This is a genomic window from Mesocryomonas lacus, assembly GCF_055730135.2.
Window position 1 is genome coordinate 57,672 of record NZ_JBUZWE020000010.1, and the last position, 54,909, is coordinate 112,580.

The 54,909-nt window shown below is 67.3% G+C and carries 55 protein-coding genes and 1 pseudogene (2 of these 56 running past the window's edge); 32 read left to right on the forward strand and 24 right to left on the reverse strand.

Annotated elements, in window-relative coordinates; genetic code table 11:
• The 5 genes and pseudogenes from ACZLZY_RS16180 to ACZLZY_RS16200 form a co-directional block, all read left to right on the forward strand.
• Positions 1–530 carry the end of an MATE family efflux transporter gene (locus ACZLZY_RS16180; protein WP_472935232.1) on the forward strand. The gene continues 877 nt to the left of window position 1, outside the view, so 530 of the gene's 1,407 nt are visible here — the last part of the coding sequence; its start codon lies beyond the left edge, outside the window; the stop codon is at positions 528–530.
• A gap of 261 nt (positions 531–791) precedes the next feature.
• The gene (locus ACZLZY_RS16185; RefSeq protein ID WP_472935233.1) at positions 792–1,160 is read left to right on the forward strand and encodes a hypothetical protein; all 369 of its coding nucleotides are present in this window, start codon (positions 792–794) and stop codon (positions 1,158–1,160) included.
• 37 nt (positions 1,161–1,197) lie between these two features.
• Positions 1,198–2,454 (forward strand): sensor domain-containing diguanylate cyclase, encoded by a 1,257-nt coding sequence (locus ACZLZY_RS16190; protein WP_472935234.1) that lies wholly within the window; start codon positions 1,198–1,200, stop codon positions 2,452–2,454.
• 304 nt (positions 2,455–2,758) lie between these two features.
• The gene (locus ACZLZY_RS16195) at positions 2,759–3,601 is read left to right on the forward strand and encodes an AMP-binding protein (RefSeq protein WP_472935235.1); all 843 of its coding nucleotides are present in this window, start codon (positions 2,759–2,761) and stop codon (positions 3,599–3,601) included.
• 235 nt (positions 3,602–3,836) lie between these two features.
• Positions 3,837–4,199: pseudogene (locus ACZLZY_RS16200) on the forward strand (EAL domain-containing protein); the annotation flags it as partial.
• A 385-nt stretch (positions 4,200–4,584) separates the two neighbouring features.
• Here the strand turns inward: ACZLZY_RS16200 and ACZLZY_RS16205 are convergent.
• From ACZLZY_RS16205 to ACZLZY_RS16220, 4 genes are read right to left on the reverse strand one after another with little or no spacing between them, the layout of a single operon-like run.
• Positions 4,585–5,565 carry a hypothetical protein gene (locus tag ACZLZY_RS16205; RefSeq protein WP_472935236.1) on the reverse strand — a complete coding sequence of 327 codons (981 nt, stop codon included), beginning with the start codon at positions 5,563–5,565 and terminating at the stop codon, positions 4,585–4,587.
• Positions 5,566–5,575: 10 nt separating this feature from the next.
• Positions 5,576–5,881: a hypothetical protein gene (locus ACZLZY_RS16210; RefSeq protein WP_472935237.1), complete on the reverse strand. Its 306-nt coding sequence runs from the start codon at positions 5,879–5,881 to the stop codon at positions 5,576–5,578.
• A 16-nt stretch (positions 5,882–5,897) separates the two neighbouring features.
• Positions 5,898–6,299, reverse strand: a complete 402-nt coding sequence (locus ACZLZY_RS16215; RefSeq protein ID WP_472935238.1) for a hypothetical protein — start codon at positions 6,297–6,299, stop codon at positions 5,898–5,900.
• Positions 6,299–7,297: a hypothetical protein gene (locus ACZLZY_RS16220; RefSeq protein ID WP_472935239.1), complete on the reverse strand. Its 999-nt coding sequence runs from the start codon at positions 7,295–7,297 to the stop codon at positions 6,299–6,301. The genes ACZLZY_RS16215 and ACZLZY_RS16220 overlap by 1 nt, the downstream gene beginning before the upstream one ends.
• 470 nt (positions 7,298–7,767) lie before the next feature.
• Between ACZLZY_RS16220 and ACZLZY_RS16225 the strand changes: the two genes are divergently transcribed.
• The 3 genes from ACZLZY_RS16225 (at position 7,768) to ACZLZY_RS16235 (ending at position 10,106) form a co-directional block, all read left to right on the forward strand.
• A complete protein-coding gene (locus ACZLZY_RS16225; protein WP_472935240.1) occupies positions 7,768–8,190 on the forward strand; it encodes a hypothetical protein in 423 nt (140 codons plus the stop codon).
• A gap of 71 nt (positions 8,191–8,261) precedes the next feature.
• Complete coding sequence (locus ACZLZY_RS16230) at positions 8,262–8,636, forward strand: hypothetical protein (RefSeq protein WP_472935241.1); 375 nt, start codon at positions 8,262–8,264, stop codon at positions 8,634–8,636.
• Positions 8,637–9,155: 519 nt separating this feature from the next.
• Positions 9,156–10,106, forward strand: coding sequence for a hypothetical protein (locus ACZLZY_RS16235; RefSeq protein WP_472935242.1), 951 nt, complete (start codon positions 9,156–9,158; stop codon positions 10,104–10,106).
• Here the strand turns inward: ACZLZY_RS16235 and ACZLZY_RS16240 are convergent.
• The 4 genes from ACZLZY_RS16240 to ACZLZY_RS16255 form a co-directional block, all read right to left on the reverse strand.
• Positions 10,103–10,408, reverse strand: coding sequence for a hypothetical protein (locus tag ACZLZY_RS16240; RefSeq protein ID WP_472935243.1), 306 nt, complete (start codon positions 10,406–10,408; stop codon positions 10,103–10,105). The two genes, ACZLZY_RS16235 and ACZLZY_RS16240, sit on opposite strands and share 4 nt — an antisense overlap.
• Entirely contained in the window at positions 10,408–11,316 is a 909-nt protein-coding gene (locus tag ACZLZY_RS16245) for a hypothetical protein (RefSeq protein ID WP_472935244.1), read from the reverse strand. Before ACZLZY_RS16245 ends, ACZLZY_RS16240 begins: the two co-directional genes overlap by 1 nt.
• Before the next feature lie 111 nt (positions 11,317–11,427).
• Positions 11,428–11,799, reverse strand: coding sequence for a hypothetical protein (locus tag ACZLZY_RS16250; RefSeq protein WP_472935245.1), 372 nt, complete (start codon positions 11,797–11,799; stop codon positions 11,428–11,430).
• A gap of 53 nt (positions 11,800–11,852) precedes the next feature.
• Positions 11,853–12,248 carry a hypothetical protein gene (locus ACZLZY_RS16255; RefSeq protein ID WP_472935246.1) on the reverse strand — a complete coding sequence of 132 codons (396 nt, stop codon included), beginning with the start codon at positions 12,246–12,248 and terminating at the stop codon, positions 11,853–11,855.
• An 842-nt stretch (positions 12,249–13,090) separates the two neighbouring features.
• On the opposite strand from ACZLZY_RS16255, the gene ACZLZY_RS16260 reads away from it, so the two are divergent.
• The 8 genes from ACZLZY_RS16260 (at position 13,091) to ACZLZY_RS16295 (ending at position 18,962) form a co-directional block, all read left to right on the forward strand.
• Positions 13,091–14,551 (forward strand): hypothetical protein, encoded by a 1,461-nt coding sequence (locus ACZLZY_RS16260; protein WP_472935247.1) that lies wholly within the window; start codon positions 13,091–13,093, stop codon positions 14,549–14,551.
• Between the two features lie 195 nt (positions 14,552–14,746).
• Positions 14,747–15,061: a hypothetical protein gene (locus ACZLZY_RS16265; protein ID WP_472935248.1), complete on the forward strand. Its 315-nt coding sequence runs from the start codon at positions 14,747–14,749 to the stop codon at positions 15,059–15,061.
• Positions 15,058–15,372, forward strand: a complete 315-nt coding sequence (locus tag ACZLZY_RS16270) for a hypothetical protein (protein ID WP_472935249.1) — start codon at positions 15,058–15,060, stop codon at positions 15,370–15,372. The genes ACZLZY_RS16265 and ACZLZY_RS16270 overlap by 4 nt, the downstream gene beginning before the upstream one ends.
• A gap of 8 nt (positions 15,373–15,380) precedes the next feature.
• On the forward strand, positions 15,381–15,713 hold the full coding sequence (locus tag ACZLZY_RS16275) for a hypothetical protein (RefSeq protein WP_472935250.1): 333 nt from the start codon (positions 15,381–15,383) through the stop codon (positions 15,711–15,713).
• A gap of 107 nt (positions 15,714–15,820) precedes the next feature.
• The gene (locus ACZLZY_RS16280) at positions 15,821–16,186 is read left to right on the forward strand and encodes a hypothetical protein (RefSeq protein WP_472935251.1); all 366 of its coding nucleotides are present in this window, start codon (positions 15,821–15,823) and stop codon (positions 16,184–16,186) included.
• A complete protein-coding gene (locus tag ACZLZY_RS16285) occupies positions 16,183–17,007 on the forward strand; it encodes a metallophosphoesterase (RefSeq protein WP_472935252.1) in 825 nt (274 codons plus the stop codon). Before ACZLZY_RS16280 ends, ACZLZY_RS16285 begins: the two co-directional genes overlap by 4 nt.
• On the forward strand, positions 16,994–17,293 hold the full coding sequence (locus ACZLZY_RS16290) for a hypothetical protein (RefSeq protein WP_472935253.1): 300 nt from the start codon (positions 16,994–16,996) through the stop codon (positions 17,291–17,293). Before ACZLZY_RS16285 ends, ACZLZY_RS16290 begins: the two co-directional genes overlap by 14 nt.
• A gap of 430 nt (positions 17,294–17,723) precedes the next feature.
• Positions 17,724–18,962, forward strand: a complete 1,239-nt coding sequence (locus tag ACZLZY_RS16295) for a site-specific integrase (protein WP_472935254.1) — start codon at positions 17,724–17,726, stop codon at positions 18,960–18,962.
• Between the two features lie 324 nt (positions 18,963–19,286).
• On the opposite strand, the gene ACZLZY_RS16300 is transcribed toward ACZLZY_RS16295, so the two are convergent.
• The 5 genes from ACZLZY_RS16300 to ACZLZY_RS16320 form a co-directional block, all read right to left on the reverse strand.
• Positions 19,287–19,991 carry a RibD family protein gene (locus tag ACZLZY_RS16300; RefSeq protein WP_472935255.1) on the reverse strand — a complete coding sequence of 235 codons (705 nt, stop codon included), beginning with the start codon at positions 19,989–19,991 and terminating at the stop codon, positions 19,287–19,289.
• A gap of 361 nt (positions 19,992–20,352) precedes the next feature.
• Positions 20,353–21,213 (reverse strand): shikimate dehydrogenase, encoded by an 861-nt coding sequence (locus tag ACZLZY_RS16305; RefSeq protein WP_472935256.1) that lies wholly within the window; start codon positions 21,211–21,213, stop codon positions 20,353–20,355.
• 67 nt (positions 21,214–21,280) lie between these two features.
• Positions 21,281–22,297, reverse strand: coding sequence for a TRAP transporter substrate-binding protein (locus tag ACZLZY_RS16310; protein ID WP_472935257.1), 1,017 nt, complete (start codon positions 22,295–22,297; stop codon positions 21,281–21,283).
• A gap of 100 nt (positions 22,298–22,397) precedes the next feature.
• Positions 22,398–23,681 carry a TRAP transporter large permease subunit gene (locus ACZLZY_RS16315; protein ID WP_472935258.1) on the reverse strand — a complete coding sequence of 428 codons (1,284 nt, stop codon included), beginning with the start codon at positions 23,679–23,681 and terminating at the stop codon, positions 22,398–22,400.
• Positions 23,682–23,691: 10 nt separating this feature from the next.
• The gene (locus ACZLZY_RS16320; RefSeq protein WP_472935259.1) at positions 23,692–24,258 is read right to left on the reverse strand and encodes a TRAP transporter small permease; all 567 of its coding nucleotides are present in this window, start codon (positions 24,256–24,258) and stop codon (positions 23,692–23,694) included.
• Positions 24,259–24,539: 281 nt separating this feature from the next.
• Between ACZLZY_RS16320 and ACZLZY_RS16325 the strand changes: the two genes are divergently transcribed.
• The gene (locus ACZLZY_RS16325; protein ID WP_472935260.1) at positions 24,540–25,247 is read left to right on the forward strand and encodes a TetR/AcrR family transcriptional regulator; all 708 of its coding nucleotides are present in this window, start codon (positions 24,540–24,542) and stop codon (positions 25,245–25,247) included.
• Between the two features lie 21 nt (positions 25,248–25,268).
• On the opposite strand, the gene ACZLZY_RS16330 is transcribed toward ACZLZY_RS16325, so the two are convergent.
• From ACZLZY_RS16330 to pcaQ, 3 genes are all read right to left on the reverse strand, one after another.
• Positions 25,269–27,161: a bifunctional sugar phosphate isomerase/epimerase/4-hydroxyphenylpyruvate dioxygenase family protein gene (locus tag ACZLZY_RS16330; protein ID WP_472935261.1), complete on the reverse strand. Its 1,893-nt coding sequence runs from the start codon at positions 27,159–27,161 to the stop codon at positions 25,269–25,271.
• A 78-nt stretch (positions 27,162–27,239) separates the two neighbouring features.
• Positions 27,240–28,082, reverse strand: a complete 843-nt coding sequence (locus tag ACZLZY_RS16335) for a cyclase family protein (RefSeq protein ID WP_472935262.1) — start codon at positions 28,080–28,082, stop codon at positions 27,240–27,242.
• 94 nt (positions 28,083–28,176) lie between these two features.
• Complete coding sequence (gene pcaQ, locus ACZLZY_RS16340; protein WP_472935263.1) at positions 28,177–29,115, reverse strand: pca operon transcription factor PcaQ; 939 nt, start codon at positions 29,113–29,115, stop codon at positions 28,177–28,179.
• Positions 29,116–29,214: 99 nt separating this feature from the next.
• On the opposite strand from pcaQ, the gene pcaDC reads away from it, so the two are divergent.
• From pcaDC to ACZLZY_RS16375, 7 genes are all read left to right on the forward strand, one after another.
• Positions 29,215–30,441, forward strand: coding sequence for a bifunctional 3-oxoadipate enol-lactonase/4-carboxymuconolactone decarboxylase PcaDC (pcaDC, locus tag ACZLZY_RS16345; RefSeq protein WP_472935264.1), 1,227 nt, complete (start codon positions 29,215–29,217; stop codon positions 30,439–30,441).
• Positions 30,438–31,160 (forward strand): protocatechuate 3,4-dioxygenase subunit beta, encoded by a 723-nt coding sequence (gene pcaH, locus ACZLZY_RS16350; protein ID WP_472935265.1) that lies wholly within the window; start codon positions 30,438–30,440, stop codon positions 31,158–31,160. The genes pcaDC and pcaH overlap by 4 nt, the downstream gene beginning before the upstream one ends.
• Positions 31,160–31,786 carry a protocatechuate 3,4-dioxygenase subunit alpha gene (pcaG, locus tag ACZLZY_RS16355; RefSeq protein ID WP_472935266.1) on the forward strand — a complete coding sequence of 209 codons (627 nt, stop codon included), beginning with the start codon at positions 31,160–31,162 and terminating at the stop codon, positions 31,784–31,786. The genes pcaH and pcaG overlap by 1 nt, the downstream gene beginning before the upstream one ends.
• Positions 31,787–31,857: 71 nt before the next feature.
• A complete protein-coding gene (locus ACZLZY_RS16360; RefSeq protein ID WP_472935267.1) occupies positions 31,858–32,592 on the forward strand; it encodes a 3-oxoacid CoA-transferase subunit A in 735 nt (244 codons plus the stop codon).
• On the forward strand, positions 32,589–33,275 hold the full coding sequence (locus ACZLZY_RS16365) for a 3-oxoacid CoA-transferase subunit B (protein ID WP_472935268.1): 687 nt from the start codon (positions 32,589–32,591) through the stop codon (positions 33,273–33,275). The genes ACZLZY_RS16360 and ACZLZY_RS16365 overlap by 4 nt, the downstream gene beginning before the upstream one ends.
• Position 33,276: 1 nt before the next feature.
• A complete protein-coding gene (gene pcaF / locus ACZLZY_RS16370; RefSeq protein ID WP_472935269.1) occupies positions 33,277–34,482 on the forward strand; it encodes a 3-oxoadipyl-CoA thiolase in 1,206 nt (401 codons plus the stop codon).
• 1 nt (position 34,483) lies between these two features.
• Positions 34,484–35,536: a 3-carboxy-cis,cis-muconate cycloisomerase gene (locus ACZLZY_RS16375; RefSeq protein ID WP_472935270.1), complete on the forward strand. Its 1,053-nt coding sequence runs from the start codon at positions 34,484–34,486 to the stop codon at positions 35,534–35,536.
• Between the two features lie 59 nt (positions 35,537–35,595).
• Here the strand turns inward: ACZLZY_RS16375 and ACZLZY_RS16380 are convergent, their stop codons facing one another.
• Positions 35,596–37,356 (reverse strand): SLC13 family permease, encoded by a 1,761-nt coding sequence (locus ACZLZY_RS16380; RefSeq protein WP_472935271.1) that lies wholly within the window; start codon positions 37,354–37,356, stop codon positions 35,596–35,598.
• A 209-nt stretch (positions 37,357–37,565) separates the two neighbouring features.
• Between ACZLZY_RS16380 and ACZLZY_RS16385 the strand changes: the two genes are divergently transcribed.
• Positions 37,566–39,284, forward strand: coding sequence for a chloride channel protein (locus tag ACZLZY_RS16385; protein WP_472935376.1), 1,719 nt, complete (start codon positions 37,566–37,568; stop codon positions 39,282–39,284).
• A 48-nt stretch (positions 39,285–39,332) separates the two neighbouring features.
• On the opposite strand, the gene iolB is transcribed toward ACZLZY_RS16385, so the two are convergent.
• Positions 39,333–40,133 carry a 5-deoxy-glucuronate isomerase gene (gene iolB, locus ACZLZY_RS16390; protein WP_472935272.1) on the reverse strand — a complete coding sequence of 267 codons (801 nt, stop codon included), beginning with the start codon at positions 40,131–40,133 and terminating at the stop codon, positions 39,333–39,335.
• A 266-nt stretch (positions 40,134–40,399) separates the two neighbouring features.
• Between iolB and ACZLZY_RS16395 the strand changes: the two genes are divergently transcribed.
• From ACZLZY_RS16395 to ACZLZY_RS16415, 5 genes are all read left to right on the forward strand, one after another.
• Positions 40,400–41,266, forward strand: coding sequence for a MurR/RpiR family transcriptional regulator (locus ACZLZY_RS16395; RefSeq protein WP_472935273.1), 867 nt, complete (start codon positions 40,400–40,402; stop codon positions 41,264–41,266).
• Between the two features lie 85 nt (positions 41,267–41,351).
• The gene (locus tag ACZLZY_RS16400) at positions 41,352–43,271 is read left to right on the forward strand and encodes a bifunctional 5-dehydro-2-deoxygluconokinase/5-dehydro-2-deoxyphosphogluconate aldolase (protein WP_472935274.1); all 1,920 of its coding nucleotides are present in this window, start codon (positions 41,352–41,354) and stop codon (positions 43,269–43,271) included.
• Positions 43,272–43,365: 94 nt separating this feature from the next.
• Positions 43,366–45,219, forward strand: a complete 1,854-nt coding sequence (gene iolD, locus ACZLZY_RS16405; protein WP_472935275.1) for a 3D-(3,5/4)-trihydroxycyclohexane-1,2-dione acylhydrolase (decyclizing) — start codon at positions 43,366–43,368, stop codon at positions 45,217–45,219.
• Between the two features lie 55 nt (positions 45,220–45,274).
• Positions 45,275–46,177 (forward strand): myo-inosose-2 dehydratase, encoded by a 903-nt coding sequence (iolE, locus tag ACZLZY_RS16410; RefSeq protein WP_472935276.1) that lies wholly within the window; start codon positions 45,275–45,277, stop codon positions 46,175–46,177.
• Positions 46,178–46,258: 81 nt separating this feature from the next.
• Entirely contained in the window at positions 46,259–47,272 is a 1,014-nt protein-coding gene (locus ACZLZY_RS16415; RefSeq protein WP_472935277.1) for a Gfo/Idh/MocA family protein, read from the forward strand.
• Between the two features lie 152 nt (positions 47,273–47,424).
• On the opposite strand, the gene ACZLZY_RS16420 is transcribed toward ACZLZY_RS16415, so the two are convergent.
• Positions 47,425–47,568, reverse strand: coding sequence for a DUF1127 domain-containing protein (locus ACZLZY_RS16420; protein ID WP_472935278.1), 144 nt, complete (start codon positions 47,566–47,568; stop codon positions 47,425–47,427).
• A gap of 272 nt (positions 47,569–47,840) precedes the next feature.
• On the opposite strand from ACZLZY_RS16420, the gene ACZLZY_RS16425 reads away from it, so the two are divergent.
• Positions 47,841–48,434 (forward strand): biliverdin-producing heme oxygenase, encoded by a 594-nt coding sequence (locus ACZLZY_RS16425; RefSeq protein WP_472935279.1) that lies wholly within the window; start codon positions 47,841–47,843, stop codon positions 48,432–48,434.
• A gap of 95 nt (positions 48,435–48,529) precedes the next feature.
• Here the strand turns inward: ACZLZY_RS16425 and ACZLZY_RS16430 are convergent, their stop codons facing one another.
• The 5 genes from ACZLZY_RS16430 to ACZLZY_RS16450 all read right to left on the reverse strand — a co-directional run bounded on the left by ACZLZY_RS16430 (position 48,530) and on the right by ACZLZY_RS16450 (position 53,606).
• On the reverse strand, positions 48,530–49,936 hold the full coding sequence (locus ACZLZY_RS16430) for a TRAP transporter large permease (RefSeq protein ID WP_472935280.1): 1,407 nt from the start codon (positions 49,934–49,936) through the stop codon (positions 48,530–48,532).
• Position 49,937: 1 nt separating this feature from the next.
• The gene (locus ACZLZY_RS16435; protein WP_472935281.1) at positions 49,938–50,513 is read right to left on the reverse strand and encodes a TRAP transporter small permease; all 576 of its coding nucleotides are present in this window, start codon (positions 50,511–50,513) and stop codon (positions 49,938–49,940) included.
• A gap of 76 nt (positions 50,514–50,589) precedes the next feature.
• On the reverse strand, positions 50,590–51,561 hold the full coding sequence (locus ACZLZY_RS16440; protein ID WP_472935282.1) for a sialic acid TRAP transporter substrate-binding protein SiaP: 972 nt from the start codon (positions 51,559–51,561) through the stop codon (positions 50,590–50,592).
• Positions 51,562–51,630: 69 nt separating this feature from the next.
• Positions 51,631–52,347, reverse strand: coding sequence for a FadR/GntR family transcriptional regulator (locus ACZLZY_RS16445; protein WP_472935283.1), 717 nt, complete (start codon positions 52,345–52,347; stop codon positions 51,631–51,633).
• Between the two features lie 152 nt (positions 52,348–52,499).
• Positions 52,500–53,606: a mandelate racemase/muconate lactonizing enzyme family protein gene (locus ACZLZY_RS16450; protein WP_472935284.1), complete on the reverse strand. Its 1,107-nt coding sequence runs from the start codon at positions 53,604–53,606 to the stop codon at positions 52,500–52,502.
• Between the two features lie 220 nt (positions 53,607–53,826).
• Here ACZLZY_RS16450 and ACZLZY_RS16455 point away from each other — a divergent pair, with 220 nt between their 5' ends.
• A protein-coding gene (locus tag ACZLZY_RS16455) for an aminotransferase class V-fold PLP-dependent enzyme (protein ID WP_472935285.1) crosses the window boundary here: on the forward strand, positions 53,827–54,909 show its 5' portion. It continues 93 nt past the right edge of the window; the window shows 1,083 of its 1,176 coding nt (coding positions 1–1,083); it begins with the start codon at positions 53,827–53,829; the stop codon falls past the right edge of the window.

Below are 54,909 nucleotides of genomic sequence, written 5' to 3' on the forward strand. Positions count from 1 at the left end.
CCGGCTACGGCACGGGCGCGCGCCTCGAGTACCTTCTCATTCCGCTAGCCTTCGGCTTCGGGGCGCCGCTGGTGCCCCTCGTCGGGACGAACGTCGGTGCGGGACAAGTCGAGCGCGCCAAGCGGATCGCGTTCGCCGGAGCGGTCCTCGCCTTCGTCGCGGCCGAGACCGTCGGCCTCCTCGGCGCCGCCTTTCCGGCGGCATGGCTCGGGCTCTTCGGTTCGGATCCCGCCATGATCGCCGCCGGGGCCGACTATCTACGGATCGTGGGGCCGACCTTTGGATTCTTCGGCTTCGGCATGGCGCTGTACTTCGCCAGCCAGGGAGCGGGCCGGCTTGCGTGGCCCCTCGCTGTCACAGTGCTGCGCACGACGATCGCGGTAGGTGGCGCCGTCGCAATCGGCCGGGCGGTCGGTCCCCTCTGGGCGGTCTTCGCCGCGGTCGCGCTTGGCATCGTCGTCTACGGTCTGTCGATGGCGCTGGTGACGGCCCGGACGGACTGGCGGGGATTCCTACCGGACAAACCGTGAAGCACTTCGGCACATCGGACCAGTGCGAGTGCTTCTCCTCCCTCAAAGAAAACAATGTAAGAGATCAACCATCAGTCAGATCGCAGGGGCCTTAGTTCCCGTCATGACGCTCGTACCGCTCATGGGTGGCCGAAAGTCGATTGCCCGCAGTTTAGGGAAACAGTCTGGCAAGGACGGAAAGTGTCGGTTACATTTATCCGGTCGCTTAGCTGCTGCTTAACCCAGGTCTGGCATCATTGCATGGACGTTGGGAGAGCTTCCGTGACCATAGCAGACAAGACGTTCGATGGCATAACCCTGGCGCAACTGGAAGCCATGGACGCAGCGTCGAGGGATGCGCTCGCATTCGGCGTCGTGGGGCTGGCCTCCGATACGCAGGTAAAGATCTACAATGCCACCGAAGCCCGGATGTCTGGGCTCGATCCCCAGACTGTTATCGGAGTTCCGTTCTTCGAGGCGGTCGGCCAGTGCATGAACAACTTCATGGTCGCCCAGCGCTTCGAAGACGAAACCGAACTGGACGAGGTGCTCCCCTACGTCCTGACGCTGCGCATGCGTCCGACCCGCGTTCGCCTCCGCCTCTTGGCGACCGCAGATGGTCCATACCGATTCATCCTCATCGAGCGCTAAGTGGACGGCGATGTGCACTGACTGCGACGACAAGAAGTTGTTCGAGTTCCTCTACGCCTGTCCGGTCGGTCTGATCGAGTGCGACGCACAGGGGACCATCGGCTTGATGAATCCCCACGCCATGCAGCATCTGATCCCGATTGCCGGCGATCGGGATGTCGGCAACCTGTTCGCCGTGTTCGAGCAGCACGCCCCCGAGCTTCGCAATCTGGCAATGACTTTCTCGAAATCATCGGGACGCATCTGCTGCGATCATCGCGTCGTCATCGACCTCGGCGGCGGTCGAAAGGGCGCCGAGCCCAAGGTGCTTTCCTGTACCCTTGTAAAGCTCGGCCCCGATAGGCTGATGGCAACGCTGAGTGACATCAGTCTACAGGTTGCGCAGGAGCGGAGACTGCGTCAGGCCGACGTGTGGTTCGCGACCTTCCTCGACAAGATCAACGATTACTCGGTCCTCAGTGTCAGCCCTGGTGGCGACATCTTGAAGGCCGACGAAGCGTTCGCCAGGCATCTTCGCCTTGACGGCACCTCGGTCGTCGGACGATCCCTGGAGACGTTGCTCGGGCACGACATCCAGGACGGAAGCCTTGATCTCAACGCCCAGTTCGAGCTGGCGACACGGGACGGCTGGCATCTCCAGGAAACTTGGCAGCAGCGCACCGACGGCGAACGCTACTGGTGCCAGCGCTTGGTGGTCGCACGCAGCGAGAGGGACGGCGAACCCCCCGCAAGCTTTCTCGTAGTGCTCCGCGACGTGCCCCGCCGGGAGGCAGCGGCCAACGACTTGCACCGTCTTCTCACCCGCGATCATCTGACCGGGGCCGCCAACCGGATGCATTTCCGTCGGACGCTTGAGGACGAGCGCATCCGCTCGGAAAGGCTGGGGCTTACGCTGTCCCTCGTCATCCTTGACCTCGACCACTTCAAATCCGTCAACGACAGATATGGGCACCCGATCGGCGACGCCGTACTGCGGGTCGTCGCCGAAGCCTGTAGTCAGTTACTCCCCCGCCGCGGACTGTTCGCCCGGATCGGAGGCGAGGAGTTCGCGGTTCTTCTGCCAGATTGCACCCTTGATGGAGCGCTGGAGCAGGCCGAGATCTTGCGAAAGGCAATCGCCGGGCTTTCGGTCCCCGTGCCTGGCGGTTCGCTGACGGTGACGGCGAGCTTCGGATGCGCCACGCTGGATGAAGTCGCGGGATCGGCCGATGCCCTGATCGAACTTGCCGACAGCCGTCTCTACGAAGTGAAGACCTCCGGCCGAAACCGGGTTCACTCCGGTCTCTCTACGTGACGCCGTCGCAGCTTGACGGGGGCGTCGTGAGGCGCATTGCATCGGCGGTGGTCGGGGCGGAGGTGCGACGGATCCGCGGAGCTGCCTCGTATGTACTCCCGACGACGGACTGGGCCGACAGTACACCAATTTCGGAGGACGGACTTGGCCTCGACTCTCTCGAGCGTCTCGGCGCGCTCGGTGCATTGGCGGAAACCTTCGACTTGCAGGACGACAGGCTGCTGCCTGAAACGCCTCCTGAAACAGTTGGGGACTGGATTGGCTCTTCCGCAGCCGGCCATCCGGGTTCTCCACGCTTGCGGTGATGACCTCGGGCTCGACGGGGGTCCCCAAGGTCGCGGACCTCCTCGGCGAAGCCGCAGACCTTGCCGCGCTCTTCCCCGGCCGGCGCCGGGTTATCGCGCTCGTGCCGGCCCATCACCTCTACGGGATGATCTGGACGGCATTCCTGCCGGCCGCGCTCGGCGTTCCCGTTGTCGACCGGGCGCTCGGCAGCCCTTTGGGCCTCCAGTCGGGTGACCTCGTCATTGCCGTGCCCGACCAGTGGCAGGCGATGATGCGCATGCGCCAGCACGTGCCCGACGATTGCATCGCCGTGAGCTCCGCGGGCACGCTGGCAGATACGCTGGCCAACAATCTTCTCGACGCCGGCTTCAAACGCGTCATCGACGTCTACGGTTCGTCCGAGACCGGCGCGATCGCCCTGCGCGATGCACCTGCGCCCGGCTACGAACTCCTGCCGCGCTGGACAATGCAAGCCAACGGAGACGACTGGAAGATCGCCGACCGCAACGGCAAAGCCGTTGAGATGCCGGACCACGTGAAGCGCCTCGGACCCCGCCGCGTGAAACCGATCGGTCGCCGGGACGCTGCGGTGAAGGTCGGCGGAAACACCGTGTGGCCGCAGCGCGTCGAGCGAGAGCTGCGCGAACTTGGCGGGATCGCCGAGATCGCGGTTCGTGTTGGCGTGAACGGGCGCCTCAAAGCCTTCATCGTGCCGGAAGATGGCGTCGATCTAGTGGCGCTTCGCGCGGTGCTGGAGCGTTTCGCCGCCGAGCGGCTCGAGCCGGCGGAGCGGCCGAAGAGCTTCCGCTTCGGCGAGGCTTTGCCGCGTGGCGAGATGGGCAAGCTCGAGGACTGGGCCTGATCGGATCTATGGGCTCGCTGTCTACAAGGAATTGGGTAGCCCTGTGTATCCCGGCAACGCATTCGACGGACAGTTGATTGGGCGAGCGGTCGACCAGATTCGATCTTGGCAAACTTTCACCGACTTTCTTTTCAGGCCACGCACAGTTCGCGACAGCTCAGACCTTTGGCAATCTGAGCTTAACTGTTCGAGAACGTCGTATCGGCATGGTGCCCTGCCGCAACTGATCGGAGCCATGAGCATGACCACCGCCTGCGAAGGATGCCAGAGTGGTATCAAACTGGACTTCGACTTCTCGATGGCGTTCCAGCCGATCTACGACGTCGGTAGCGAACGGGTCTGGGGATACGAGGCTTTGGTTCGCGGAACGGCGGGCGAGGGCGGATACGCCATGCTTTCGCGGGTGTCGCCTGAACAGCGCTACCGCTTCGATCAGGCTTGCCGCGTAAAGGCCATTGAGCTGGCGTCCCGGCTGTTCCCGTCAGGCGGCGACCTCAAGCTCTCCATCAATTTTATGCCCAACGCCGTCTACGAGCCGGCCGCCTGCCTTCGCGCGACACTGACCGCCGCCAACCGCTTCGGCTTGGCATGCGCGCGCTCCAAGTCATCGTTGACCTAGAAGCGTGCTTGCCGGCGGAGCGGGACACAACGGGCGGCGCGGCGGCCCATAAAGCAATCCGTTGACGGACGCACAAACGACGGGCCTCACATTCCAGAAAGTCCACCAGACGGACTTTTCGGAATGTGAGAAAGGGCCGACACCGCGCTGGCGCCGACCCTTCCGCGTATAGGGCGACCCAAAGGCCGCCCTGATTGCGCCTATGGCGCGGCACTTACTCCAGCGCGCTCGTCGGCATCCAACGCGGATGCCGTCCCCCAAGTATTGGATGGGGCTGCATGACAGCGGCGGGGCGCCTCACTTTCGGCCGGATCGGGCAACCCACGGCGACGGTGCGGCCGGGACATGCAAGATTCGAGACTGCCTATGGGAACTTGGCTTCAAACGTCGCGGTGGGATTGTCCCGCGACCACTTCTCCCGCTCCTCCGACGACGAGTCCCACAGCTCGCGCAGCTTCTCGTCCGAGCCCGGCGGAATGAACGGGCGATCCCATCGCTCGAAAATGTCGAGCTGCGGGATCGCCACCACTCCGTGGGTGCCACCCTGAAGAACGTAGGTCCCGATGAAGGAGGTGACCTCCACGATGGTGCGTTGGCACTGCCAGAGCTGGTCGAAGGTCATGGAGGGGATGCCGCCAACGGGGATGGAGCTGGGAGCCGGGGAATGCGCAAAGCGCTTGTTCGCGATGATGGCAGCGTCTTCGAACGGAGCGGCCGCAAGCTGGGACTTCACCTCCTCGACGACGCCCGGGCCCATCAGGTCGCTGCGCTCCATGGGGGCCTCCCCGTGCCTCCGCAGTCGATTGAACCTCTCATGGGCCCACTTCGCGCTACTGAAGTCTGTGGGTCCGAGATACTCGCTCGTCCAGAACCCTTCCTTCGGTGCCGTCCGCCAGAACTCCTCCTCTGCGGCCGTCGGGTCGTAGGGCAGCGCGTCATGCGCCACGAAGTTCTCCCGAGTGAACAGGTGAGCGTGGGCCTCAATGTCGTCGACGAGCCGCCGAAGGGAGATGACCTGGCGGTGCGCGTTGTTGGCGGCAGGCTCCATCAGCTTCCGGAGCGCGAAGAGCTGCGTACCGAAGAACCCCTGGTCAATAATCTCGGCGATCCACGAGGCCTGCGTCGCGAACTCCTCCTCGTGTTCGTAGGCGATCCTGCGGCTCTCGTTGACTATCCGGAAGATGGCGTCGTTCCACGTCATCCGGTGGATCTGGTTCCAGATCGAAAACTCGTCGACGAACAGCCAGGTGTGCCATTCCTCAAGCTTCGCCCTGAACGCATCGAGGGCAACCCGGTCATGCACGTCGCACTGGTCGGTTGGGTACTTGAGGAAAGGCTCGGTCATCTGCGGGCGGCTACTTCCTGCGGACGTAGGGCTTGTCGCCGATGGCGGCGATGCGGACCTGCGAGAAATCGACGCCGTCCCACCAGTGGCTGTTCTTGGCGGCGATCTCGGCCGGGATCATTCGGCCCATCTTGACGAGCAGCACGTCGCGATCGCGGCTGGCCTGTTTCTGGGCCGCGCGCTTGTCGCCGTCCAGATTGCCGTCCTCGTCGACGAACGACGCGAACATGATGGCCTCGAGGCGGGCGAGCTCGGCGATGTCGGCGGGATCCTCAGGCATGGCCGGCACCTTGGCGCCGGGACTAAAGGGCGTCAACCGCCCTCCTGGGAGGCTAGGCCGCCGCAGCTTCCGCGCGCTGCCGTGCCGACCTCTCGCGGTCCGCCGCCCGGCCCTCGGCGTCCGCGCGCTTGCCCTCGCGCCAGTCCGGCGCGGCGCCGAGCGCGCAGAACAGACGCCACGAGTGCTTGGTCGGGGTGTCGACCCATCCGACTGACGGCCGCGCGACTTGGTGGAGCGCAGTCATTGAAGCCTCGACCATTGCGCGCGATGGCTTGTGCGGCAGCACGACCAGTTTCTGGCGTTCAAGCCCTTCAAGGAATGCGGCGACAACCGGGTTCGCCTCCTCCTTGGTCAGCTCGACGCCGAGCGAGAGTAGGGCGGGCCGAACGGCCATCCGGACGCTGCCGAAGTACGAGCTCGGGTCGCCCCGTGTGCTGTAGGACAGGTGCCGCATCAGGTCGCCTTCTCGGCGAGGGCCGTGTCGTTCCCGTCGAAGCCGGCATCGGCATCGACCCACGCCGTGCTCCTGTAGGAGTCGGCATCGCGCATGCGCTGGAGAAGGAAGCGCACCGCCTTTTTGGCGCGGTCACGCTTGGACTCGTTGTCGGACGAGCATGCGACCTTTGCAACTTCGACGAGGTCGCGTGCCAGATCCATATGCACGTACGTCGCAGGCCCCACACGAACCGCCAGCAGGTTGCGGCGCTGCGCTTCCACGGCCTCAGCTAGGATGCTCTCAACCGTGAACGGGGCAGACATCTCGGAAAGGGGGCGGCGGAGCTGAGTCCGCCAAAAGCCTTGTCCGAGCTTGGTTGATGCCTCCATCGAATGCCGCGCGGCCAAGCGATCGTGAGGGGTCGCCTGATGCATCCAGACATCCCCGCAGGAAGTGCCAAGAGGCGCGGGAGCCTTCAGCATGTCGACGCCATCCATGACGGCGTGGTGCACGTCGTCGATGCTGCCGTCGACGTCGACACGGACCGATCGCAGGAAAATCGGCGCCTGCAAGAGGGCAACGAACTCTGGGGTCGACAGGTCGAGCTTCTCAGGGTCGGGGTCGCAGCCCTCGACTTCCTGCGTGGGCTCCCACACCACCGGAGCGCCGCCGACCAGGAGCGCCGCGTCGCGCTCTGTCTTCGTAGCCGCCAGCAGGCATTCGATCACCGCGAGGTTCCGGCCGAGACGCTCGGGCGATGTGGGTGTCACAGGTGCGGAGGTCGCCTTGTAGAACGCGTCCTTGGCGTCGTTCCACAGGTGGGTGTCATCGACGTACCCGTCCCGCAGATGCCCGAGGTCGAGCGTCGCCGAATGGTCGGCGATCAAGCGACCGACGTCGCGCAGCTCGACGGATCCATGCCCGAGGATCTCGCGGGCGGCGCGCAGACCCTCGAGAGAGCGACGCCGGATCTTGCCCCCTGCGCCTGACACGGCGGCGACGAGCGACCTTGCCAAGGTCTCGGACGGCGTGTCGCGGCGCAGCCTGGTGGGGACGGTCGGGCGCCTCGGCAACGCTAAGGCGGGTGGTGCCGTGACCGCACGGAGGCGTGTACGGGTTGTCTGAGTTCTCTGTGTCCTGATGACCATGGTGACGTTTTCCCTGTGCTCGAATGGACACGAGCACGATGCTGGTCGCAGGCGGCGCGCAGGTCAACTGAAGTAGATCGTCATCACGGACCCGTTTTAATCGCCAAGATTCGGCATTTCGTACGTGCGTGCGAAATGCAGAGGTGTATAGTAATTGTTGGTATGGGATAAACCGAACCTGCCTTCCATTTGAAGGAACTGTTTATGGATTCCGTGTTAATCATTATCGGCCTTCGTTAACGGATTTTGCTTGTCATCCGAAGCCGCTCACCTCAGCTTGTACATGCGGACTCGCCACGGGGCGGGTCGCCGGGTCCAGCAGGGACAGGAGAGAAGACATGCGAGACAAGGCCTACACAGCGATCGAAGGCGCCGCCGCCGCAGCGGGGGCGACCATCGTGAGCCACACCTCATCGCGCTTCGTAATCGAGTACCAGGAGTCCACGATCGAGATCGAGATCGACATCGAGAGCAGGCGGTTTGCCGGGGCCTCGGGCTGGAACATCCGCCTCAACGGGACCCACGACGACGTGAAGAGGTCGCCGCGCGCCGCCCTGACGCACGCGATCAAGCGGATCGACGCCCGGCGGAAGTTCGTCGACGCGATGCGCGACGGGATCGACAAGGCGCTCGATGTCGCCTTGGCCTATCAGCAGAGCCCGGCGGGCAAAAACGAAATTTCCGGAGAGGAGGTCGTCGTCGCGCAGTTCAGCGTACCGCTCGGCGCGACCGGATGGCTCAGCCGCAAACGGGCAGCCTAACAGCACGCGTAGCGCGGGGCCTCGGCTCCGCGCCCGTGCCGGCGGTCCCGGCGACGATAGGAGACCAAGGCATGTTGATGTCGAAAATGGACGACGAAGCGCTCGAGGCCAGCCTCATGGACGCCGTCGACGGTTACATCTGTCAGGGCTTCTCGCTCGAGGAAGGGGTGTGCGTCCTCTTCCTTCTGAACGCCCCCGACGCCCCGGACGGCTGGGGCGTCCAGCTCACGGCGAAGCCCGGCCTCGTTGAGGCGTACTTCTGCAGCGCCGGCGCCTGCGGGACCGTCCGCTCGGACCACATCCTGTTTGGGGCCGGCAAGGACGCTTACGAATCCTTCCTTGCTGATCCGGTGTCGTGGGCGAAGGCTTTCTGGGCGTCGTTCTCCGATTTCGAGACCGTGACATGGCGCGTTGCCGGCCAGAAGTTCGAGATGCTGACCGCCTGACCGCCCGTCAGGGATTGACGCGCCCGCCGCCAAGCCAGCTTGGTCGGCGGTATCCCGCGTTCCCGCCAGCAGGTGCGGCCGCTGGCGAGCGCGGCGTGGGCCCGCTCGACGACTTGTCCATGAGGCGCTGGATCTCTTTCTGGAGTTCGCGATCGAAGGTCTCCTTCGAGCCGAACTGTCGGTACGCCTGCGCGATGGTCTCGTTGTATTTGAAAAGCGGGTTGTCGTAGTTCGCCTCTTAGGCGACGGCGAGAAGCAACGTGGGCTTGCCGGACGGCGGCGCTTGCGTGACCCCTCGCTTCCGGGGCGCTGTCGCGCGAGGGCGCTTCGGTCGACGCCAGTATCCCTTCACACCGTTCACGACGCCGAAGAAAGGTTTCACTGCGAGGTGCTGCCATGTGCGGGTCGCCGTCGTGGTGGGTCCCGGTCAGCACGCCGTCGGTCGGTGCAAGACGCTAGTCAGGCTTTTCCGCATCCGAACGTCATCGTAGGTTTGGGCCGCAATCGAACGGGAAAGCTATGACAGTCGAGCGAAAGTACGAGCGGGACGTCGATCTACTCCTTGCTGAGGAAGTCGCGGTGAACCCAGCGTTCGCCGACGGGCTGAAGGCCATGACGCGCTTTGCTAATAAAGTGGGAACAGTGTCCGACTTCTGGGTTTCGAAGAGCAACAACCTCGGGGAGTCCGATCTGATCGTTGTCTACCAAGGAGATGACGGGAGCCGCTTCGCACTGCTGGTAGAGGACAAGGTCGACGCGAACCTCCAGCCGGACCAGGCAGCTCGATACCGGGCCCGAGCGGAGCGGGACGTCGCGGCCGGCGATTACGTCGACTACGAGGTGATCCTCTGCGCGCCGAGGTACTACATCGAGAACCGAATCGATCTTGCGGGCTTCGACCGTCTCATCTCGCTCGAGAGCCTTGCTAGCCTGCTGCGCGCTCAAGGCGATGTGCGGTCGCTCTATCGTGCGACGTTTCTCGAGACGGCGGGAACGAGGCGGCTGAACTCCTGGAAAAGGGAGGAGCACGTTGGGACGAACGCCTTCTGGGAGGCTGTCTACAATTTCGCCGTTCGGGATTATCCTGCATTGGAGATGAAGAAGCCGAAGGTGACCAAGGGCAGCTCCTGGATCACGCTCAGGCCGCGTTTCATGGCTGGTCGTCCCAACGGGGTCCACATCGCCTTCAAGGGTGACAGGGGCTTCATCGACCTCAACTTCGGCAACACCTCGGCAGCGCTGCTGCATCCGGCTGTGGTGCTTCTGCTAGGCGCCGGGATGACCGTTCACCAGACCTCCGCATCGGCCGTTGTACGCCTCATCGTACATGGTCTCGATGTCGAAGCAGACTTCGAGCCGCAGGCCGTTCAGGTCAGGGATGCACTCTCAGCCGCCTCGACGTTGGTCGAGTTCTATAGGGCGAACGGCGTCGCCCTCGATGCAGCCGCGACTGCGGCGAGCACCGCCTAGCGAGGCTGGCTCAGCGACTGCCTCAGCACCTCGGACTCGTGCGCGGCGACAAGGGCCGCTTCGCGCTGTTGCTCGATGTACGCCGTGATGAGGCAGTCGTCGTCGTGGTCCGGACGCGTCGGGATCGAGAACCTCGGACCACGACCGTAGTCGAGCCGCTCGCCGGCGCGCCGGAAGGATCCGTTGATGAGGCGGCGCGCGACATCGCGGGCCTCGTCGTGGGAGACTTGGCGGGTGGTGTACGGGAAGCCGAACAGGGCCTCCCACGCCGCCATGCCCTTGGCGAGATCGGGCGCGGGCATCAGCTCACCTGACCATAGTCGAGGCCGCCGTAGGCGATCTGGACGAGGCGCTGCACATCCTGCGCCGTCCCCCTGACGCTGAGAGAGGCGGTGCCGTAGCGGACGTCGAAGGTCGTGACGCCGACGTCCGCGGCTTCCGCAGCCTTGGAGACGAGGGCGTCGATGTCGAGCTCCAGCTCTACCGAGCCGCCGTCATCCCGAAGGCCGTCGGACACCCCCACGGTCGTCGCCGCGCCGAAGTCCTCGAGGTCTATCTCGCCGCCGACGGGCTCGTCGAAGCTCGCCGACACGGGGCGTTCGAACGGGTAGTTTCCGAGGGCGGTCCATATGGCCTCGAGTGCCTTGTAGGACCCGGCCCGGATCTGGGCGACCGAGCCGTCGGGCAGCGTGACGGCACCGACCTCGGGGGCTGACTGAAGGGCGGCGCAGCATGCGGCGAGGCTCGTCTCCGCGCGGCGCTTGGCCTCGATGAGGTCGGCGTACTCCGCGTTCGGGATGGTGATCGTTTCGGCCTTCCAGTGACGGTCGGACTGGAAGAAGGTCCGGTCGTTCGCCGCGATCACTTCGGCGGCTGTCTTGCAGGCGCTGGGCGCTACGGCGCTGAACGATGCGCCCTCGCGCAGGCCCTCGTCGCCACGTGTCGCCTGGATACCCTTCTGGATGCCCGCGTCGATCATCTCGGCGAGCGACATCACCGCCTCGGTCTCGAACGCGACGGAGCTCTCGAAGTCGTCGAACAGCGTAATGTGGATTGTCGATGTCGCATGGCGAGCGGCGAAGCCGGGCCGAACGCCGTCGACGAGAATGACGCCGCCCCGGCGCAACGCCTCGGCGAGGTCGGCGTCGAGGCGGGTCTGCTTGGCGCGGTCTGCGGAAGCCTGTAGCTGGCGGTCGGTCTTATCGGTCATGCTGATGCCCCCGGGTTGTTCGACCAAGGAGGCCTGCCGGCGACGCAAGATTCCATCCATGCGGTGAGCAGAGGATGGGGTCACCGCATGGATCGAGTAATGGCCGGGCACCTACTCTGGGACTCTTCCCGCGGACCAGTATCGCTCCTCGGTCGCCGCGCGCTGTCGACGGGCCTTCGCTTCGTCCGAGAGCGTGTAGTGCACCAGACGTGCGGATGCCTCCCCGGCGTCGTATCCCTGCTTCACAAGCGACTTGTGGGCGACCTGCATGAGCGTCTGGTAGACGGCGGCCGCCGGCGCATCCGGAGACCTTTTCGCGGCTGCCGCAAGCTTACGCACGGCCGTTGCCAGAGATTGTACGACGGCGCGGGTCTCGGGCGCGCCGCGCGGAGCCGCCGACCCGTCTGGTTTGGCCCTCGCGCGTTCGCGAAGGCGGGCTCGGTACCGCCGCTGCTCCTCTGCATGTCTCGTCGTCGTCGCCATATCGCCCCCCTCGCTCACCTCGTGAGGTTGCCCTTCGGCGACGCAAGGGACGATCAGCCTTTCGTCGCCAGCCGTTCTGCGGTGAGAACACGCGGACGCAGCGTCCCGGCACGGCACCGAGCGCGAACGGTGCTGGCGACGGCGTACCGCCCTGGGAAGGCAAGGTGCACGGCTGACTGGATGGCATCCGCGCCCGGGCCTCCGACCGCAAGAAGCAGGATCGCGGCGTCAGCCAAGGCTTCGCGAATGGCAGCGTCGCTGGCCTCGGGCCGGCCGGCCTCCCGTGCCGCCTTTGCGCGTTCCCTCTGCCGCCTCTTGGATTCCCGGTCGTACGCGGTCCGGTCCTCGGGCGACAGGTCGCGTACGACCTTCGGCCCCGATGCCTTGTTGGCAGCCAGGACCTTGTAGAGGGCAGCAAGGGCAGCGGTCTGGGCCTGGGTGTCGGGCATGCTGGTCTCCTCCTTCTGGACACCAAGCGTGATCCGCCGGCGAGCGGAATGCAATATGCTGCCGGACATGTCCGACATGATATTGAAGTGGGCCCCAAACGGGCTTCAGACCCAGTGGGAGGCTACGACGCAGGCAGGTCGGCGAACGGACTGACGGGATCCCGTTCGGGCCACGGGCCAGGGTTATCCTTGGGCGGAGCCCGGGGGAGTATCATCGCGCTGCGGCGCGTGGTCGACGGTCAGGTCGGATATCGATCAGGACGGCATCAAGAGACGTCCGTGCGGAGCTGGCGCGGCGTGGGACGGGACAGGCGGTACGGTTCTCCCCAGCCTCCGGCAAGATCAGCCCGAAGGGCCACGGCTGGAATCGAGGCCAAGGGCGCTGGGAGTCGGCAAACAGGTTTGGATCCAAAGGGCGCTAGCCGATGACTCCCCATGCGCGAGGCGGATTCCCAAAGGCGCGAGCCAGATTCTTTTAGTATGCCGCTGAACCAATCTGTGGACGGATCTCGACGGACTCTGGAGAGAGTCCGAGAAACCGCGCCTCGATAACGTAACATTTGCTCCGCAGGGCCATCGGGACGGCGCATGGGGCTGACGACGGACGGAGGTCGGGACTCCGCAAAGCCAGAGTCGGGACTCCCAAGGGCGCGAGCCAGAGAATCTTTTAGTATGCCGCTGAAGGTTTTGGCACATTCCAGGTTCCTAGCCCCTGCGAAACAAGGCTTTGCCAACTCGACATCCTGTAGCGCATCCTCCGCGGAGCATCTGCTACAGGATTGCGCGACGCTACGCCGGCGGTCACGCTGTAGCAAGTGGGGCAAGGCGCTACAGGAACGATCATGGCGAGAGATTGGGGCTTCAGGGCCATCGACACGGAGCTGGCCGCAGACGGGGGTCGCAAGTGGTATCCCGGCGTTCGGGCCGATGACCTGAAGAAGGCGCTCTCGGACCCGGCCGAGATGGCTCGGCAGGACCCGACGTCCCCGATGCCACGCATCGTCCTCGAACGCATGCGCGTCGTCGGCGAAGACACCCTGACGGCTGCGGACAACGCCCTCTACAAGTTACTCCTCACCATCGCCCGCGAGCAGGGGTTCGAGAAAAGGAGGTACATGATCGCGGCCGAGACCGCGCACCAGTTCCTCGGCACGACCCGATGGACGGACCTCAAGCGCTCGGTCGCCCGTCTGTCGCAGACCCGCGTCGCCTTCGCCTACCGCAACCACCTCTTCCGCGAGGCGGGCGAGGTCGCGATGATCAACGTCCACGCCCGCGAGGGCCTTGGCGCGAGGCGGGGTCGCAACTTCATCCTGTGGGAGTTCCCCACCATCCTCGTGACCGTCCTGCGGTACGCCCGTCTGTACGCATACGAAGAGTTGTCCGCTTTCCCAAAGTTCAGCTCCAAATACGCAGGTCGCCTCTACGGTCTCGCGACGTCGCACGCGAGCCGGGGCGGCTGGTCGACGTCGCCCGAGAAGCTTGCCGAGGCCTTGGGCTGGAATGCGAAGCCATTCCACTGGGGCTCGTTCGCTCAGCGGTGTCTGACTCCGGCTTTCGAGGACATCGCGAAGCACGTGCGGCGCATCGAGATCGAGCATGAGCTGACTCGATCGAAGGCTCGCGGCAAGCGGGTTTTCGACATCCAGTTCCGCGTTTACCCGAAGGGTGACAGGCGCATGGACGAGACGCGCACGATGCCGCTGAAGCAGTACACCTACCGCTCGGCGGTCGCGCACGACGTCGTCCATCCGCCGCACCTGATGCCGTCGCCTAGGCTCATCGGCAGGGCGTGTACGCTCTGCTGGCCGACGTCCAAAGGCCACAAGTCTAATCCGGAGGATCGCGCGCGGCGGCTCGACCCGGCGGGTGCCAACCTAGCTTGGCGATACGCGCTGGACGAAGCCCGGCTCGGGCGCCAGCCGCCGCTCGGCCGGCCGCCGGAGATGTGGCACCTCTACGGCGAGGCCCTGCTGCGGGCCATCGAGGATACTTCGCTAGAGAAGGCCTTCATTCGATGGCTCCAGGGCGAGACCCTATCCCCGTATCATCGCTGGGGTGGCGCGCTCAGCACGAACTGGCGGGACGCGCATATCTCGGACGGACTGGCCAAGGGCGAACTCAAGGTGCTCGAGCGCCAGCCGCGCCCGGTCGCCGACGCCCCCGGGGCGAACTGGCTCGCCTGGGAGGTCGACGAGGAGCAGGGGTCGGATGTCCCGTACCTCGAAGATGACGAGCTGCTCCCCGAGGACATCGACCTCTCGGCGGCCGATGATGTCGACGACGCGGAGATCCCGTTCTGACCGATGCGATCACATCCCGTTAACCCTGCCGGCGCCACACACCCGGCAGGGGTATCGACGGCGCGCCTCGCGCCGGCTACCTCTAGGCCTCACCCCGGAGCCACCCCCATAATGGACACCTTCTCGATACGTCGCTGACCGCCCCGTCAGTCTGGCCGCCGCGATCATGCGGTGATGCGTATCTTGGAGATCCACATGCCGCCCCGCTCGCTCCGCGCGCCCCGTCCCATCGACGTCCGTCTCCTCGCTGATCGCACAACGCTGCGCAACGCCGAGGACGGTGGCCCGGCTCCCGCCGTCGACGCAGACCTCCCGGTCCTCCGTCGCTGGTCCATCTCGATCGTCGACCGCGTGCCGCGCCTTCTCGGCATCGACGATCTTGGGCACCCTGTGTCGTGCCACGTCGACGCGTTCGACAGTGCCGGCTACTGGGCACGCCGCCCGGACGGCTCGTACATCCGCCTCGAAGACCCATGGTGCCTGCCCCTGACCCCAAAGGATTCCCGATGAGCCGCCGCCCCCTTTCCGACGTCGAGCGCAATGAGATCGAGCGCACCCTCCGCGGTCACGAGTCCATCGCTGCTGATCTGCGTGATATCCTGACGAACGGCTGGCCGTCGCTTCCGGATGCGCCGCAGCTCGATGGCTGGTGCCGGGCCTCGGCCACCTTGGACGCAATCGAAGGCGAGGTCGGCGGCACGTGGGTCCACACGGCACCCTTGGTCGCCGTGTCCTTCGAGGCCCGCGTCATGCGCACCGCAGGCGGCTGGTATCGCCTTGGCCCGAAGCTCGAGATCATCCCGACATGCGAGCTCCGCTGATGTGGCCGATGACGCAGGCCCAACGGGCCGACCTCCTCGAACAGGCCCGCCGGCACGAGGCGCTCGGCGCCGCGCTGCGCGAGCTCGCCATCCTCCGTCGCCCCGCCGTCGAACGTCTCGCGACGGCGCCCGTGTTTCACGGTTGGCGGTGGGCATCGGAGTGCGTGCCGTCGCTCCGCGGCACGTGGCGGCGCGAGGGCGAGCGTGGGCAGATCAGCGCCGACGTCGGCACCGTGTACGCCCACATGCCCGACATGTCCGCTGTACTGACGCTCCGCGGATGGCTCGCGATGGGCGTGCCGGACGACGTGCACGCGACGTCGACGGGGGTGGTGCAGTGACCGCCCTCATACGGCCCGAGGCCACGAGAGGCCCCTCCCAGAAGCCCGTTTAACGCACCTCGGCCGTCGGCTGGGGTGGATACACCCCCTGCGACAGAACGAGTAACATGCCCGACGAGACTCCCCCTGCCGACTGGCAGGAAACCATGAACGCCCGTTTCAGCCGCCTCTTCGGCGGTCGCCCGATGTATGCCGCCGTCGGCGACGGCTGGTCCGGTATCGTGCTCGACTTGCTCGCGGGGATCGAAGCGGCGGTGCCGGCGGACGACACAAGCTTCCGCATCAGCGACATCAAAGAGAAGTTCGGAACCGCGAGGATCTACGCCCACGGCGAGACCGACGTCGAAGACCTCATCGACGCGGCGACCGAGCGGAGCCGAGAGACCTGCGAGATCTGCTCCGCCCCGGGACGCATGCGCGGCAGCGGATGGTACTCGGTGCGCTGTGACGAGCATGCGGAGTCGAAGCCATGAAGATCTGGATCATCTCCGACCTCCACCTCGGCCATCACGAGGACGACGTCGATCTCGACATCCCCGATGCCGATGTCTGCGTCTGCGCGGGCGACCTCTCTCAGCCGCTCCTCGGATCCCTGCGGCTCCTCGGAACCCGCGTCGGTCGCCGCATGCCTGTCGTCTTCGTCGCCGGGAATCATGAGTTCTACGGCGACGAGTTCGTCCGCGCGCGCGCTTTGGCGAAGGCGGACCCGGTGCCCGGCATCCACTTCCTCGACGACGACACCGTCGTGATCGACGGCGTGCGCTTCGTCGGCGCAACGCTCTGGACGGACTACGCGCTCTATGCCGGAAGCATGAAGCCGAAGGGCGCGGACATCGAGATCGCGAACGCGATGGAGGTGGCCGGGCGACTGATCAACGACCATCGCCGCGTCCTTGTCGGCGGCGACGGGGCAGCGCGATCGTGGATGCCGTCGGACGCCCGTCGGGTGCATCAGCGATCGCGTGCGTACATCGAGGCGGAGCTGGCGAAGCCGTTCGATGGCGCGACCGTCGTTGTGACGCATCATGCGCCGCATCCGGGAAGCGTCGCTCCGCAGTATCGCAAGAGCGTCCTCAACCCGGCTTTCGCGTCAGACCTGACGGCGACGATCGAGGCGGGCCGACCGGACCTCTGGGTGCACGGGCATGTCCACACGGCGTGCGACCACCTCGTCGGCGACACCCGCGTCGTCTGCAACCCGGCCGGCTACCGCCACGAGTACTCGGGCTGGGATCCTCGCCTCGTCATCGAGATCGAGTCACGGCCACAAGGAGACTCCCATGGGAACGGATGACCGGAAGCCTCGGACACTCGACGAGACCATCGACAGGATGGACTGCACGGAGGAGGTCCGCGCGCGATTAAGGGCGAAACTGGCCGCAGCGCGCGAGGCGTCCCGGCGCGCGATCGAGGCGGCGCGCGCACGCCGATGTGAGCCAAGGCGACCGGACGGCTGGCTCCTCGTCGGCGACGTCGCCCAGCGCGTACGCGCCGCCGTAGAGGAGATCCGGCAGGAGCCAGGCATGAGCGTCGCCGAGGCGATCGCGATGGTCGAGGCGCACAGCAAGGCCAAGCACTGAACGGGGTCGCAGGTCCGTTTCCAAGTCCTCATTGGTACAGCGTACCAAACGGAGCGAGGAGAAGTAGGTTCTTGTCAACAATATAGACCGCGCATTTTGCAACGTCGGGAAATCCGCAAGTTTAACTATCTCAAAAATTCATTGACACCGCGACTGGTACGAAGGCACGATTGGGAATGAGCGAAGGAATTTACCAACTCGTCGTCGGCGAAATCGATTTTACACCCGTCGGCGATCCGCACCCGGATGCGCCGATGCCGCTTTACTTGGCGGTCTGCCTGCCGGAACTTGGTGGGTCCCTGTTCGAACCCTCCATGATCTGGAGCGTGAAAATGTTGCGGGGGGCGATCTCCCGCGGCGAGCTGGTGTCCGAGCGCACGGGCAAGAACCTGTATGTCACGCGGACGGCGATCCGCGCGTGGAGAGAACGATGCCGAGAGCAGCCAAGCCCGCCCGCCTCTGGCTCGAACCCGAGCGCCGCGACGCGCAGGGCCGGGTCACCCATGCCGCGACCTGGATCGTCCGGCACGGAACTCGCAAGCACCGCACAGGCTGCGGCGCTGGCGACCTTGCTGGCGCTCAAAGAGCGCTCGCTGACTACCTCGCGCGCGAGCACGCCGCCACCGAGCCGGAGCCGAACCTCGGCGCGTCCGACATCCTGATCTCCGACGTCCTGCGCTACTACGCGGACGACGCCGGGGGCGACGTGAAGCGTCCCGTAGAGTTCGTCGGGCGCATGACGCGTCTCCTGACCTGGTGGGGCCACAAGCCCCTCAGCCAGATCACCGGGTTCTCGTGCAAGGCCTACACGAAAAGCCGGGGCTCGCAGTCGGCCGCGCGCCGCGAACTGGAGGACCTGCGTTCGGCGGTCAATCTCTACGCCCGGGACGGCCTCCTACGGGATCAGGTGCTGGTCGTCCTGCCGGAGAAGCACGGAAGCAGGCTGCACTACTTCAGCCGCGACCAGATCGCCGACTTGCTCTGGTACTGCTGGCGCGCGCGTGAGGTGCAGAAGGGGGTCGAGACGGACAAGCGACACCTCCGGCACGTCTGCGCCTACATCCTCGCAGCGGTCTACACCGGGTCGCGCAGCGCGCGCATCTGGAACGCCTCGTACGTCAAGGAAGCCGGCCGGCCGTGGCTTGATCTCGAGGGCGGCGTCTACTACCGCCTCGCCGACGGGGAGGTCGCGCCGACAAACAAGCGGGCCGGGTCCATCCGGATCCCGGAGCGGCTGCTGGCTCACATGCGTCGCTGGAAGCGTGGCGCGATCGACAAGAAGACCAGGGTGCGGGTCCCCCGCGACTACCTAGTGGAGTTCAGGGGCCGCCCGGCGGATCCGAAGAAGGCGTTGTCGAACGCGATGGACGCTGTCTTTGGCGAGGGACACCCCTACGTCCGGCACACCTTCCGGCACACCTGTGCGACATGGCTCATGTGGTCCGGCACTGACATCGGCGACATCGCGTCGTACATGTCGATGACCCGAGAAATTGTGGTCGAGGTCTACGGCAAGGAGCATCCCGACGCGGACGTTGCCGTTGGCAAGGCCTTCAGCTCCGGCAAGGCGGGGCGCCGCGTGGGCGTGTCCCGCCGCGACCGCGTGACGGCACCGCGACAGGATGCGACAGGAACGACGGGAACGAACCGTGATTTGGGGGCACTATGAACAGGACGGAACCCTTGTGGCAAAGGGCTTTGAGGACACGCCACTGTCGTTCGGGACGAGGGGGTCGCAGGTTCGAATCCTGCCACTCCGACCAGCACATCGGTCCCGTCAGTCCCGAGATGACGCTAGCGACCATTCTGATTTTCTAGTTTTGCCGTGATGATTGAGTGGCGCGAGCGTGGGTCGTTGCCTTGTTGCTCCGGCCACTGCAAACCAGCTTCGACATTCGCTAGAACCGACTGCCCCTGCGACCGCGTAATCGGCCGCAGGAACAGCCTGCCGAGGAAGAAGCGTATCTCCTTCGTCTTTTAGGACTTAGCTGCCTCAGGCTGCTTTCACGCTATACCGCAGGTGAAGCAGGTCGTGCGCCAGCGGCTCGGCCCCGATCAGCGAGAGCCGGACCTTGCCCTTCAGGCCCTCGTCCCCGAAAGCGACGATGCCTTGCTCGTTGACGCGGCCGACCAGCGCCGGGGCGAGGATGATGCTGAGCTCGTCGACCAGCCCCGCGGCGAAGAACGCGCCGTTGGTGCCGCCGCCGCCCTCGAGCAGGAGGGTCTCGATACCGAACTCCCGGCGCAAGGTGCGAAGGGCCGCCTCGAGGTCGATCTCCGGGCCATCGGACACGATGTAGGAGATCCCGTCGCCCGCGAGTTCCGCCAGATGCGCGTCGGCGACGTCGCTGCCGAGGATAACGATCACGGAGTCGCCGTTGATCTCGGCCTGGCGGAAGTGAAGTTTCGCCGATCGGTCGATCGCGACCGCATGCTTCCCGCTTCCGCGCGGCGCGATGTGGAGGGGCCTCTCGACGGTCTGCGTGTTCTGCGGGGGATGTGGTTCACCCTTGGCCATCTCGGCCATCGTCACCCGGCCGACCAGCCAGGCATTGGCCGACAGGGCGTCATGGACGGCCTCATAGGCGCCATTCCAATCCTTGACGCCGCCGACGGCGCTTTCCGTGTAGCGGCTGGGGTGAAGTCCGCCGTCGAGGGAGGACATCATGTGGCAGATGATCTTGGGCAGGTCGTTCATGTTGGTTTCCTCAATGTTCGTCATGCAGGCCGTGAATGCCAGAGCGTTCGCTTCTTCAAGCGTCGCCTTTCGGACATCCAGCGCGTCCCGCCCACCAGCGACAACGCGGCAGCCTTGCCGGCGACAACCGCGATTTCGGATCGCCGGCGCGCATCTGGTGCAAGCCCATCAGGTAGCGCGGCCTTCGCGCATCGCCACGTCAAAGCAACATCTTGCGCTGGATGCGGTTGTGCCGTCGGCATTGTGGGGCTGGCCCGCCGCACAATTCGTCCGAGGCGTTCCAACGTGAGCCGATATTACAGCTGTCGGCTAGCCCCCATCGCCCGAACTCCATCGGGCCGAAATCAAGCTGTTGGCGCCCTCAGTCGCCCATCGCTGCAAAGGCGGCGAGCATGCGCTCGGCGTCGGGCTCGACGCCGGTGAAGTGCTGGAAGGCGCCGGCGGCCTGGAAGACGGCCATGCCGCCGCCATCGACGGTCCGGCAGCCCTTTTCACGGGCGCGCCGCAGGAGTTCGGTCTCCAGCGGGAAATAGACGATTTCCGCCACGAAATGGCGGGGCTCGATCCAGTCGGGGTCGAGCGGCAGGCCGGGATGGGCGGCGGTGCCGGTCGGGGTGGCGTGCACGAGGCCCCGTGCCGCGCCCATGGCGGTTCGAAGGTCGGTGCCTGCGCCGACGGTGGCGTCCGGAAACTGCCGCGTCAGCTTTTCGGCGAGATGCTCGGCCCGCGCGATCTCCTGGTCGAAGATCGTCAGCGTTTGTGCGCCAAGTTGCAGCAAGGCGCGGGCGACCGCCGCTCCCGCGCCGCCGGCACCCAGCTGGACGACATCGGCGAGATCGGCGTCCGGCAAGCCGCGGCGAAAGCTTTCGGCAAAGCCGGAACAGTCGGTGTTGTGCCCGGTGCGCCGGCCATCCTGCAGCACCACGGTGTTGACCGCGCCGAGCGCCTTGGCCTCCGGCGAGAGCGCGTCGAGCTCGGCGATCACCGCCTGCTTGGCGGGGTGGGTGATGTTGACGCCGGCAAAGCCGCGCTCCTCCACCTCGCGCAGCAGTGCGGGGAGGGCGGCGAGCCCGACGCCGCGGACATCGAGGTCGATCAGCTCATAGGTGAGGGCGAGGCCGGTGGCGCGCCCTTCCGCCTCGTGCAGCGCCGGCGAGCGCGAGAGCTGGATCCCGCTGCCGATGAGGCCGACCCGGATTGCCTTGGTGGGGGTGTCGAGCATGAGGTGGCCTTCGCGCAAAGGAAAATATCGCGGCGGCGAGCAGAGGCCCGCCGCCGCGGACGTCGGTCTACTTGGTGCCGCGGAGGGTGTTCAGCTGGGCGAGCACCGCGTCGACGGTCTCGGCGCCGATCGTCTCGCGGAACTCGGCAACCACCGGCTCGACCGCCTTGCGGAAGGCGTCGAGCTTCTCGGGCGAGAGTTCGATGACCGCCATGTCGGTCTTCTTGATCTCGGCGAGGAAGCCGGCATTGGCGTCGCGCGAGACCTTGCGCTGGTAGTCGCGGGCCTCGGTGGCTGAGGCCTGCAGCAGCGCCTGCTCCTCGGGGTCGAGCTTGTCCCAGAACACCTTGGAGACGAGGACGATCTGCGGGTTGTACTGGTGGCCGGTGAGGGTCAGGTACTTCTGCACCTCGGTGAACTTGGCGTTGACGATGTTGGAGAGCGGGTTCTCCTGGCCGTCGACCGTGCCGGTCTCCAGCGCGCTGTAGAGCTCGGGATAGGGCAGCGGCACGGCATTGGCGCCGAGCGCGTTGAAGGTGGCGAGCGGCACGGCGGACTGCACCGTGCGAATCTTCAGGCCCTTCACGTCGTCGACGCTCTCGACGGGGTGCCGGTTGTTGGTGAGGTGGCGAAAGCCAAGCTCCCAGAAGCCAAGGCCGAGGAGGCGGTGCTCGGGCAGCCGGTTCATCAGATCGGTGCCGATCTTGCCGTCCATCACGGCATCGGCCTCTTCGGGTGTCGTGAACAGGAAGGGCAAGTCGACGACGCCGAACTCCTTCACCGTGCCCGACAGGATGCCGGCGTTCATCACGCTCATCTCGACGGTGCCGCCCTGGATCGAGGCGAGCGTCTGCACGTCGCCGCCGAGCGTGCCGCCGGGGAAGAGCTTCACGGTGATCTTGCCGCCGCTCTTCTCCTTCACCAGCTCGACGAAGCGCTCCATGCCGGTCACCTGGGGGTGGCCCTTGGAGTTCTGCGCGGCGAACTTGATGGTCCGCTCCTGGATCTCCGCCCCGGCCATCCCGGCCGAGCCGAGGATCGTGGCAAGGCCGAGAACGGCGGCGATCTTGGTGGTCATGCGCATAGTGTGGTTCCTCCCGAGGGGGACGGTTGCTTCCGTCCCGGTTGTGCCCGAAGGCAGTGTGACGGCCCTTGCGGTCAAGCGCGGGCGAAAAGCGACGCGGTCAGCGGCCGGAGAAGAAGGCCGCGGGTACCATGACGAGCGCCGGAAACAGAACGAGCAGCATCAGGACGATCAGCTGCGCCACCATGAACGGCCAGACGCCGCGGATCAGCTTGGCCATCGAGATGCCGCCGACGCCGCAGACGACGTTCAGCACCGTGCCGACCGGCGGGGTGATGAGGCCGATCGAGTTGTTGATGATGAAGAGGACGCCGAAATAGACGGGGTCGATGCCGGCCTGTTTGATCACCGGCAGCAGCACCGGCGTCAGGATCAGGATGGTCGGCGTCATGTCCATGGCGGTGCCGACGGCGACGATCAGCACCATGATGGCGATGAGCAGCAGCGTCTGGTTGTTCATCAGCGGCTCGAGCAGCGCGACCATCGCGCCCGGTAGGTCGGCGACGGTGATCAGCCAAGCCGAGACCGAGGCGGCCGCGACGAGGAACATCACCACCGCCGTCGTCTTGGCCGCGGCGGCGAACACGCCGAAGAGCATCGACGGCGTCAGCTCGCGGTAGACCACCATCGCCACGAAGAGCGAGTAGACGGCGGCGACGACGCCGGCCTCGGTCGGGGTGAAGACGCCGAACTTCAGGCCGAAGATGATGATGACGGGCAGCATCAGCGCCCAGAGGCTGGAGACCAGCGCGTGCCGCCGCTCGCCGGCGCTCGCCCGGACGGGAAGCGCGATGTTTTCCTTGCGAATGACGAAAAGCCAGGCGACGCACAGCGCCGCGCCGATCATCAGGCCGGGCGCGATGCCGGCGAGGAAGAGCTTGGTGATCGAGACGCCGCCGACGACGCCGTAGAGGATGAAGCCGATCGAAGGCGGGATGATCGGGCCGATGATCGCGGACGACGCGATGAGGCCGCCCGACATCGCCGGATCATGGCCGGACCGCACCATCATCGGCATCAACAGCGCCGCGAGCGCGGCGGCGTCCGCGACCGCCGAGCCCGACAGGCTGGAGAGGACGCAGGCCGCCAGGATACAGACGAAGCCAAGCCCGCCGCGGCGGTGGCCAACCAGCGCCACGGCGAGGTTGACGATCCGCTTGGACAGGCCGCCTTGGTTCATGATCTCGCCGGCGAGCATGAAGAAGGGAACGGCGATCAGCGTAAAGCTGTCGGCGCCTTGCAGGATGGTCTGCGCGACGATCTGCCCGTCGAACAGATCCATGTGGATCATCAGCGCGACGCCGGAGAGGACGAGCGCGAAGGCGATCGGCATGCCGAGCGCCATCGTGCCGAGAAGCGAGCCGAGGAAGACCGCGACGACCATGCCCGACTCCTCAGCGGCCAGGGCCGGCGGCAGCCGGCGTGGGGTGCGGGTGGGCAGCGTCGGCGTCGAGAAGATCCTCGGATTCCTGCACGAGAACGGCGCTGGTGATGTCGATCCGTCCGGTGAGGATCGCGAGCGACTCGACGGCGAGGACGAGGAAGGCGGTGACGGCGAAGACGACGACCGGGATCATGAACCAGCTCATCGAGATGCCGGCGGCCGGCGTCACGGCCGTCCAGGTCAGCATCGCCTGCTCGAGGCCGCCCTGGAACAGCAGCACGCAAGCGACCAGCATCAGGGCGTAGCCGAGGAGGACGCAAGCCTTCGCAGCGCGGGGCGGCAGCGCCCGGATGAGGCTGTCGATGCCGATATGGGCATGGTCGCGCAAGGCGAGCGCCGCGCCGAGGAAGATCAGCCAGACGAAGGCGAGCCGCGACAGTTCCTCCGACATGGTGATGCCGCTGTTCAGGGCGTAGCGCAGCACGACATTTCCGAAGACCAGCACGACCATGCCGGCCAGAAGCAGCACGATGGCGACCTTCAGCAGGGCGAAATAGGCATCGACGATTCGCTTCATGACCAGACGTCCTCCCGAACCGATCGGCGCATTCGCGCTTGTTCTCTTGTCCCTGCCGGTGCGTCGGGGTTTCCCTCGGGAGGGGCCGGGCGCGCAAGAGGGATGACTTTATCGAGGCTGGCTTTTCCACCCTGCCGCCCCGAACCGCAGGAAAGATGTACTAACCGGTTCGTTAGGTCAAATGCTGAGTTTCGTGGTAGGCCGGAAGATGTTCGGCCGATCATGGGCGCTGGCTGTTTGTTGATATCTGTCGAAGTCGGGTCCGGAAGACGTGGGGCGAGATGACAACTGAGAGTTCGGACGGGGTGTCGGAGCGGCCCGTCGGCGAAGAGAGCGGTGGCGGGAGCGCTGCTGGTGCCGTCCGCATCGGCCAGCGCGACCGCACCGAGCAGACCCGCAGCGACATCCTGCGCGTCGCCTGCGAGGAGTTTGCCGCTAACGGGCTGTCGGGCGCCCGGGTCGATGCGATCGCCGCCCGCACCCGCACCTCCAAGCGGATGATCTACTATCACTTCGGCTCGAAGGAGGGGCTCTACCTCGCCGTGCTGGAAGACGCCTATGCGGCCATCCGCAAGGTCGAGGACGAGCTGAAGCTGGCCGAGCTCGAGCCCGTCGAGGCGATGCGCCGGCTGATCGACTTCACCTTCGACTATGACGAGGCGCACCCCGCCTTCATCCGCCTGGTGACGATCGAGAACATCCACCGCGCCGAGCACATGTGCCAGTCAACCAGCCTCAGCCGGCTCAACGTCTCGGTCATCTCGACCATCGAGACGATCCTTGCCCGCGGCAAGGAAAGCGGCGCGTTCAGCCGCGCGGTCGATCCGATCGACCTCCACATGCTGATCTCGTCCTTCTGCTTCTTCCGTGTCTCCAACCGCCATACGTTCGGCACGATCTTCGGGCGCGACCTCGCCGAGCCGACGGCCCGCGCCCGCCAGAAGGCGCTGCTGCAGGACGCCGTCCTGGCGCTGCTGCGGACCACCTGACGCGCGCCGCCCGGGCGGCTGCTACCGCGTCGGAATGCCGGCGGGGGAGGAGCGGGACTGGGTGGCCAGCCGGATCGCCGCATTGGCCGCCCCGAGGCCGCGATAGCCGCGCCGCTCGACGATCTCGATGAAGAAGCCGCCGTCGAGCGCCTTCAGGTAAATCTGGAAATACTCGCCGGCCTCGTCGCGGTCGTAGAGGATGCCGGCGCCGCGCATGGCGCTGAGCATCTCGGGTGCCAGGTCGAACTTCGCCTCGAGGTCGTCATAGTAGTTCTGCGGGATGCGCAGGAGCTCGACGCCGTTGGCGCGCAGCGTCTCGACGGTCTTCAGGATGTCCTCGGTGCGGAAGGCGATGTGCTGGACGCCGGGGCCGACGAACTGGCTGACGAAGCGCGCAGACAGCGTCCGCACCGACTGCGAGCCGTTGAGCACGACGCGCAGGCTCCCGTCGGCATTCTCCAGCACCTGGCTCAGCACCAGCCCGCCGGGATCGGGCACCTCGATCGACGGCATGACCTTCAGATCGAAGATCGAGTGGTAGAACAGCGTCCAGGACAGCATGTCCTCGTAGCGCACGGTCTGCGCGACATGGTCGACCGCGGCAAGCCCCGCGCCGCGATGGCTGTTCCAGCCGGGCTCCAGCGCGAAATCGATCTCCCACTGCCGCTCCAGCGCATCGTCCTCGGCGGCGAGATAGAGAAGGCTCCCGCCGACGCCGCGGATCGTCGAAAGTTCGAGCTCGCCGGGACCAACGGGCTGGCGGAAGGGCGCGGCAAGCAGCCCCTCGGCGCGCTTCAGCGCCGCCGGGGCGTCGGCCATGCGCAAGCCCAGCGCGCAGACATTGGTGCCGTGGACGACATAGGACGAGTGGGCGAGGCCCTCGGTCTCGGTGTTCACCACGACGCGCAGATCGCCTTGCGTGAAGAGGTCGACATCCTTGGAGCGGTGGTGCCCGGCATGGCGGAAACCGATCGAGGTGAGAAGTGCCGAAAGCCCTGTCGCCGAGGCGCGGTCGGTGGCGAACTCGCAGAAGGAGACGCCGCTGGTCTTCGCCGGCGGGGGAAACGGCTCCTTCTCCGAGGGACCGTTCAAGGCGCGTCCCTCCGCCTTCAGCCGGTCCATCAGGAAGAACAGCGAGCGCCGCCCATCGACCGCCGTCTGCCGGGCCGAGCCGGCGCGGAACTGGTCGTTGAAGATCTCCAGCGAGTAGTAGCCGGCATAGCCCGTCGCCTCGACGGCGGCCATGAAGTCGGCGACCGGCAGCTCGCCCTGGCCTGGCATGTTGCGGTAGTGCCGGCTCCAGGAGAGGAGGTCGAGGTCGAGCTTCGGCGCATCGGCCATCTGCACGATGAAGATCTTGTCCTTCGGGATCGAGCGGATCGAGCCGGGGTCGATGCCGCGCGCGAGCGTGTGGAAACTGTCGAGGATCAGGCCGACATTCGGATGGTCGGCGCGCCGCACGATCTCCCAGGCATCGCGGTGGTCGCTGATATAGCGGCCCCAGGCGAGCGCCTCGTAGCCGATGCGCACACCAGCGGCCTTGGCGATCTCGCCGAGATCACGCAGATCGTCGGCGGCCCGGTCGATGCCCCCAAGCGCTAGCGGCGAGACGGTGGAGCAGATCAGGATGAGGTCGGTGCCGAGCTCGTTCATCGTCTCGAACTTGCGCCGCGCGCGGTCGAAGGCTTTCGCGCGCTGCGGCTCCGGCAGGCCCTCGAAGTCGCGGAATGGCTGGAACAGCGAGATTTCGAGCCCGGCATCGCGCACCATCTTGCCGACGTCGCGGGCCCCGAGGTCGAAGGCGAGGAAATCGTTTTCGAAGATCTCGACGGCATCGAACCCGGCCGCCGCCGTGGCGCTCAGCTTGTCGGCGAGGTCGCCCGAGAGGGAGACGGTGGCGATCGAGGTCTTCATGGCGCAGCTCCGCTCAGCGAGGGACCCGGCCGGGTCGCCAGAGGCACCCGGCCGGCGGTCTTCAGATCGTCTGCTGGCTCAAACGAGGGCGATGACCCGGCTGGGGCCGCCCGTGCCGCCCCGGACCTTCGGGCCGGCGACGACCAGCATGGCGCCCTTCGCGGGCAGGTCGTCGAGCCCGGCAATCGCCTCGACGCCCCAGCGCCCGCTGCCGAGCCACTGGTAGTGCACGGGAAAATCGCCGGCGGAGGCGAGGCCCCGGTCGAGCGACAGCGTGTCGACGGCGATGCCCTTGACACGGCGCTCGGTGATCAGGAATTCCGCCGTCTCGGCGTGGAAGCCGGGCGTGTGGTTGCGGCCCTCGGCGTCGCGGCCGGTGAACTTCGGCTGGTCGAGAAGCCGGTGCCAGCCGGAGTTCATCGCCACGCAGCAGCCCTCGGGAAGCTCGCCGTGTTCGGCTTCCCAGGCCTTGATGTCGTCCGGCGTCAGGGCCGCGTCGGCGTCCTCCGCCGCCCGCGCGCGGATGTCGATCACCGCCAGCGGCACCACGAGGTCGGCGATCTCGATCATGTCGACGCTCATGCCGTTCTCCGAAAAGTGCAGCGGCGCGTCGATGTGTGTGCCGGTGTGCTCCATCAGCGTCCAGCGGTGGAGGTTCACTTTGTCCTTCGTCCAGGTCACCGGCTTCTCGACCGTGAACCACTTCTCCCCGCTGAAGGTCGGAAAGCCTTCGAACAGCGTGTGGGTGAGGTCATGCACCTTCGAGAAGCGAAACTCGGGCGCGGGGGCGGCGGCCTGCGCCGGCGGGCTGAGGCCGAGACCCGCGGCGGCGAGTCCCAGGCCGAGGCCGAAGCCGCCCTTCAGGAGGCCGCGGCGCGTCGCCGTTTCGCAGATGGAATGCAGGCAGTTCGGAGGGCACATGCGTCAACTTCCTCCCAGAATGACTCCCGCTTGTCCCAACGGGTCCTTCCGAAAGTGTACGAACTAGTTCGTGATTGCAACATCAGCGCCGGGTTCACCCGCCGGCGCTGGTCGGCTCTGCCCGGATCTCGGCGGCGACGAGACGCAGGTTGGCGAGGAGCAGTTCGGCCGCGGGCGACAGCGGCAGGCCGGCGCGGGTCGAGATACCGACGGGGCCGAGCGTGTCGGCAGTCGGGATGGCGAGGAGGGTCATCGCCCCCGCGCGCACATCCTCCAGCACCACGCCCTCGGAGATGATCCAGAGCGCATCGGTTGCGCGGACATAGGTGCGGCCGAAAGCCAGCGAGACCGTCTCGACGATGGAGGCTGGTCGCGGAAGGTTGGCGGCAAGGAAGAGCCGGTCCACCGTCGGGCGGATCACCGAGCCCGGCGGCGGCATCAGGCACTCGAAGCGGCCGACCTCCGCGCCGGGGGAGGCGAGCCCCGCCAGCGGATGGCCCGCCCGCGCGGCGAAGACGATCCGCTCGGAATAGAGATGCTCGAACAGCAGCCCGGTCATTTCTTCCGCCGCGCTCATGCGGCCGATGACGATGTCGAGGTCGCCTTGCCGCAGCTGTGCCATCAGGTAGGCGGTCGGCCCGGTGACGATGCGCGGCGCCGCGCGGGGCCCGTGCGCGCGGTAGCGCTGGATGGCGGGCGGCAGGAGACGCGCCGAGACCGTCGGCAGCGCACCGACCCGCACCGGCAGAGCCTCGGTGGCGCCGAGACCTTCGAGCTCCTCCACCCCTTGACGCAAGGCCGAGAGGCTCGTCTCGGCATGGCGCAGGAACATTTCGCCCGCCGGCAGGAGGAAGCCGCCGCGCCGCGACCGGTCGAGCAGCGTCACCCCGAGGATCAGCTCCAGCTCCTTCAAGGTCTTCGACACCGCCGGCTGGGTGACCGAGAGCACCTCGGCGGCGCGCCCGACGCTGCCCTCCCGCGCGACGGTGACGAAGGTACGGAGGTGGCGGAGGCGAATCGCGGTAGTGGACATGCCTCATAACTCCAGGGTTATGCACGGCTTCGCAATCCTCATTTAACATCACCGCTTCTGCCGATTATACAGGATCCTGGCAGCATGGGAGGAGGCGACATGGCATTCACGATGGTCGACGGCATCGCCGTGCACTACCGCCTGAGCGGGACACCCGGAGGACGTCGCCTTCTCTTCCTCAACTCGCTTGGCTCCGACTTCCGGATCTGGGACGAGGTGGCGGCCCTCCTCGCGCCCACCTGCGAGATCCTGACCTACGACATGCGGGGACATGGTCTGAGCGAGGCGACGCCCGCCCCTTATACCCTCGACCGCCTCGTTGCGGACGCCGTCGGTCTCCTCGACGCCGTCGGCTGGACGAGCGCATCGCTGGTCGGTCTCTCCGTCGGCGGCCTCGTCGCCCAAGGCATCGCCCTTCGCCATCCCGGCCGCGTTGAGGCGCTGGTGCTGATGGACACGGCGGCGAAGATCGGCACGGCGGAGGGCTGGAACGAGCGTATCTCCGCCGTCGAGGCGGGCGGCGTGGCGGGGATCGCCGAGGCTGTTGCCGCACGCTGGGTCTCGCCGGCCTTCGCAACGGCGCAGCCGGCAGTGCTGGCCGGCTGGCGCGCGATGCTCTCGCAGACCAGCACCGCCGGTTATGCCGGCATCGCCGCGGCGTTGCGCGATGGCGACCTTACCGAAGACATCGCCGGCATCCGCGCCCCGACGCTGGTGCTGGTCGGCGACGGCGATCTCGCCACCCCGCCCGACATCGTCGAAGCGACGGCGCGGCGCATTCCGGGCGCTGGGTTCGAGACCATCAGCGGCGCCGGTCACCTGCCATGCCTCGAGCATCCCACCGTTATCGCCGCGGCGATCCGCCGGCACCTCGCGGCCGCGGAAACCCAACGGCATGCGTCGACGGACGCGGCCGCGAACTCGGCGGGCGACACCGGCGCTTCGGCCTTCGACGCCGGCATGGCGGTGCGCCGCGCGGTTCTTGGCAGCCCCCATGTCGAGCGCGCCACCGCCGGCATCACGCCCTTCGACGCCGCCTTCCAGCGCTTCATCACCGAAGGCGCCTGGGGCACCGTCTGGTCGCGCCCGCATTTCACCCGGCGCGAGCGGTCGATCGTGACCATCGCGCTGCTTGCCGCGCTCGGCCAGGACGAGGAAGTGGCGATGCACGTGCGCGCCACCGCCAATACCGGCGCCACGGCCGAGGACATCGCCGAGGCGCTGATGCATGTCGCCGTCTATGCCGGCGTTCCCGCCGCCAACCACGCCATCAAGATCGCAAAGGCGACATTGTCCGACATGGGTTTGGCGGGGGAGGCGTCATGAGCAACGGCTATTTCCAGCGCGATCGGTCCTGGCATCCGCCGGCGCTGACGCCGACCTACAAGACCTCGGTCCTGCGCGCGCCGCAGCAGGCGCTGCTGTCGATGCCGACGACGCTGTCGGAGGAGACCGGGCCAGTGTTCGGCCAGGATATTCTCGGCCCTCTCGACAACGACCTCATCCGCAATTTCGGCCAGGACGGCGGCGAGGCGATCGGCCAGCGCATCGTCGTCTACGGCCGGGTGCTGGACGAGGCGGGGCGGCCGGTGCCGGGGGCCCTCCTCGAGTTCTGGCAGGCCAATGCCGGCGGGCGCTACCGCCACAAGAACGAGGGCTACCGCGCCGCCCTCGACCCGAATTTCGGCGGCTGCGGACGGGCGATCACGGACGCCGACGGTGCTTACGCCTTCCGGACGGTGAAGCCCGGCGCCTATCCCTGGCCGAACGGCGTCAACGACTGGCGCCCGGCGCATATCCACTTCTCCGTCTTCGGCCATGCCTTCGCGCAGCGGCTGGTGACGCAGATGTATTTTGAGGGCGACCCGATGATCTGGCAGTGCCCGATCGTGCGCACGATCCCCGACAGGGCCGCGATCGAGCAGCTCGTCGCCGCGCTCGACCGCCATGCGACGATCCCGATGGACAGCCTTGCCTACAAGTTCGACATCGTGCTGCGCGGCCGGCGGTCGACGATGTTCGAGAACCGGATGGAGGGCAATTGATGGTCCAGTCGCTCGCCTATCTCAAGGAATCGCCGTCGCAGACCGCGGGCCCCTACGTCCACATCGGCACCAACCCGAACTGGGTCGAGATCGCCGGCGTCTGGCGGGACGATCTCGGCCTGGTGCTGGTCGGCCCGGAAACGAAGGGCGAGCGCATCCTCGTCGAGGGCCGGCTGACCGACGGGGCGGGGGCGCCGGTGCGCGACGCGCTGATCGAGATCTGGCAGGCCGATGCCGCCGGCCTTCACCCGTCGCCCGCGGAGACCCGGGGGCAAGCGGACGCTGCTTTCTCCGGCTGGGGACGCCAGCCAGTCTCGGACGTCGACGGCACGTTCCGCTTCGAGACCATCCGCCCCGGCCCCGTGCCGATGCCGGACGGCCGCCCGCAGGCACCGCACATCACCGTCTGGATCGTCGCCCGCGGCATCAATCTTGGCCTGCACACCCGCCTCTATTTCGCCGACGCGACGGACGCCAATGCCGCCGACCCGCTGCTCCAGCGCATCCCGTCGCCGGAACGGCGCGAGACGCTGATCGCCCCGCGGACCGAGCGCGACGGCCTGCCGGTCTTCACCTTCGACATCCGCCTGCAGGGCGAGCGCGAGACGGTTTTTCTCGACATCTGAGGGCGTCTTCGGCGCCTCGGCGCCCCCTTTCTTTCGGCATTCGGCGGGGCGGGCCCCTGCAAAGGAGTGACATGGACAAGACGCTGAGCAGCATTGCCGAGGCCGTTGCGGGCATCGAGGACGGGGCGACCGTGATGATCGGCGGCTTCGGCGGCTCGGGCGCGCCGATCGAGCTGATCCACGCGCTGATCGACCGCTTCATCGAAACGGGCCGGCCGACGAACCTCACCGTCGTCAACAACAATGCCGGCAATGGCGATGTGGGCCTTGCCGCGCTGATCGCGCAGGGCATGGTCGCAAAGCTCATCTGCTCCTTCCCGCGCTCGGCCGATCCGCGGGTCTTCACCGATAAGTACCTTGCCGGCGAGATCGAGCTGGAGCTCGTGCCGCAGGGAACGCTCGCCGAGCGCATCCGGGCCGGCGGCGCCGGCATCCCGGCCTTCTACACGCCCACCGGCTACGGCACCGATCTTGCCGAGGGCAAGCCGGTCGAGGTCTTCGACGGACGCTCCTATATCCGCGAGCGCTGGCTGAAGGCCGATGTCGCGCTGGTGAAGGCGCATTTTGGCGACACGCTCGGCAACCTCACCTTCAACAAGGCCGCGCGCAACTTCAACCCGCTGATGTGTATGGCCGCCACCACCACCATCGTGCAGGTGTCGAGGATCGTCGCGCCCGGCGAGATCGATCCCGAGCACGTGGTGACGCCCGGCATTTTCGTGCAAGGCCTGGTCGAGGTGGCCGATCCCGCGCAGGAGGAAGTGCTGAACCGCGCCAAGGCCGCCTATCCGGAGACCGCCCGATGACCGCGAGCCCGACGACCGCAAGACTGACTTCCAGCCAGATGGCCTGGCGCGCGGCGCAGGACATCGAGGACGGCGCCTACGTCAATCTCGGCATCGGCTTTCCCGAGATGGTCGCGCGCTTTCAGCCCCCCGGCCGGCAGGCGATCTTCCACACCGAGAACGGCATCCTCGGCTTCGGCGAGGCCCCCGCATCCGGGGAGGAGGACTGGGACCTTATCAATGCCGGCAAGAAGGCGGTGACCCTCAAGCCCGGCACCGCTTTTTTCCACCATGCCGACAGTTTTGCCATGGTGCGCGGCGGCCATCTCGACGTTGCCATCCTCGGCGCCTACGAGGTGGCCGAGACCGGCGATCTCGCCAACTGGTCGACCGGGCCGAAAGGCGTGCCGGCGGTCGGCGGCGCCATGGACCTCGTGCACGGCGCCAAGCGCGTCGCTGTTATCACCGACCACGTGACGAAGGACGGCAAGCCGAAGCTCGTCGGGCGCTGCAGCCTGCCGCTCACCGGCGTCGGCTGCGTGACGCGCGTCTATACCAGCCTTGCCGTGATCGACATCGAGGCCGGCCGCTTCGTCCTGCGCGAGAAGCTGCCGTCGCTGTCGCTCGAAGACCTGCAGGCCGCGACCGGGGCGAAGCTGCACGTCGAGGGCGCTGTCGCCGATCTCGTTGTGCCGGAGATCTGACATGCCAGACGCCTTCATCTGCGCCTATGTGCGCACCCCCATCGGCCGCTTCGGCGGCGCCCTGTCCTCGGTGCGGGCGGACGATCTCGGCGCCATCCCGCTGAAGGCCCTGATGGAACGTCATCCCGGCGTCGACTTCTCGGCGGTGGACGAGGTGATCTTTGGCTGCGCCAACCAGGCCGGCGAGGACAACCGCAACGTCGCGCGCATGTCGCTGCTCCTCGCCGGCCTTCCCGACAGCGTGCCGGGCACGACGATCAACCGGCTCTGCGGCTCCGGCATGGATGCGGTGATCACCGCGGCGCGGGCGATCAAGGCCGGCGAGGCGGACCTCATCATCGCCGGCGGCGTCGAGAGCATGAGCCGAGCGCCCTTCGTCATGCCGAAGGCCGAGAGCGCTTTTTCGCGCCAGGCCGAGATCCACGACACGACCATCGGCTGGCGCTTCGTCAACCCATTGATGAAAAACCTTTACGGCGTCGATTCCATGCCGGAGACGGGCGAGAATGTCGCCGAGGACTTTGCCGTTTCGCGGGCGGACCAGGACCTCTTCGCCCTACGCTCGCAGCAGAAGGCGGTCGCGGCGCAGGCCAAGGGACGGCTCGCCCGCGAGATCGTGCCTGTCCCCGTGCCGCAGAAGCGCGGCGATCCGAAGCTCGTCAGCGAGGACGAGCAACCCCGCGCCGACACGACGCTCGAAGGCCTCGCGGCGCTGAAGACGCCGTTCCGAAAGGGGGGCTCGGTCACCGCCGGCAATGCCTCTGGCGTCAACGACGGCGCGGCCGCCCTGATCATCGCGAGCGAAGCGGCGGCGCGCCGCCATGGCCTGACGCCGATCGCCCGCATCCTCGGCGGCGCGACTGCCGGCCTTGCCCCGCGCATCATGGGCTTTGGCCCGGCGCTGGCGACGAAGAAGCTCCTCGACCGGCTTCAGATGAAAGCCGCGGACTTTGACGTGATCGAGCTCAACGAGGCCTTCGCCAGCCAGGGGCTCGCGACGCTCCGCGACCTCGGCATTGCCGACGACGACCCGCGGGTCAATCCGAACGGCGGCGCGATCGCGCTCGGCCATCCGCTCGGCATGTCGGGCGCGCGCATCACCGGAACGGCCGCGCTGGAGCTTGCGCTCACCGACCAGCGCCGGGCACTCGCCACCATGTGCATTGGCGTCGGCCAAGGCATTTCCGTCGCGCTGGAGAGGGTCTGACATGACGGCGACGACGCTCGTTGGAGCACTCTGCGGCGATGCCGAGATCGCCACGGCGTTTTCGGCGGAGGGCGAGCTGTCGTCGATCCTGGACTTTGAGGCGGCCTTGGCAAACGCCCAGGTCGGTTTTGGCCTCGTCCCGGCCGAGGCGGCCGCCCGCATCGCCGAGGCCGCGTCAGGGCTGCGCCCGGACCCCGTGGCGCTCCGGATCGCCATGGTGCGGGACGGCGTCAGCGTGCCATTTCTGGTGGCCGCGCTCCGCGAGGCCATCGGCCCGCCGCACGACCGCTTCGTCCACCTCGGCGCGACCAGCCAGGACGCGATCGACACCGGCCTGATGCTGCGGCTTCGCGGCGTTCTCTCGCTTCTCGGGGCCCGGCTCGGGCAGCTCTGCGACCGGCTTGGTTGCCTGTCGGATAAGGCTGGTTCGCAGCCGCTGATGGCGCAGACGCGCATGCAGGCGGCCCTGAACTTCACCCTCGCCGACCGGCTGGCCAGCTGGCGCCGCCCGCTGGAGAAGCACCGGGCACGCCTCTCCGCGCTGCAGGCCGCGCTTCCCCTGCAGCTCGGCGGCCCGATCGGCCATGGCGAGAGCTTCGGCCCCGACTATGCCGACCTTCGACGCGCGCTGGCGGCGCAGCTCGGCCTTGCCGATGCCGCGCCTTGGCAGTCCGACCGGAGCGTGATCCTCGACATCGCCCAGGCCTTCGCCCTGGTGTCCGGCACCACCGGCAAGATCGGCCAGGATCTTGCGCTGATGGCGCAGACCGGGATCGGCACGGTGGTTCTCGCCGATGGCGGCGGCTCGTCGGCCATGGCGCACAAGCAGAACCCCGTCGGCGCCGAGGTGCTCGTCGCCCTCGGACGCTTCAACGCGGGGCTGCTGGGCACGATGGGCCAGTCCATGATCCACGAGAACGAGCGCTCGGGCGCCGCCTGGACGCTGGAATGGCTGCTACTGCCGCAGATGGCCGAGACCACCGGCCGGGCGCTGGCGATCGCCGACACGCTGCTCGCCGGCGCGCGCTTTCCGCCTGCAAGCCCCGACGCCTGACAGGCCGATGACGGCCGAGCCGCGTCGTCCCGTCGCCGGCGCAGCGGGGTGGCGCAAGCTCAGTTCAGCGGCCAGACCAGCAGCAGCGCGGGCACCGCGACCACCACCACCAGAAACGACAGCGGCAGGCCGAGCCGCGCATAATCGCCGAAACGGTAGCCGCCGGGACCCATCACCAGCGTGTTGCACTGATGGCCGATCGGCGTCAGGAAGTCCGAGCCGGCGCCGATCGCCACCGCCATCAGGAAGGCGTCCGGCCGGTAGCCGAGGGAACTGGCGAAGGTGGCCGCGATCGGCGCCATCACCAGCACCGTCGCGGCGTTGTTGAGGAAGGGCGTCACCGCCATGGCGACGATCATGATCAGCGCCAGCGCGCCGTAAGGCGGCAGCGATACCGCGACGCCCGACAGCCAGACCGCGATGAGGTCGGTGCCACCGGTGCGGCTCAGCGTCTCGCTGACCGGGATCAGCGCCGCCAGCATCAACAGGATCGGCGCGTCGAGATGGCCGTAGACCTCGCGCAGCGGCAGCGCCTTGGTGGCGACCATCAGCACGGCGGCGGCGAAGAAGGCGACCGCCACCGGCACGATGCCCGTCGCCGTCGCTGCCATGGCGGCCGCCAGGATCGCGACGGGCAGGATCCGCTTGCGAACGCTGCCGAGCTGCAGGCGACGCTCGGCCAAGGGCAGGCAGTCCCATTCGCGCAGGAGTTCCGGCAGCCGCTCGACATCGCCTTGCAGGACCAGCACGTCGCCCAGCCGGAAGGTGATCTCGCCGAGCCGCTCGGTGAAGCGCTTGCCGCGCCGGCTGACGGCGAGCAGCGTCAGGCCGGTCTGGTGGAACAGCACCAGGCGCTGCGCGGTCATGCCGATGAAGCCGGAGTTCTGGCCGACGATCGCCTCGACCGTGCCGATGTCGGCGCCCCGCGAGGAGCGACCGTCGAGCGTCAGTGCGCCTTGGGCGACGAGCCGCTCCAGCGCCTCCGGATCGCCCTCGAGGATCAGCACGTCGCCGGCGTGAAGGGTGGCATCCGGCAGCGGCGTGCGCCGCTTGCCGTTGGCGCCGACGATGGCGGTGACCATGGCATCCCCGCCGCCGAGCTTCTGCAGGTCGGCGACGGTCTTGTCGGCGATGGCCGACTGCGCCGTTACCCTGGCTTCCGTCGTGTAATTCTTGATTTCGATCGCCTCCTCCAGCGCGCCGCCCGCCGCCTTTCGGGCTGGCAGCAGCCAGTAGAACAGCGCGAGGAAGACGACGCCGACGGCGGCAAGGATCGCGCCGACGGCGGTGAAGTCGAACATGGTGAAGGGCGTCCCGGTGATCTCGCCGCGCAGCCGCGACACGATGATGTTGGGCGAGGTGCCGATCTGCGTCATCAGCCCGCCGAGCAGCGAGCCGAAGGACATCGGCATCAGGAACATCGAGGGCGAGACGTTCGACTGCTTCGCCATCTGGAACGCGATCGGCAGCATGATCGCCAGCGCGCCGATATTCTTCACGAAGGCCGAGAGCACGGTGACGATGACGACGAGCACGATCAGCTGCGCGCGGGGTGACGAGACCTCGGGCGCGAACCGCTGCAAAGCGAGATCCATGATGCCCGACCGGGCGATCGCCGCGCTGACGATCAGCGCGCTGCCGACGATGATGACGATGTCGTCGGAAAAGCCTGAAAACGTGTCTGCGGGTTTGACCAGGCCGACGGCGAGTGCCGCCAGCAGCGCGCCGGCGGCGACGACGTCGTAGCGAAAGCGGCCCCAGATGAAGGCCAGCATCATCAGGGCAATGATGCCGAAGGCCATCATCTGATCGAGTGTCATGTCGTTTCCCTATGCCGTGCCGCGTCCGGCAAGACCAGCGCGGCGGCAAAGATGGCGGGCGACAAACGATGGACCGTTGCGCCCGTTCGGCCCGGTCTATACGGCAGGACCTGCCTCGAAACTGGACGATCATGTCGCAGACCCCCGCGCCCAACGCTGCCTCCGCCATCGACGCCCCCGTCATCCAGCCATCGAGCCGTTTCCGGGCGATGGTGCGCGGCAACGAGGTGGCGCTCGTGCTGGTGGCGGTCGTCGTCGGCGCGCTGTCGGGGGGCATGGTGACGGCGATGAGCTGGGCGGCGCAGGCCCTGCACGTCGTCCTTTTCCAGCTTTCCGCGGGCGAGCGCCTGAGCGGGCTTTCCGCGCTGCCCTCGCCCTGGCTCGTCCTCGTGCCGGTTGCGGGCGGGGTGGTGCTCGGCCTGCTGCTGTTCGTCCTCTCGCTGCGCAAGAAGCGTCCGCTGGTCGATCCGATCGAGGCCAACGCCCTGCATGGCGGGCGCATGTCGCTGCGCGACAGCGTGACGATCGTGCTGCAGAACCTCATCTCCAACGGTTTCGGCGCCTCGGTCGGGCTGGAGGCAGCCTACACCCAGCTCTCGGCCGGTGTCGCCTCGCGCATCGGCATCTCGTTCGAGATGCGCCGCAGCGATCTGCGCACGCTCGTCGGCTGCGGCGCGGCGGCCGCCATCGCCGCCGCCTTCAACGCGCCGCTGACCGGCGCCTTCTATGCCTTCGAGCTGATCATCGGCACCTATTCCATCGCCACGCTGACGCCGGTGGTCGCGGCGGCGCTGTCGGGCAGCTTCGTCGCCCGCCTCCTCGTCGGCAACACCTTCCTCATCGACCTCGGCGAGCCCGGTGCCGTCGCCAATGCCGACTATCCGCCGGCGATCCTCCTTGCCGTGCTCGCCGCCGGCCTCGGCATCGCCATCATGCAGGGCGTGACGATGATCGAGATCGGCATCCGCCGCACCCGCCTGCCGGTGCCGCTGCGGCCGGTGCTCGGCGGCTGCGTGCTGGCGGGTCTTGCGCTCGTCACGCCGCAGGTCCTCTCCTCCGGACACGGCGCGCTGCACGTCAACCTCGACATGCCGGCCAGCGCCTCGGCCGTGCTGCTTCTCCTGCTCCTGAAGGCGCTGGCCTCGGCGGTGTCGATCGGCAGCGGATTTCGCGGCGGGCTGTTCTTCGCCTCGCTCTTCCTCGGCGCGCTGCTCGGCAAGCTCTTCGCGCTGTTCGCCCCGATCCTCTTCACCGGGGCGACGCTGACCCCGGTGGTCTATTCGATCGTCGGCATGGCGGCGCTCGCGGTCTCGATCATCGGCGGGCCGCTGACCATGACCTTCCTGGCGCTGGAGATGACCGGCGATTTTCCGATCACCGCGCTGGTGCTGACGGCGTCGGTCACGGCCTCGCTGACGGTGCGCAAGACCTTTGGCTACTCCTTCGCGACCTGGCGCTTCCATCTGCGCGGCGAGAGCATCCGCAGCGCGCACGATGTCGGCTGGATCCGCAACCTCACCGTCGGCCGCATGATGCGCCGCGACGTGCGCACCGCGCCGCTCGACACCACGCTGAAGGTCTTCCGCCGCGACTTTCCGCTCGGCTCCGCCCAGCGTGTGGTGATCACCGACGAGAGCGGCGCCTATGCCGGCATGGTGCTGGTGCCCGACGCCTATTCCGATGCGATCACCGATCTCGACGAAGGGATCGAGGGGCTTGTCCGGCTGAAGGACGTGATGCTGCTGCCGCAGATGAGCGCCAAGGAGGCGGCGGCCACCTTCGACAAGTCGGAGAGCGAAGCGCTGGCGGTGGTCGAGGACGTCGCCGCCAAGACCGTGCTCGGCCTCCTCACCGAGAGCCACACGCTGCGCCGCTACAGCGAGGAGCTGGAACTGCGGCGGCGCGAGGCGGCGGGCGAGGGGCGGTAGCCTCGTCTCGTCCGCGGCGCATGGCGCCCGATCCGGCGAAAGCGCTTTTCAGACCCCGGTGAACAGCCAGGCATGCTCGGTCGCATTGTGGAACTTCCACACCCGCTGCGGGCCGGCCATGACGTTGAGGTAGTAGCCGGTATAGCCGTGCACCACCGCCACCGGATGATAGCCGCGGGGCACCAGCACGACGTCGCCGTCCTCGACCGCCATTGCCTCGTCGAGCGTGCGGTCGTCGGTGTAGACGCGCTGGAAGCCGAAACCCTGCGGTGGGTCGAATCGATGGTAGTAGGTCTCCTCGAGATAGCTTTCCTCGGGCAAGGCGTCCCGGTCGTGCTTGTGCGGCGGGTAGGAGGAGGTGTGGCCACCTGGCGTGATCACCTCGACGACCAGCAGAGAGTGCGCCGCGCCGTCGTCCTCCGGCATGATGTTGGTGACGTAGCGGGTGTTGGTGTCCTTGCCGCGCACCGCCTGCGGGTGGGTGCCGGGCGGGATCAGCCTGGCCGCGTGGGAACCGCCGCCCGGCGCCGAACAGACCGCGAGTTCCAGCGTCGTCGTTGCCTCGATCTGCCAATGGCCGCCGGCGGGCACGTAGAGGGCGTAGGGCGCGCCCTCGAACGGCGTCATCCGCTCCCCGACCTCCCCGAACGACTGTCCGTCGGCGGAAAGGATCGCCTTGCCGGAGACCAGGACGAGGCAGACCTCGCGGTCGCCGGAGGCGGCCTCCAGCCTGTCGCCCGGCGCCAGCCGGTGCAGCGCGAAGCCGACATAGGTCCAGTCGGCGCTCGCCGGCGTCACGTCGTGCACCTGTCCCGCCGTCGCCGAGGGCCGCACTTTCAAACCCGCCATGTCGCTCTCCTCCCAGCGCCACGCATCCGACCGGACGCACCAGGACGCTTCCTCTTTTGCACCGGGAGCCTCTTCCCCGATCAGTGGCGCGATCCGATCACTGTGCTCGAACGGCCCTCACGCAGCCAGGAGGCTCCTTTTCCTTCTACCGCGCCTATCCCATGCTTTCGAGTGCTTTCTGGAATGAATGATTGATGGGGACGCGCGGACGGAGTATTTATTCCACCGATCGCGGTTCAGCCGTAACCCCGCGCGGAGAGCCCATGATGAGCGAAGCGCCCTTCTCGCCCGAGACGCCTCCGCTGCCGGAGACGTTCGAGGCGTTGAAGAGCCTTATCCTGGAGCGCAAGGCGCGCTTGCCGAAGCGGCTCGGGCAGGTCGCAATGTTCGCCCTCGACCATCCCGACGACATCGCCTTCGGCACCGTCAACAGCATCGCTGTAGCTGCCGCGGTGCAGCCCTCGACGCTGGTGCGCTTTGCCCAGCACCTCGGCTTTGAGGGATTTTCCAGCCTGCAGGCATTGTTCCGCGCCCGGCTGCGCGACCGGCGGCCGGACTATGGCGACCGGCTGAGCGCTTTGCGCCGGACGCCGGAGCAAGGAGCCTCCGCGATACTTTCCGGCTTCACCGCCGCCGCGCGGCGCTCGCTCGACACGCTGGAGACCGCGGTGGATCCAGCAGCCTTCGAACGGGCGGTGGCGATCCTCGCCTCGGCCGAGACGATCTACCTCGTCTCGAAGCGGCGGTCCTATCCGATCGGCAGCTACATGGCCTACGCCTTCGGCAAGCTCGGCATCCGCTGCCAGATGGCGGGGTCGGCGGCGGGCCTCGACGACGACATCCTGCGCTTTGCCGGACCAGGCGATGCCGCCTTCGCCGTCAGCTTCTCGCCCTACGCGTCCGAAACCGTCACTCAGGCGAAGAGCCTCGCCGCGCGGCAGATCCCGGTGGTCTCGCTGACCGACTCGGCCTTCTCGCCGCTGGTCGAATCGTCGGAGGCCTGGTTCGAGCTCGCCGAGGCCGACCATGCCGGCTTCCGCTTGCTCTCCGCCTCCATGGCCTTCGCCATGGCCTTGACCGTCGCCGTCGCCGAGGAGCGGCAGCGGCGGTCAGAATTCGGTTCAATGGAATAAAAATTCCATTTGACGGTGCTGTGGCATTTATGTTTCGTCAGATCGTTGGGAAACGGGATGCGTCGGGGCATCCGGGGGAGGGGCCATGCCGCAGGAGCGCAAGCTGGATCTGGTGACCATCGGCCGGTCGTCGGTCGATCTCTACGGCCAGCAGATCGGTTCACGGCTGGAGGACATTTCCTCCTTCGCCAAATCGGTCGGCGGCTGTCCGACCAACATCGCCGTCGGCACCGCGCGGCTCGGCCTCAAATCCGCGCTCCTCACCCGCGTCGGCAACGAGCAGTTCGGCCGTTTCATCCGCGAGCAGCTGGCGCGCGAGGGCGTCGAGACCGCCGGCATCGTCACCGACCCCGAGCGTCTGACAGCGCTGGCCATCCTATCGGTCGAGAGCGATACCTCGTTCCCGCTGCTGTTCTACCGCGACAACTGCGCCGACAATGCGCTGTGCGAGGCCGATGTCGACGAGGCCTTCATCCGCTCCGCCGGCGCCGTGCTCGTCACCGGCACGCATTTCGCCAAGCCGAATGCGGAATGCGCGCAGCGCAAGGCGATGCGGATCACCAAGGCGAATGGCGCCCGGGTGATCCTCGACATCGACTACCGGCCCAACCTCTGGGGTCTCGCCGGCCACGATGCCGGCGACAACCGCTACATCGCTTCAGTCGCGGTCTCCGCCAAGATGCTGACGGTGCTCGCCGACTGCGACCTGATCGTCGGCACCGAGGAAGAGGTGCTGATCGCGTCCGGCGAAAGCGACCTCGTCGCCGCGCTGCGGACCATCCGCGCCCATTCCACTGGGACGATCGTGCTGAAGCGCGGGCCGATGGGCTGCATCGTCTATGACGGGGCCATTCCCGCCGACCTCGAGGACGGCATCGTCGGCAAGGGTTTTCCGATCGAGGTCTACAATGTGCTCGGCGCCGGCGACGCCTTCATGTCCGGCTTCCTTCGGGGCTGGCTGCGCGGCGAGCCGCACGCGACCTCCGCCACCTGGGCCAACGCCTGTGGCGCCTTCGCCGTCTCGCGCCTCCTCTGCGCGCCGGAGATCCCGACCTGGACCGAGCTCGAATACTTCCTGGCCAAGGGCAGCCCGCACCTGGCGCTACGCCAGGACGAGGCGATCAACCACATCCACTGGGCGACGACCCGCCGCCGGGCAATCCCTGCGCTCTGCGCGCTCGCCATCGACCACCGCTCGCAGCTCGAGGATCTCGCCGCGGGCGATCCCGCAAAGCTCGCGCGGCTGCCGGCGCTGAAGCTCCTCGCCGTGCAAGCCGCCGCCGAGGTGGCCGCCGGGCGGCCAGGCTTCGGCATGCTGATCGACGACAAATACGGCCGCGATGCGCTGTTTGCGGCGGCGAAGCTGCCGGCGTTCTGGGTGGCGAAGCCGGTCGAGCGGCCGGGCTCACGGCCGCTGCGCTTCGAGTTCAGCCAGGATCTCGGCAGCCGCCTGGTCGACTGGCCCGTCGACCACTGCATCAAGGTGCTCTGCTTCTACCACCCCGACGATCCCGCCGCACTGAAGTCCGAGCAGATCGAGACGCTCCGCGCTGCCTATGATGCCGCCCGCAAGGTCGGCCGCGAGATCCTCATCGAGATCATTGCCGGCAAGAACGGGCCGATCGGCGACGACACCATCGCGCGGTCGCTGCAGGAGCTCTACGATCACGGCCTGAAACCCGACTGGTGGAAGCTCGAGCCGCAGGCGAGCACCACGGCCTGGGCGGCGATCGACGCGGTCATCGCCGGGAACGACGCGCACTGCCGCGGCGTCCTCCTGCTGGGGCTGGAGGCCTCGGTCGAGGCGCTGCAGGATGGTTTTGCCGCCGCCCGCGCCTCGGCGTCGGTACGCGGCTTTGCGGTGGGGCGCACGATCTGGGCCGATGCCGCGCGGCGCTGGCTGGCGGGCGAGATCGACGATGCGGCGGCGGTCGCCGAGATGGCCGGGCGCTTCGGCCGGCTCTGCGCGGCCTGGCAGGCCGCCGGGGAGACGGCGACGGGCTGAAGGGCGGACGGGCGCCGGCGGGAGGTCGCCGGCTTCGGGACGAGCGACGAAGAAGGAGCGGCAACTTTCGCGCCGCCGGTGGGAGGAGACGGATATGGCGGACAAGACGGTGCGGCTGACCATGGCGCAGGCCGTGGCGCGGTTCCTGACGCGGCAGATGACGGTGATCGACGGCGAGACCGTGCCAATCTTCGGCGGCGTCTTCGCGATCTTCGGCCACGGCAATGTCGCGGGGCTCGGCGAGGCGCTCTACGGCGTGCGCGACACGCTCACCACCTATCGCGGCCAGAACGAGCAAGGCATGGCGAACGCTGCCGTCGCCTTCGCCAAGGCAAGCTTCCGCCGCCGCTTCATGGCCTGCACCACCTCGATCGGCCCCGGCGCGCTCAATATGGTGACCTCCGCCGCGCTCGCCCACGCCAACCGCTTGCCGGTGCTGCTGCTGCCGGGCGACGTCTTCTCCAGCCGCCGGCCGGACCCGGTGCTGCAGCAGGTCGAGGATTTCGGCGACGGCACCGTCTCGGCCACCGACTGCTTCCGCCCGGTTTCGCGCTATTTCGACCGGATCACCCGGCCCGAGCAGATCATCCCGGCGCTCCGCCGCGCCATGCAGGTGCTGACCGACCCCGCCGATTGCGGACCGGTGACGCTCGCCCTCTGTCAGGACGTGCAGGCCGAGGCCTTCGACTATCCCGAGAGCTTCTTTGCCGAGCGGATCTGGACGCCCCGCCGCACCCGCCCCGACGAGGCCGAACTGGCGGCAGCGGTCGCCCTCCTGCGGGCGGCGAAGAAGCCGCTGATCGTCGCTGGCGGCGGCGTCCTCTATTCCGAGGCGAGCGTCGGCCTTGCCGCCTTCGCCGAGGCGCACGGCATTCCGGTCACCGAGACGCATGGCGGCAAGTCATCGCTGCCGCATGCACACCGGCTGAACATGGGCGCCGTCGGCGTCACGGGGTCCTCCGCCTCGAACGCACTCGCCGCCGAGGCGGACGTCGTGCTCGCCGTCGGCACCCGGCTCGCCGACTTCACCACCGGCTCCTGGGCGCTGTTCCAGGCGGAGGGCGTCAGGATCGTCGGGCTGAACGTCCAGGCTTTCGATGCCGGCAAGCACGATGCTGCGCCGCTCGTCTGCGATGCGAGGGTCGGCCTTGAAGCCCTCGGCGAGGCGCTGGCGGGGCACCGCGCCGACGCCGCCTGGACGGCGCAAGCGGAGGCCGGCAAGGCGCGCTGGATGGCGGCGGCGGACGCTGCGACCGCACCGACCAATGCCGTGCTGCCGTCCGATGCCGAGGTGATCGGCGCCGTGCACCGGGCGCGCAATTCGGCGGACACCATCCTCGTCTGCGCTGCCGGCGGGCTGCCGGGCGAGCTGCACAAGCTCTGGCAGGCCGAGGCGCCCGGCGGCTATCACATGGAATACGGCTTTTCGACCATGGGCTACGAAATCGCCGGGGGCTTCGGCGTCAAGCTGGCGCGCCCGAACGCCGACGTCGTCGTGATGGTCGGCGACGGCTCCTACATGATGCTGAACTCGGAGCTGTCCTCCGCCGTCATGGCCGGCGCGGCGTTCACCGTCGTCCTCCTCGACAATGCCGGCTACGCCTGCATCAACCGGCTGCAGATGGCCACCGGCGGCGCCAACTTCAACAACATGCTGACCGACGCCCACCATGTCGAACTGCCGAAGATCGACTTCGCCGCGCACGCTCGCGCGCTCGGCGCCGACGCCCGCAAGGTCGGCTCGATCGCCGAGCTGGAGCGCGCTCTGGCCGAGACACGGCAGGCCACGCGCCCGACCGTCATCGTGATCGAGACCGATCATTTGCGGACCACCACCGCCGGCGGCCACTGGTGGGACGTCGCGGTGTCCGAGGTTTCGGACCGCGCCGCCGTCAACGCGGCGCGCGACGGCTACGATGCCGCGCGTCTGTCGCAGCGGCTGGGCTGAACGCCATGCCCCGTCTTTTCGTGCAGCTTTCCCTTCCCGCGAGCCAGGTGAACCCATGATCCGCTACGGCACCAATCCGATCGCCTGGACGAACGACGACGACGTCTCGATCGGCGCCCATCTGACCCTCGACGACTGCCTTGCCGACTGCCGCACCATCGGCTTCGACGGCATCGAGAAGGGCCATCTGATGCCATCCGACCCGGCGGCGCTGAAAGAGAAGCTCGCCGATTATGGGCTCGTCTTCGTTTCCGGCTGGCACTCGGTCCATCTTCTCGTCAACGATGTCGAGACGGAAATGGTCGCCATCCAGCCGCATCTCGATCTTCTTAGCGCCAACGGCTCGACCGTCTGCATCGTCTGCGAATGCTCCAACACCGTGCACGGGGACGACGAGAAGGCGGTGTTCCGTGACCGGCCGGTGCTGTCGGACGATGCGATGGCCGCCTTCGGCGCGAAGCTCGAAGAACTCGCCGCCTATTGCGCGGGGCAAGGGATCGACCTCGTCTACCACCACCACATGGGCTCGATCGTTCAGACCGGCGAGGAGATCGACCTGCTGATGGCGAGCACCGGTCCGGCGACCAAGCTGCTGCTCGACACCGGCCACGCCTTTTTCGGCGGCGCCGATCCCGCCGAACTCGCCCGCAAGCACATGGCCCGCGTGCGCCACATCCATTGTAAGAACGTCCGGCCGGAGATCGCGGCCGCGGTGGAGGCCGAGAACCTCTCCTTCCTCGAGGGCGTGCGCCGCGGCGCCTTCACCGTGCCCGGCGACCCGGAAGGCGCGGTGGATTTCCTGCCCGTCCTGAAGATCGCCGCCGAGCACGGCTATGACGGCTGGCTGGTGATCGAGGCCGAGCAGGACTCGGCGGTGCGCAACCCGCTGGAATACCAGTCGCTCGGCCACCGCGCCTTGAAGGCCTTCGCGAAAGAGGCCGGGCTCGACAAAAGCTGAGCGCCTGCCCCAAGGGCTGCCCCGAACGGCGGCCCATCGACCACTGCACGATTGCGCCGGAAGGCGTCTGGGAGAGATGACATGACCCTCAACATCGGCCTCATCGGGACCGGCGCCATCGGGCGCGACCACATGCGCCGCATCACCCGCACGCTGTCGGGCGCGCGCATCGCCGGCGTCAGCGACGTCGACCGCGCGTCGGCGGAAGCCTCGCTGCCGCCGCTCGGCCTCGACGCTCTTGTGTTCGACACGGGCGCCGCGCTGATCGCCTCGCCGGAGATCGACGCCGTGCTGGTGACTTCTTGGGGCGGGGCGCACGAGCCGGACGTCCTCGCCGCCGTCCGAGCCGGCAAGCCTGTGTTCTGCGAGAAGCCGCTCGCCACCACCGCCACCGCCTGCCGCAACATCGTCGACGCCGAGATCGCCGGCGGCCGGCGGCTCGTTCAGGTCGGCTTCATGCGCCGCTACGATGCGGGCTACCGCCTGTTGAAGGATGTCATCGACAACGGCGGCATCGGCGCCCCGCTGATGGTGCACGCCGCCCACCGCAACGCCTCGGTCGCGGCGAACTACACTACCGACATGGCCATCCACGACACGCTGATCCACGAGATCGACGTGCTGCGCTGGCTTCTCGCGGACGACTACAGAAGCGTGCAGGTGGTCTTCCCCCGCCGCACCCCGCATGCCCGCGAAGGCGTGCGCGATCCGCAGGTGGTGATGCTGGAGACGGTGAAGGGCGTGCGCATCGACGTCGAGGTCTTCGTCAACTGCGTCTATGGCTACGACATCCAGTGCGAGATCGTCGGCGAAACCGGCATCGCCAAGCTGCCAGAGCCGATGGCGATCCCGGTGCGCAGCGGCGCCAGGCTCTCGACCGAAATTCTCACCGACTGGAAAGACCGCTTCATCGACAGCTACGACGTCGAGCTGCGCGACTTCATCGCGGCGGCAGAGCGGGGGACGGCGTCCGGCCCGACCGCCTGGGACGGCTATGCCGCGGCAGTCGCGGCCGACGCTTGCGTCAAGGCGCAAGGCTCGGGCGCGATCGAGCCGGTGACGATGCCGGAGCGGCCGGCGTTTTACGCCGCCTGATCAATGCCGCGGCGGATCAGCGGGGATATGGTAGAAACAGCAACGCCCGCCGGGGGAGGACCGGCGGGCGCTGTTTGGAAACCTGCGGTGGGAGGAACCGCAGGTCGTATTCGCTCGGGCCCTGGGAGGAAAAGGCCCTCGCGAAATCTGCTTTAGAGAGTAGCCTGACGGGCGATCGCCGGAATATCCGAGCGGGACAGGCCGAGGTCGGCCAGTTCACGCTGCGAAAGACGGTTCAGCTCGCCGCAAGTCTCGCGGTAACGGCGCCAGTTGCTGAAGGAGCGGACGATGTTCATCGTAACGACTTTTCTCTTGATCTCGCCGAAGATTCAAACGGTGTGTTCCGTTGCTTCGATGACCATTATCTAATCGGTTCGCGTCTTCGTCACCACAGCCATTTGTGCATGGCTGCCGTGAAGCCAGCGAGCGGCAAACGCAAGGCTCGCTAAGGGCAAGCGGCGGCCGTGCGGCGATCGTTGTCCGTTGCTCGAAAAGCGTTGCGACAGCGGGCGATTTCGCCCTAAACGACAGGGATACGGCCCGGACGGCCGATGGATGGGAACAGTCGATGAGCGAGACTTCGGCCGCCGAAACACGATCGAAGGTGCTGCGCAGCCGCACCACCGCGGCGCATGCGACGCTCGACGACCGGATCATGTCCAGCCGGCCTTTCGAGAGCCGGGAACGCTACGGCCTGTTCCTGCAGGTGCAGCACGCCTTCTACAGCGATATCGATGCGCTCTATGCCGATCCCGCCCTCGACCGGCTGCTGCCGGACCTTGCCGGCCGCCGGCGCCTCGGCAAGATCGAGGGCGACCTTGCCGACCTCGGCCTCGCGGCGGCGCCCGCGGACGCCGCTCCCGCGTTTTCCGCCGATGTGGAGGTTCCGAAGGCGCTCGGCTGGCTCTACGTCGCCGAAGGCTCCAACCTCGGCGCCGCCATCCTGCTCAAGGAGGCGATGAAGCTCGGCCTCGGCGAGGCCTTTGGCGCCCGGCATCTGGCGGGTGCTCCGGAGGGCCGCGGCCTGCACTGGCGCACCTTCACCGCCGCGCTCGACGGCGTGGCGCTCGATGCGGCGGGCGAGGCCGCGGTGGTCGACGGCGCCAACACCGCCTTCCTGCGCGTCCGCAGCCTCGTCGAGCGCTTCATGCCGCAAGGCTGAACGCCGCGCTGAGCACAGTCCGCGCGGCGCTTGTCGATCCCAGGATTAGCCCCGTCGGGGCGTGGCCCCCGCAAGCCGAGGGGCCTCGGTGCCTCTCACTTGATCAGGCCCATCTTCGTCGGCAGCCAAAGGCTGACGGCCGGCACAAAGGTGATCACCAGCAGCGCCAGGAACAGCGGCACCAGCCAAGGCAGGATTGCCATGGTGGTGCGCTCGACCGAGAGTTTCGCCACCCGCGACAGGACGAACAGAACCATGCCGAGCGGCGGGTGCAGCAGCCCGATCATCAGGTTGAGGGTCAGGATCAGGCCGAACTGCACGGGGTCGATGCCGAGCTTCAGGACGATCGGCAGCAGGATCGGCACCAGGATGGTGATCGCCGCGATGGTGTCGAGGAAGCAGCCGACGATCAGCACCAGGATGTTGACGAGGATCAGGAACACCCATTTGTTGTCGGTGATCGAGAGGATCAGGTCCGACAGCGCCTGCGCGGCCTGGCTGACCGTCAAGAGCCAGGCGAAGACCGAGGCGGCGGTGACAATGAACAGCACGGCGGCGGTGGTCTCGATCGTGTCGAACCCGGCCTTCGCCAGCGCCTTGAAGCTCATCGAGCGGTAGCGCACGAGGCCGAGGAAGAGCGACCAGATGACGGCAGCGACGGCGGCCTCCGTCGGCGTGAACCAGCCGAGCGTCATGCCGCCGATCAGGATCATCGGCGTCATCAGCGCCATCACGGCGGCGAAGTCGTAGTACCAGTCGACGGCGATCAGCGCGACCAGCGCGAGGCCGACGGCAAGGTTCAGCGACATGCCGAGGGTGACGAGGACGTAGATCGCGGCTGGGAAGGCGAGGACGATAAGGATCTCGACGCCGGCGGCGAGCAGTTTGCGGATCTCGAACGGCGCGTCAGAGCCCCAGTTCTTCTTGTAGGCGAAGATCGCGACGGTGATCATCATCAGGACCGTCATGACGATCCCCGGCAGGATGCCGGCCATGAACAGCGCGCCGATCGAGACGTTGGCCATCATGCCGTATATGACGAAGGGCAGCGACGGCGGGAAGATCGGGCCGAGCGTCGCCGAGGCGGCGGTGACGCCGACGGCGGCCTCGATGGGATAGCCGTGATCCTTCATCGCCTTGATCTCGATCGTGCCGATGCCGGCAGCGTCCGCGAGCGCGGTGCCGGACATGCCGGAGAAGATCACCGAGCCGATGATGTTCACCTGCGCAAGGCCGCCCTTCATCCAGCCGACGAGGGCGACGGCGAAGGCGTAGATGCGGCCGGTGACGCCGGCAATGTTCATGAGATTGCCGGCGAGGATGAAGAACGGCACGGCGAGCAGCGGAAAGCTCTCGACGCCGGCGATCATGCGCTGGGCGACGATGATGTTCGGCGCGACGCCAAAGACGGTGATGTAGAGCACCGAGGCAACGGCCATGGCGATGGCCACCGGCACGCCGATCAGCATGAAGACGAGGAAGGATCCGATCAGTAGCAGCATGTCACTCTCCGATGCCGTCGAACATTTCGGGCCGCTCGAGCACCGAATAGCCGCGCCTGAGATTTTGGACGAACACCTGGATCGACCGGACGAGCATCAGCGCAAAGGCGGCGAAGACGGCGTAGAAGACGATCGAGCGGGGGAGGTCCACCGTCACCATGCGCTCGCGGTAGACCACCGAGACGTAGCGCCAGAACAGAATGGCGGCGAAGATGAAGAAGCCGATGCGGATGAGGTCAACGAGGATCGACAGCACCTTGGCGACCCGCTTCGGCAGATAATGGTAGATCACGTCGACCTGGATGTGCCGCGACTGGCGCACGCACATCACCGCCCCGAGAAAGACCACCACGACCAGGCAGTTGATGGCGATTTCCTCGGTCCAGGCGAGGCTGTCGTTCATGACGTAGCGGGTGAAGAACTGCAGGAAGACGCAGACCGCCATGCCCCAGAACACCGCCTGGACGATCCAATCCTCGATGGCATAGGGCGACAGGTCGACCTCGGTCGCGCCCTCCTCCTCGAAGAAGTGGGCGAGTTCCTCGGCCGTGGTGGTGGTGTGTTTCTCTTCGGCCATGACGGTGCCTTGCAACGGAAGAATGCGAGAAGGGCGGGAAGACCGCCGGCGTCCGGGGCGGGCGCCGGCGAGCGCCTTACTGGACGGCGCGAATGGCTTCCCAGTCGGCCTTGACGTAGCCGAGGGCTTCCATGTCGGTCTTCTCCATGACGTTCTTCTCGAAGTCCGCCTTGTCGACCTCGGTCACCGTCAGGCCGCGGTCCTTGAAGGTCTGGACGAGGGCGGTTTCGCGCTCGACGATGGTCTTCGCCGTGCGGGCGGCGGCCTCCTGCGTCACCTCGGTGAAGATGGCCTTGTCGGCATCGGAGAGCTGGCCCCAGAGCGTGCCGGAAACCACGGTGTTGAGGTGGTCGACGATGTGGCCGGTGAGCGAGATGTTCTTCTGCACCTCGAAGAACTTCTTCGCCTCGATGGTGGTCAGAGGGTTCTCCTGCGCTTCGACCGTGCCGTTCTGCAGCGCGAGATAGACTTCGGCGAAGGCGATGGGCGCGGTATTGGCGCCGCAGGCGCGGGGCATTGCGAGATAGGCCGGGACGTCCGGCACGCGCATCTTCACGCCCTTGAGGTCGGCGCAAGACGCCACCGGCTTGTTGGAGGTGACGTGCCGGGCGCCGTAGTAACTGACCGCCGTGATGTGGTGGCCGGAGGCCTGCTCGTAGCCGGCGGCCAGGCGCTTGAAGACGTCGGACTTGGCGTAGGCAAGGAGGTGGTCGGCATTGCGGAAGATGTAGGGGAAGTAGGTGACGCCGATCGGCGGGTATTCGCGCGCCTGGAAGCTCGAGCCGGAGATGATCATGTCGACCGTGCCGAGCGTCAGGCCCTGGTTGAGGTCGGCTTCCTTGCCGAGCTGCGAAGCGGGGTAGACGTCGATGTGGTAGCGGCCCTCGGTGCGCTTCTCGATCTCGCCGGCGGCCCAGACCGACTCGGTGTGGAAGGGCTCGGATGTCTCGTAGACATGGGCCCATTTCAGCGTGGTCTGCGCCGCGGCGGTGCCGAGGCCGAGCGCCAGAGACGCGACGATGCCAAGGCTGGTGATCAAGGTCTTCATGTGGTTCCTCCCAGGTGAAATGCGAACCGTGCGCCTCCCAGCGCCGGCTCGTCGTCGTTGTGCGGGTTGTCAGGCGGTGTGGTGGACGTCCTCCGGCTCGCCGAAGTTCAGCGAGAAGCGTTTCTGCGAGAGCTGGAGGTGGTGCTGCATGGCGCGCTTGGCGGCGTCCGCATCGCCCGCGGCGATGGCGTCGCGCACCCAGCCGTGCTCGGCCAGCGCCTGTTCCCATGTCTCGGGGTTCTCGAAGTAGCTGGAGAGCCGTTCGAAATACGGGTTGATGCGTTCGTCGAAGAGCTCACCGATGAACCGCACCAGGACCGCATTGCCGAGGATGGCGGCGACCGTGGTGTGGAATTCGCGGTCGAGTTGGAGCGTCTGGGGCGAGGGGTGCTGCGAGCGCTGCATCCGCAGGAGCACGTCGTCGAGCCCGGCGATGTCGTCCGGCGACGCGGCTTTCGCGGCTTCCTCCGCCACGGCCCCCTCGACCAGCTCGCGCGCCCGCAGGAGCTCGAACGGACCTTCGATCGGGCTCTCCCGGCGAGCCTTTGTCGCGACCGGCTCGGTGACGAAGATGCCCGAGCCCACCTTGATGCGGATCCGCCCCTCGACCTCCAGCGCGATCAGCGCCTCGCGCACCGTCGGGCGCGAGATGCCGAGCTGCTCCGCCAGCTCGCGCTCGGCCGGCAACCGGTCGCCCGGGCGATACTCGCCGCTGTCGAGCAAGCCGCGCAGCTGGTCGGCGATCTGCTGATACAGCCGTCGCGGCTGAATGATGGTGATCGGCATGTCGCCGAGACTCCTCCCGATCCGACTTGGCTCTGCGGCCAATTGGTCAAACCATTTGACCGGACCTTGCGGGCGAAATGCCGCACCGTCAAGCCCGCTGATTATTTGGGTGCCTTCGAATGCGGCGTGCCGGCTGCCGGCGGGAGATAAATTCAGCTGGCGACGCTGGTCGAGCCGTCGATCCGGCGGCGGTCGATCTCGGCAAAGTCCCAGTCGATCCCGAGGCCGGGCGTCGCCGGCGGCACTGCGCGACCGGCCTCGATCTGCAGCCGGGAGGTGGTGATCTCGTCGAGCTGCGGGATGTATTCGACCCAGCGCGCGTTCGGCACGGCCGCCGTCAGCGAGACATGCAGTTCCATCAGGAAGTGCGGCGCGACCGAGACGTTGAAGCATTCGGCGAGATGCGCGACCTTCAGCCAGGGCGTGATGCCGCCGATGCGGCCGGCATCGACCTGCACCACCGAGCAGGCGCCGCGCTGCAAATATTCGCGGAAATGCGAGGGGCTGTAGAGGCTCTCGCCGACGGCGATCGGGATCGAGGTCGACTGCGACAGCCGGCGGTGGCCGTCGATGTCGTCGGCGGGCAGGGGCTCCTCCAGCCAGCCGATGTCGAGCGCCTCGTATTGCCGCGCCCGGCGGATGGCCTCGTCGACGGTAAAGGCCTGGTTGGCGTCGGTGAGGATCTCGAAGCCCGGCCCGACGGCCTCGCGCACGGCGGCGATGCGGGCGATGTCCTCATGCAGCGGTCGGCCGACCTTCAGCTTGCAACCGCCGAACCCTTTTGCCTTCGCCGCCAGCGCATCCTCGACGAGCGCTTCCGTCTCGAGGTGCAGCCAGCCGCCCTCGGTGGTGTAGAGCGGCACGGATGCCTGCGCGCCGCCGGCCAGGAGATGCAGCGGCAGGCCGGCGCGGCGACAGCGCAGGTCCCAGAGCGCTGTGTCGATCGCCGCCATGGCGATGGCGGTGAGCGGGCCGACCGTGGTGGCGTGGGTCAGGAAGAGAAGGTCACGCCAGATCCGCTCGATGCCCTCCGCTTCGCGGCCGATGATCGCCGGGGCAAGCGTTCGCTTCAGGAGTTCCATCACCGACGGTCCGCCGGTGCCGATGGTGTAGGAATAGCCGGTGCCGACAGCGCCGTCGGCATCGGTGATCCGCACGATCGGCGTCTCCTGGCTGACGAAGGACTGGATCGCGTCCACCCGCTTCACCTTTGGGACGAGGTCGACCATCAGGCATTCGACGCGGGTGATGCGGGCCATGTTTCCTCCGGTATGGAAGGGGCTCTTCGGCAAGGCTTGCGCGCCTCCGATCAGCCAGCCGCTTGTGTGCCGTGCCGAATCGCCCTTTTCGGCGCCATAGGACCACGATCTTCTTGTCGGGGGACAGCCCCGTCAGTTTGGCTGAGAATGCCGGCTCGGCATGGCATCGCGTCGGCGTCTTGTGCAGAATGGGCGCTTCCCGCCGCCGTCAGGAGCCCGCATGCCGTTCGATCTCGCCCGCCTTCGCGCCGACACCCCAGGCGTCGCCCACCGCATTCACCTCAACAATGCGGGCGCGGCGCTGATGCCGGCGCCGGTGCTCTCGGCGATGACGGACTATCTGGCGCGGGAGAGCCAGATCGGCGGCTACGAGGCGGCCGAGGAAAGCGCCGAGGCGCTGGATGGCGTCTACGACAGCGTCGCCCGGCTGATCGGTGCGGCACCCGACGAGATCGCGATCACCGAGAGCGCGACGGTTGCCTGGCAGCGCGCCTTCTACGCGCTGTCGTTCCGGCCGGGCGACCGGATCCTGACCGCGCGGGCGGAATACGCGGCCAACTACGTCGCGCTGCTGCAGGTGGCCGAGCGCAGCGGAGCCGCGATCGAGATCATCCCGAGCGATGACGATGGCGTGCTGGATCCAGGCGCGCTGGAGCGGATGATCGACGGCCGCGTCAAGCTGATCGCCGTCACCTGGGTGCCGACCAATGGCGGCCTCGTCAATCCCGCCGCGGCCATCGGCCGGATCGCCCGCCAGCACGGCATTCCCTACCTCCTCGACGCCTGCCAGGCGGTCGGGCAGATGCCGGTCGACGTGGCTCTGCTCGGCTGCGACATGCTGGCGGCAACGTCGCGAAAGTTTCTGCGGGGCCCGAGAGGGAGCGGTTTCCTCTATGTCCGGCGGGCGATGCTCCAGCAGCTGGAGCCGGCGATGATCGACCATTTCGGCGCGCCTTGGGTCGCGCCGGACCGCTTTGAGCTGCGGCCGGACGCGCGGCGGTTCGAGACCTGGGAGAGCAGCCATGCCATCCGCCTCGGATTGAAGGCGGCGGCCGACTACGCGCTGGCGATCGGGCTGGAGGAGATCGAGATGCGGGCGACGGGGTTGGCGGTAGAGCTTCGCGAAGGGCTCGGCGCGCTTCCGGGCGTGGTCGTGCATGATCTCGGGCCGCGCCCGGCGGCGATCGTCACCTTCTCCGTCGCGGGCGTCGAGGCCGATGCCGTGAAGGCACGGGCGCGGGCGGCGGGGATCAATGTCAGCGTCTCCACGCCGTCGAGCACCTGGCTCGATGCGCGGGCGCGC

Bases quoted from the DNA above. Each gene is read 5' to 3' on its own strand.
- ACZLZY_RS16195 (WP_472935235.1), top strand. From the start codon at position 2,759: ATGACCTCGGGCTCGACGGGGGTCCCCAAGGTCGCGGACCTCCTCGGC.
- ACZLZY_RS16205 (WP_472935236.1), bottom strand. From the start codon at position 5,565: ATGACCGAGCCTTTCCTCAAGTACCCAACCGACCAGTGCGACGTGCAT.
- ACZLZY_RS16215 (WP_472935238.1), bottom strand. From the start codon at position 6,299: ATGCGGCACCTGTCCTACAGCACACGGGGCGACCCGAGCTCGTACTTC.
- ACZLZY_RS16225 (WP_472935240.1), top strand. From the start codon at position 7,768: ATGCGAGACAAGGCCTACACAGCGATCGAAGGCGCCGCCGCCGCAGCG.
- ACZLZY_RS16230 (WP_472935241.1), top strand. From the start codon at position 8,262: ATGTTGATGTCGAAAATGGACGACGAAGCGCTCGAGGCCAGCCTCATG.
- ACZLZY_RS16235 (WP_472935242.1), top strand. From the start codon at position 9,156: ATGACAGTCGAGCGAAAGTACGAGCGGGACGTCGATCTACTCCTTGCT.
- ACZLZY_RS16240 (WP_472935243.1), bottom strand. From the start codon at position 10,408: ATGCCCGCGCCCGATCTCGCCAAGGGCATGGCGGCGTGGGAGGCCCTG.
- ACZLZY_RS16245 (WP_472935244.1), bottom strand. From the start codon at position 11,316: ATGACCGATAAGACCGACCGCCAGCTACAGGCTTCCGCAGACCGCGCC.
- ACZLZY_RS16250 (WP_472935245.1), bottom strand. From the start codon at position 11,799: ATGGCGACGACGACGAGACATGCAGAGGAGCAGCGGCGGTACCGAGCC.
- ACZLZY_RS16255 (WP_472935246.1), bottom strand. From the start codon at position 12,248: ATGCCCGACACCCAGGCCCAGACCGCTGCCCTTGCTGCCCTCTACAAG.
- ACZLZY_RS16260 (WP_472935247.1), top strand. From the start codon at position 13,091: ATGGCGAGAGATTGGGGCTTCAGGGCCATCGACACGGAGCTGGCCGCA.
- ACZLZY_RS16265 (WP_472935248.1), top strand. From the start codon at position 14,747: ATGCCGCCCCGCTCGCTCCGCGCGCCCCGTCCCATCGACGTCCGTCTC.
- ACZLZY_RS16270 (WP_472935249.1), top strand. From the start codon at position 15,058: ATGAGCCGCCGCCCCCTTTCCGACGTCGAGCGCAATGAGATCGAGCGC.
- ACZLZY_RS16275 (WP_472935250.1), top strand. From the start codon at position 15,381: ATGACGCAGGCCCAACGGGCCGACCTCCTCGAACAGGCCCGCCGGCAC.
- ACZLZY_RS16280 (WP_472935251.1), top strand. From the start codon at position 15,821: ATGCCCGACGAGACTCCCCCTGCCGACTGGCAGGAAACCATGAACGCC.
- ACZLZY_RS16285 (WP_472935252.1), top strand. From the start codon at position 16,183: ATGAAGATCTGGATCATCTCCGACCTCCACCTCGGCCATCACGAGGAC.
- ACZLZY_RS16290 (WP_472935253.1), top strand. From the start codon at position 16,994: ATGGGAACGGATGACCGGAAGCCTCGGACACTCGACGAGACCATCGAC.
- ACZLZY_RS16295 (WP_472935254.1), top strand. From the start codon at position 17,724: ATGCCGAGAGCAGCCAAGCCCGCCCGCCTCTGGCTCGAACCCGAGCGC.
- ACZLZY_RS16300 (WP_472935255.1), bottom strand. From the start codon at position 19,991: ATGAACGACCTGCCCAAGATCATCTGCCACATGATGTCCTCCCTCGAC.
- ACZLZY_RS16305 (WP_472935256.1), bottom strand. From the start codon at position 21,213: ATGCTCGACACCCCCACCAAGGCAATCCGGGTCGGCCTCATCGGCAGC.
- ACZLZY_RS16310 (WP_472935257.1), bottom strand. From the start codon at position 22,297: ATGCGCATGACCACCAAGATCGCCGCCGTTCTCGGCCTTGCCACGATC.
- ACZLZY_RS16315 (WP_472935258.1), bottom strand. From the start codon at position 23,681: ATGGTCGTCGCGGTCTTCCTCGGCTCGCTTCTCGGCACGATGGCGCTC.
- ACZLZY_RS16320 (WP_472935259.1), bottom strand. From the start codon at position 24,258: ATGAAGCGAATCGTCGATGCCTATTTCGCCCTGCTGAAGGTCGCCATC.
- ACZLZY_RS16325 (WP_472935260.1), top strand. From the start codon at position 24,540: ATGACAACTGAGAGTTCGGACGGGGTGTCGGAGCGGCCCGTCGGCGAA.
- ACZLZY_RS16330 (WP_472935261.1), bottom strand. From the start codon at position 27,161: ATGAAGACCTCGATCGCCACCGTCTCCCTCTCGGGCGACCTCGCCGAC.
- ACZLZY_RS16335 (WP_472935262.1), bottom strand. From the start codon at position 28,082: ATGTGCCCTCCGAACTGCCTGCATTCCATCTGCGAAACGGCGACGCGC.
- pcaQ (WP_472935263.1), bottom strand. From the start codon at position 29,115: ATGTCCACTACCGCGATTCGCCTCCGCCACCTCCGTACCTTCGTCACC.
- pcaDC (WP_472935264.1), top strand. From the start codon at position 29,215: ATGGCATTCACGATGGTCGACGGCATCGCCGTGCACTACCGCCTGAGC.
- pcaH (WP_472935265.1), top strand. From the start codon at position 30,438: ATGAGCAACGGCTATTTCCAGCGCGATCGGTCCTGGCATCCGCCGGCG.
- pcaG (WP_472935266.1), top strand. From the start codon at position 31,160: ATGGTCCAGTCGCTCGCCTATCTCAAGGAATCGCCGTCGCAGACCGCG.
- ACZLZY_RS16360 (WP_472935267.1), top strand. From the start codon at position 31,858: ATGGACAAGACGCTGAGCAGCATTGCCGAGGCCGTTGCGGGCATCGAG.
- ACZLZY_RS16365 (WP_472935268.1), top strand. From the start codon at position 32,589: ATGACCGCGAGCCCGACGACCGCAAGACTGACTTCCAGCCAGATGGCC.
- pcaF (WP_472935269.1), top strand. From the start codon at position 33,277: ATGCCAGACGCCTTCATCTGCGCCTATGTGCGCACCCCCATCGGCCGC.
- ACZLZY_RS16375 (WP_472935270.1), top strand. From the start codon at position 34,484: ATGACGGCGACGACGCTCGTTGGAGCACTCTGCGGCGATGCCGAGATC.
- ACZLZY_RS16380 (WP_472935271.1), bottom strand. From the start codon at position 37,356: ATGACACTCGATCAGATGATGGCCTTCGGCATCATTGCCCTGATGATG.
- ACZLZY_RS16385 (WP_472935376.1), top strand. From the start codon at position 37,566: ATGGTGCGCGGCAACGAGGTGGCGCTCGTGCTGGTGGCGGTCGTCGTC.
- iolB (WP_472935272.1), bottom strand. From the start codon at position 40,133: ATGGCGGGTTTGAAAGTGCGGCCCTCGGCGACGGCGGGACAGGTGCAC.
- ACZLZY_RS16395 (WP_472935273.1), top strand. From the start codon at position 40,400: ATGAGCGAAGCGCCCTTCTCGCCCGAGACGCCTCCGCTGCCGGAGACG.
- ACZLZY_RS16400 (WP_472935274.1), top strand. From the start codon at position 41,352: ATGCCGCAGGAGCGCAAGCTGGATCTGGTGACCATCGGCCGGTCGTCG.
- iolD (WP_472935275.1), top strand. From the start codon at position 43,366: ATGGCGGACAAGACGGTGCGGCTGACCATGGCGCAGGCCGTGGCGCGG.
- iolE (WP_472935276.1), top strand. From the start codon at position 45,275: ATGATCCGCTACGGCACCAATCCGATCGCCTGGACGAACGACGACGAC.
- ACZLZY_RS16415 (WP_472935277.1), top strand. From the start codon at position 46,259: ATGACCCTCAACATCGGCCTCATCGGGACCGGCGCCATCGGGCGCGAC.
- ACZLZY_RS16420 (WP_472935278.1), bottom strand. From the start codon at position 47,568: ATGAACATCGTCCGCTCCTTCAGCAACTGGCGCCGTTACCGCGAGACT.
- ACZLZY_RS16425 (WP_472935279.1), top strand. From the start codon at position 47,841: ATGAGCGAGACTTCGGCCGCCGAAACACGATCGAAGGTGCTGCGCAGC.
- ACZLZY_RS16430 (WP_472935280.1), bottom strand. From the start codon at position 49,936: ATGCTGCTACTGATCGGATCCTTCCTCGTCTTCATGCTGATCGGCGTG.
- ACZLZY_RS16435 (WP_472935281.1), bottom strand. From the start codon at position 50,513: ATGGCCGAAGAGAAACACACCACCACCACGGCCGAGGAACTCGCCCAC.
- ACZLZY_RS16440 (WP_472935282.1), bottom strand. From the start codon at position 51,561: ATGAAGACCTTGATCACCAGCCTTGGCATCGTCGCGTCTCTGGCGCTC.
- ACZLZY_RS16445 (WP_472935283.1), bottom strand. From the start codon at position 52,347: ATGCCGATCACCATCATTCAGCCGCGACGGCTGTATCAGCAGATCGCC.
- ACZLZY_RS16450 (WP_472935284.1), bottom strand. From the start codon at position 53,606: ATGGCCCGCATCACCCGCGTCGAATGCCTGATGGTCGACCTCGTCCCA.